Below are 57,528 nucleotides of genomic sequence, written 5' to 3'. Positions count from 1 at the left end.
GACGAACAGCTTCAGCGCCTGCGCACAGAAACCGCCCAACTGCAGCAACGCCAGCCCACTTTGCATGGCGTTGTGGAAACCGGCCGCCAAGCGCGCAGCCAGGCCAAACAACAGCACGAAGCGGCCCAGCAAACCCAACGTGAGCAGGAGCCCAAGCTTATTGAAGCCGAAAAGCTCGACGCCCTCGTGCTGCAGGCCGAAGAGCAACTGCGCAAGGAGCGCACCGAATACGACCAGCGCCTGCTGCAGCACAAGCAGTTTCAGGCCGACCTCGACGCCGCCGCCGAGCAGGTTCGCGTCTTCAACCAGCAGGTAACGGAGCTGAGCGACTGGCTGCAACAGCACGGCCGCCTCACCGAGTTGGCCGACGCCCTCCCCGACCTCACCGGCCACCTGCAGGACTGGGACCATGTGCAAAGTGAGCTGGGCCAGCTGCTGAAAGCCGAAACCGACCTGCGCCAGCGCATAAACCAGGTTGCCGAAGCTGCCCAACGCGGCCGAACCGACGCCTCCACGGCCGAGCAACGCCTTCAGGAAGTACGCCGCCAGCACACGGCTGCTGCTGCCGAGCGCGACCAATGGCTGCACCGGCTACTGCACCACACCGCCGTGCTGCAGCGCGAAAACGCCGCCGAGGAGCAGCGCCTCGACGATTTGCGTCGCCTTACCCAGGCGCACCAGCTTATTCTTACCCACGAGGAAGCCCGGCAGCAGTTGGTGACCGGTGAGCCGTGCCCGCTGTGCGGCGCCACCGAACACCCCTACGCCGCTGGCGTGCTGGGCATTAGCACTGAATCCTTGCAGCAAGACCAGGAGCGGGCCGAAAACCTGGCCCAGCAAGTGCGCGCCCTCAACGCCCGCCTGAACCGCGTGCAAAGCCTCACCAGTCTGCTCGAACACGCCGGCGGCACGGCTGGCAGTGCCCCCGCCACCCTATCGTTGGCGTCGCTCACCGAAGCCGACGAGGAAGCCGCGCCCAAACTGGTGCGCGCCGTGGGCCAGCAGTTGCGCGAACTGCAGCAACAGCAGCACGAGCTGGAAGTGTCGTTGGTGAAGGCTCAAGGGCAACACCAGCAGGCCGCGGCGCAGCAGCTGGCCTTCGGGCAAGAGCTGGCGCAGCTCACCTTGCGGCTGAACGATGCCCAGGAACGCGCGCCCAAAATCCGCGAAATGATTGGCAGCCTGCTGAGCTCATTTGGCTTGGCCTTTACCGGCGAGAACGGCCCGGCGCTGGTGGAGCAGCTCAAGCGCATCGGGGCTGATTTCGAGCAGAAAAAGCAGGCCCGGGCGGAGGCCGAAAAGCAGTTGGGCGCGCTGAACGGTCGCATAAGCGGCTTGGAAGCGCAAAAAGCCGAAAGCCAGAAATGGTTGTCGGACCGTAAGCAAGAGCTGATCAACCAGAAAGAACGGCTGGATACGCAACGGCAGCAGCGTCAGGCACTTTTTGCCGGAACCGACGTAGCCCAAATGCGCGAACAGCTAACTGCTGCCGTGCGCCGCGCCGCCGAGGCTTACGAGCAGCAGGACAAAGCCGTGTGCGAGCAAGAAGCTGCGCTGGCTACGCTGGAAGCGCAGCTCCAAGCCAAAACCGACGAAACCACACGCCAACAGCAACAACGCGACCTAAGCCACGCTACCCTGCTGGCCAGCCTGCAAGCCGCCGGCCTACCCGCCGACGCCGCGGCCCTGGCCTCGCGCCTGCTGCCCGATACCGAGGTGCACCGCCTCGCCGAGCAGCTGCAAGCCCACGAGCGCGCCGTAGCCACTGCCCAGCACGCTTTAACGGAGCTTAGTCAGCAGCACCAAACCGAACAGGCCCGCGCCCTCACGGCCGAGCCAGCCCCCGTGGTGCAACAGCAACTCCAGACTGCCGATGAGCAATTGGCCGCCCTCAACCAGCAGTTGGGTCAGCGCCAGCAGCGCCTGCATGACCACCGCGCCGGCCAGGAGCGCCACGCCCAGCTCGCCGCCGACCTTGAGCGGCAGCAGCAGGAAGCCCGCCGCTGGCGCCGCCTGGCCGAGCTTATTGGCTCCGCCGATGGCAAGAAATTCAGTGAGTTTGCCCAGGGACTCACGCTGGCGCGCCTGGTGGAGCTAGCCAACCGACACCTGGGCCGCCTCAACGACCGGTACCGCATTCAGCGCAACCCCGAGGAGCACCTCGACCTGCTCATAGTGGACGAATACCAGGCGGGCGCGTCGCGCTCCATGAATTCACTTTCGGGCGGCGAGAGTTTCCTGGTGAGCCTGGCGCTGGCGCTGGGCCTATCTGAACTGGCCGGCCGCAAGACGCAGATTGACACGCTCTTCATCGACGAAGGCTTCGGCACGCTCGACCCGGACACATTGGACGTGGCCTTGTCGGCGCTGGAAACGCTGCAGGGTTCGGGCAAGATGATTGGCATTATCTCCCACGTAGAGGCCCTGAAGGAGCGCGTCAGCACCCAAATACACGTGCGCCGGGGCGCTGGCGGCATCAGCACGCTCCGTGTCGTTGGTTTTGGCACGGAGGTGTAAACGATAATAGCAGCACGACTTCGAGCCGTGCTGCTCAATGCCGCCAGAAGCGGTTACGCTAACGTTGCCACAGCCGCGCCAGCAGCCCGAATCTGCTCCCAGGTCCAGTCCTTAAGGGGCTCGATGTGCGCGTAGCGCTGCCGAAAAAACTGCACCACTTCCTGCTCCACGGCTTCGGGGCTGATGGTAGAAGCGTGGATCGGGCGCTGGTCGGGGTCGGCGTACCGCTGCACTTTGCTCAAGGTTTTGCCTGCCAGACGCAGCAACGGGCCGGTATCGGTAACGGCCTCGAAGGTCCAGCGGTGCGGGGCTGTTTCGGCTGCGTTTAACGAAGCCGCCAGCGCATGGAGCGGCAGGCGCGGCCGCGTGGGGCGCGACTCCAGATCAATCCAGGTCGTGTATTTGTACTCGAATTCGTAGCGCTGCCCGGCATAACAGCTTAGCACCATATCGTAGCCAGCGGTGGGGCCGAAGAGGGCATAATACGGCAATGGCTCAAGCGTGTGCACCACCAGCAAGCCGATTTCGGGGTAGCGGTGCAGCTGCGTTTGGGGGCTTTGCACCACGACAAAGGCCTGTTCCACTCGCTCGTAGGCGGGCGCCCAGGTTGCAGCCTCCGCATTGGGGTTTTCGAGAACGGCCCCGAAAGCGGGCAGAAACCAGGCAAATTTCTCGGCCGAGGCCTCGTCTTCGCGGCGGCGCAGCACCGGGGCCCCAAATGGCGGGTAGAACAGCTCCTGCTCTTTGGCGTTCAGCCAGCAGGCGAGCTTCAGGGCGGTAGTGGCCAAAGGGTGGCTCCAGTCCAGCTCGCGGAAGTCCCCGAGCGTAGCCACAAGGTGCAGCAGCTCTTCGTGTTGCCGGGCTTGCTCGGGGTTCAGCAGGCTCCACACGCCAATAAAGCCGTCGATATCGAAGTGGTTGGCGGTAACGTAACGGGCTGCGGCAGGGATGGCGCCGGTTTGGCGCAAAGCCCGCAGCACCGAGCCGGCACTGGTATCGTCGCACAGGGCAACGGGCGTGGGGGCACCGCGCCAGTGAGCCAGCGTGAGACTAGCGCCCGGCAGTAGGCTGTCCACAACCACTGTTTCGGCGGCGCGGCGGCGGGCTTGGGCAAAAGGGAGGAATGAAAGCTCAGACATGCGGCGGCAAAATAAGCGGCCCAGCCCGGCTCAGCGCTTTTTGCGGCGGTTGGAAATGCGCTCTACCCGGTTGCGCCGAATCCAGTGCAGGTATTTCTGCAACTCTTCCGCCCCGCGCAACGCTTCTACCGAGGCGTACCGGCGGGCCAGCTCTTTGTTGGTAAGCAGCAAGTGTACGGTGCTGTGGCAGGGCTGGCACAAATTGGCGGTAGGGCCGTAACGGCCGCCCTCCTGGCGAGGCACCAAATGATGTCGCGACACGGCCAATACCTGCCGCTGACACAGCTCGCACACAGACTCGGGTGGCGCGGCCGCGGCCGGCAACGTGTTTTTACGACGCGGAGACACGCTCCGTGCATACGGAAGTCATATGGCTCAGGATGTTGGCTCGGTATTGGTTAAAAGCGGCTCGGCGTAAAATTTTCCTTTGCTGCTTTCTATTGCGCTTTCCTAAATGCTATATTTGATTGAGCAGAAGTTATAGCTCAGGCCTTTACCTGTTCTTTAACTTCTTTGGCTGCTACCCGGCAACCGCTTTCACACACCAAATGGCCACAGTTGCGCGCGGCGCGCTACCCACCCCACCCTCGTTTTTCCAAACTACTCCCTCACCCTCACTGCATCCGCATGCAAAACTCTACTCACATTACATTGAAGCGCATGATTGGCGTAGCGGGCTTTCTGCTCGTGCTGTTGATGGCGCCCACCCGTTCCCAGGCCCAAACCTGGCTGGTTTCCACCGACCCGTACGTAAAGCTGGGGGTGCTCGACAAATTTGGGCAGTTGGGCTCGTACACGGCTAAGTTTATCGTCACCAACCAAACTACTGGCAAGGAATACTCGCTGGTGAAAGAGGTGGAAAAGGGCCAAAACGGCATCGACGTCATTTTTCCGTCGCTGGCCACCGAAGCTGAGTATTTTAAAACGGATTCCGGGGAAGCCGCCAAAGCTTCGCCGGGCCGCTACGTGTGGCAGTGCCAGGTTAGCGGCAAGAAGGTTGTGGGCGGCCGCTTCGAAATGACGGCCGTAACCAACGACGTTACCGTGGTTGAGAAAGGCAAGTAAACCGGCGCCACCCCGCCGCGAAGCCGTTCGGTGCCCAGGCACCGAACGGCTTTTTTTTGACCACCCACGCAGGTTGATGCGTATGAAGCATGTTCTACCCATTTTAGCCCCCGCTATGGCCAAGAAATCCTTCTCCGAACTCATCAGCAGCCCTGGCATGCCCGTGCTGGTGGACTTTTATGCCGACTGGTGTGGCCCCTGCCGAACCATGGCGCCCATTTTGCAGCAGATAGCGGCCCGTCACCAAGGCAAGCTGAAAGTGATAAAAATAGACGTTGACCGCAACCAGGCCGCGGCGCAGCAATACCACGTGCAGGGCATTCCTACGCTCATTCTGTTCCAAAAGGGGAAGCAGGTGTGGCGGCAGTCGGGCGTGGTGCCCGAGCACCAGCTTAACCAAGTGCTGGCCGGCTACCTGGAAAGCCCTGCTGCTTAAGCAAAGCACTACTTACCTGAACGCAAAAAGGCGGCTCCTGCTACTAAAGGAGCCGCCTTTTTGCGTGCGGGAGTGACTTAGCGCCCGGCGTACTTACGTAGGCTCTTGGTCGCGTCCGGGTTCAGCTTTGCCGCTTTTTCCAGGTCTTCGCGGGCCTGCTCGGGCTTGTTCAACGAAGCGTAGCAAATGCCGCGGTACTCCAGCGCATCGGCGTAATTTTCATCGAGCGAAATAGCCTTGGTAAAATCGGGCAGCGCCCCCTTGAAGTTACCCAGCTCCATTTTCGCTACGCCGCGCCCAAAAAAGGCTTCCTTGTCCTCGGGTCGGTAGCGTAAGGATTTGCCAAAGTCGCTAATGGCGGCGTTGTACTCGCGGGTTCGAATGCGGGCCAGGCCACGGTTGTAGTAGGCATCGGGGTTGGTGGGCTTCACCCGCAGGGCCAGATTAAAGTCGGCAATGGCTTCCTTGTAATCCTTGAGCTGGGCTTTGGCGCGGCCCCGGGCCACCAGGGCATCGGCGTTACGCGGCGTAGTTTTAAGCGTGGCATCGGCTGCGCGAATGTCGGCTTTGAAATCGGCTGCCGTGCGGCGCGCGGCGGGCTCTACGGCTGCCGGAGCAGTGGGCGCAGCCGGAACCGGCGCGGCAGCTTCCGAAACCACCGGAGTAGCCGCGGGAGTGGTGGCGGGCTGCGCCGGATCGGCGGCGGCAGCGGCCTGGGACTCCGTCATGCGGGCGCGGGCGGCCATGCTCGGCGACTCGTTCTCGCGCGTGGTGGAGCATTCCGCCGTTAGGAATATGGTAAATAAGCCCAGTACGGGCGACAGAAAGCGTAAAGTGGGTTTCATGATCGGGGGAGGAAAAGCCAGCAAAAGCGGCAAAGGCCAATAGCGGCCCGCGCGTGTATACGGCCCCCGCTTACTTAAGTGACGTTGGTTGGGCCGGTTCGCTGCGGTGTCTATCTTTGCTCGTCGGGCCGCTGCCGCTGGGCTTCGTCCGGACCCTCATCCGACATTTTTCTCCAAGACAATTTCCTATGGCATTGCAATACGACGTGGTCGTGATTGGCTCGGGCCCGGGCGGCTACGTAGCCGCTATTCGCGCTTCGCAGCTCGGCCTGAAAGTGGGCGTAGTAGAACGCGAGTCGCTAGGCGGCATCTGCCTCAACTGGGGCTGTATTCCCACCAAAGCCCTGCTGAAATCGGCCCAGGTATTCGATTACCTGAAGCACCCGCAGGAGTACGGCCTCTCGGCCGACAACGTGGGCTACGACTTCACGAAAGTGGTGCAGCGCAGCCGCGGCGTGGCCGATGGCATGAGCAAAGGCATCAACTTCCTGTTCAAGAAGAACAAGATCGACGCCATCATGGGCACGGCCAAGGTGCTGAAGCCCGGCGAGGTGGACGTAACCAAAGCCGACGGCTCGAAGGAGACCGTGCAGGCCAAGCATATCATTCTGGCCACCGGCGCCCGCGCCCGTGAGCTGCCCAACCTGCCCATCGACGGCAAGAAAATCATTGGCTACCGCCAAGCCATGGTGCTACCCGAGCAGCCCAAAAGCATGGTGGTGGTAGGTTCGGGCGCCATCGGCGTTGAGTTTGCCTACTTCTATGCTACCATGGGCACGAAGGTGACCATCGTGGAGTTCATGCCGCGCATTGTGCCGGTGGAGGACGAAGAAGTATCGAAGCAGCTGGAGCGTTCCTTTAAGAAAGCCGGCATCGATATTCTTACCAGCGCCGAAGTAACCAAGGTGGACACCGCGGGTGCAGGCTGCAAAGTGACCATTAAAACGGCCAAAGGCGAACAGAACCTGGACGCCGACGTGGTACTGAGCGCCGTGGGCGTGCAAACCAACCTCGAAAACCTGGGCCTGGAAGAACTGGGCATTACGGTGGAGAAGGGCCGCATTATCGTGGACGAGATGTACCGCACGAACGTGCCGGGCATTTACGCCATCGGTGATATTGTACCCGGCGCGGCGCTGGCCCACGTGGCCTCGGCCGAGGGCATTATTTGCGTGGAAAGCATTGCCGGCCACCACCCCGAGCCGCTGAACTACCAGAACATTCCCGGCTGTACCTACTGCCAGCCCGAAATTGCCTCGGTAGGCCTCACCGAAGAAGAAGCCAAGAAACAGGGCTACGACATTCTGGTGGGCAAATTCCCCTTCTCGGCCTCGGGCAAAGCCTCGGCCGGCGGCACCAAAGACGGTTTCGTGAAGGTCATCTTCGACAAGAAGTACGGCGAGTGGCTGGGCGCGCACATGATTGGCGCCAACGTAACCGAAATGATTGCCGAAGCCGTGGTGGCGCGCAAGCTCGAAACCACCGGCCACGAGATTATCAAGTCGGTACACCCCCACCCCACCATGTCGGAAGCCATTATGGAAGCGGCCGCGGCGGCTTACGGTGAGGTGATTCACCTGTAAGCTTCACGGCTTTCCACATACCAAAACAGCCCGCCGGAACGACGTTCCGGCGGGCTGTTTTGGTATGTGGAAAGCTGGCAGTAGCCGGGGTAGCGACCGAAGAACTACTCCTCTTTCCGCGAATGGTAATCGTTAAGTACCAGCGTCAGTTCCAGTGAAAACCTGAGCAGCGGGACCAGCAGCTTCCAACCGCGACTGACGTTGAAGCTGGCAAAACTGTAGTGCCTTTACCGGTTATCTTCTTCTCACCTGCAACAGGCGCTGATAGTCGCTACCAAAATTTCCACCAAGGCCGCGTCTTTGGTTGCTCCGATGCTGAATCCTCGCGCATCGAGTTGACTGCAGGTTGAGCAAACTGTGGATAAATAGCAGCAATAATTGATGGATTCTGCAAAGCCTGCTGAAAGCTGGCGTATGCAAAAGGGTCTTTTTTTGGACTGGGCTGATTGGCTTTATTACCTGTAGCTGCCCGAACAATTCCTCCGAATACCCGGTCACGCACTAGCCATGCATCATCTGGAGAAAGGCTAAACGTGGAAACTAGCTTGACCTCATTTTCATCGTCACTCGTTCCGCTAAGTGCTTGTTGAATAACGAAGCCCACAATTTCTTCAATGCGTTGTCCGGGTTGTAGCGGAACGGACATGTCATCCGTATATGCCCATTCTTCTGGCATTTCACTCATCCTTTTCTATTATTGAAATGCTCTAAGGTACACTACTGCTTTGGGCATTGCTCTAGTTTCCTCTGCGAACCAAACAGCGGCGGGGGTCAAACTACTTCCCCTTCAACGGCTGGCAGTTCCTCCTCCCGCGAACCGTAGCGTTAAATGCCTGCGTTGGTGCGAGTCTGGGTACGGTAGATGAAGTTAATGATAAGCAGGTCGTTGCACAGTATTGGTGCCGTCTTCTGCGGCGCGCAAGGGCAATAGCTGCCACCAAACGGCTGGCAGATTCGTTAAGCCTTAAGCAGCCACCGGTTTACCAGCCTGCTTTTGCGGGCCCCAAACAGCTTCGGTGCGCGGCTCACCCCCTACTAAACCGCAACGCAGCATGGAAACCGCGCAGGTAAACGACCCCACCCAGGCCCGCTACGACATTGCCCAGATTATGGGCGGCCTGTACGGCGAGGGCATCATCGGCCTGAAGGGCGCCTTCAGCCGCGAGTGGGCCCGGCAGCTGGGCGAGGACATTGCCCGGCTTTATGAAGAGGCTCTGCAGCGCCCCGGCGGCGCCCTCGGCCGCGGCCCCAAGCGGCATTACGTGGAAATTCACCCCGAGAGTATCCGCGGTTTTGTGGAGCTGGCCACGCATCCGTGGGTTACCACCGTGTGTGAGGCCGTGCTGGGTCCCGATTACAAAATCGTGGAAATTGGTTTCGATGTGCCTAACCCCGGCGCCATGAACCAGCCCTGGCACCGCGACTTTCCCGCTCCCGACGATACCATTATCGGGCGGCGACTGAACTCCCTGGCTTTCAACCTGACTACCGTGGACGTGACCGACGACATGGGGCCCTTCGAAATAGCGCCCGGCACGCAGTGGGATTTGCCCGTTGATTTCGAGCACGGCATGTTTCCGCCCAAAAGCAACAGTCCGCGCTACGAGCAGCGGGCCCAGCGCAAACTGCCGCAGATGGGCGACATCTCGGCCCGCTCGGCCCTCACCATTCACCGCGGCACCGCCAACCGCTCCTCTACATCCCGCCCCGCCTTGGTGCTGGGTGTGGACGCGCCCACCGCTACCAACGCCGAGCGCCACGACCTGCAATTCACCCCTGCCTACTACGCCGCGCTGCCCGAAAGCCTGAAACAGCACCTCACCTGCCGCGTAGTCGACCGGTTAGAGCCCATTATGCAAGCCCATACCATTGAAGGCCTGATGATGGGCGAGGCCTAAGCCGGCTTTAACCCAGAAGTTAAAACTAGTTCCCCTCTTCAGTTGAGGAGGGGTTAGGGGTGGTTGACAATCGTTGCACATCTCTAGCCTTCTCTAGCTATACCACCCCGGCCTACGGCCACCCCTCCTTGGCTACGCCGACCTTCGGTTGAAAATAAGGAGGGGAGCTTAGGTTCTAACATGTTAGTTTATGCCCTGTATGCCCGACGACCATATCTACCAGGAAGCGCAGCTAGCGCCCATGACGGTGGCCGAAATCAACGAGCGGACCCGTGCCGCGCGGGCGCTGCCGCCCAGCGGCGACCAAACCCACGTACTGGTGCCCGACGGCGAAGACCCTTGGGTTATTGCGCACGAAGGCCAACTTTACTACTGCACCGTGGACCGGCCGAAGCGCAAGATTCTGGTGGCGCGGTTTTCCCACCTCACCGACATGGCCACGGCCGAGCTGGTGGAAGTGTGGCCGGGAAACCAGCCCGATACACCCGAGTACGTGGAAATATGGGCGCCCGAGCTGCAGTGGATTGAGGGCCGCTGGTACGTGTACTTCGCGCTCTACAACGCCCGAAACGGCGAGGAACGCCTTTACACCCTGCAAAGCACTTCAGCCGACGCGCAGGGCGCGTACGAGTTCAAGGGCAAACTCACCATTCCTACCGACCGGTGGGCCATCGACGGCTCGGTGCTGCCTATGGATAACGGCGAGCTGTATTTCATTTGGTCGGGCTGGGAAGGGTTCAGCAACGTGAGCCAGAACCTGTACATCGCCCGCATGCGTAACCCCTGGACCATTGCCTCCGACCGTGTATGTATTTCGCGGCCCGAGTACGCCTGGGAAAAGCACGGCTACCCGTACGTAAACGAAGGCCCGCAGGCGCTGGTGCGAAACGGCCGCGTCTTCATTATCTATTCGGCCAGCGGCAGCTGGACCGACGATTACTGCCTGGGCCAGCTCACTTACCTCGGCGGGGATGTACTCGACCCTGCCTCCTGGCGCAAGGAGCCGCAGCCCGTTTTCTCAAAAACCGACACCATTTTCGGGCCCGGCCACGCTTCCTTTGTGCAGGTTATGGGGCAAGACTACATCGTGTACCACGCAGCCCGGCGCAGCCAAGCCGGCTGGGCCCGGCAAATTCGGGCGAAGCCGTTTACCTGGAATGAAGACGGGTCGCCCAACTTTGGCGCGCCGATGTAGAACACAGCGCTAGTGTTCCTTTTTAAACGCTAAGATCGGTTTGATCAACCCATGCTTACGCAGCTTTACCCGCGCTTGAATGTGTTAGCAATAGCCTTGAACAAGGGCAAATGCGTATCAAAATTATTGTCGGTTAACCCCACAATGATGTAATAGCCGCCATTGCTCTCGAATAAGATGGTTTGGTACACCAATTGGGTCTCGTTATTCGGCCCTTTGCCATCGGCCACTATTTCGTAACCGCTGAGCCCATTAATGGTAACCGCGTTAATGGTGCGCACTTGGTTGGTTTGACCTTCCGGCAGCTTTTTCAACCGCTCGATGCTGTATTGTTTTCTGTCGGTTACCGCGACACTGGATAACGAGTTACCAACCATGAATAAGGCCTTGTCTTTGGCTTGGGAAGGCACCTTACCGTCGGGTGTGTACAGCAGCATGCTTCCGGCCAGGCTCTGGGCGAACTTGAATTTTGTGCCGCTGACATTGACCGCGAATTTGTTGGCTTCCGGCAGCGCCTTACTCTGCTGCTTTGCGTTGTAAACGCTCGACAAAAGGGCCGCCTTGATGGGGCCTTCTATTTGCCGACTTTGTTCCGGGTAAGTAGCGGTAACCAGCACCGTCTTGGCAGGGTCGCCAAAAGCAAGGATTTGTTTCAGGTAGGTAATGCCGTTGGCTTGTTGCGTTATGCTGAACAACGTAGCCGGCGTGCCGCCAAGCTTTACCTGCTCCTGCTGCAAAAGCGTCATTCCCCGGCTGGCCAGGTTGCTTTTTGTAAACCCAGCCGCTGTTTGTTGGTAGGGCGAAGGCAGTTCCGCAACAAGAATGGAAGCCCCGGTGCTGGCTTGCTCAAAACCGCTAAACTTGGCGGCGGAGCTGAATCCGATGGGCGGAATTAGGCTGACTTTGGTACCGGAAACGGCCACATGGTCTTTGGTCTGCCCAAACGAGTTGAGAGTGGATAAAAGAAGAAAGAAGAACGTAACACGCATGAGAAAAAGGAATAAGAATAAACCCAAGTGGTACACAAAGCTATAGCAATGTGCCTTCGTCCCCCAATGCTGAGAACAGTTACATAGGAACCGGCTTAATAAATGCACCTGCTGGACTGCCAGCGCACTAATCTTGCACCGGCTCCAGCGGTACTTCCTCTCCTATCACCGTCTTTTCCTTGGGCTTACGGCTCACTAAAAACACGCCGCTGAAAATGAGGGCCGCTTGGAGGGCTTTTCCCCAGGTAAGCGTGTCTTTGTCCAGGCTTACGGCAATGAGTACAGCCAGCGCGGGCTGCAGGTAAATGTAGGCGCCCAGCAAGGCCGGCGAGGCGTATTTCAGGGCCCAGTTGTTGAGCAGATAGGCCACAATGGTGAGCATGATAACCATGTATGCAATGGCCACCCAAATAAGCGGCGGGAAGCTGGCGTAGTCGGCGGCTTGCACCTGCTGCCAGCCGAAGGGCACGGCAATGACGGCGCCTACCAGGAAAATGCGCGCCAGCACCGTAAACGCGTGGTACTTACGCATCAGCGGCATTACCAGCACCAGGTACACGCCGAAAAACGTGGCGTTCAGCAGAATCATAATATTGCCCAGTGTAACATCGGGGCCGGTAGCGGCGGGCGTACTCCCGCGCCCCAGGATAATGAGCGCGGCGCCGGTGCCGGCCAGCAGAATACCGCCCGCGCGGCGCAGCGTAATTCGGTCGCCGAGCAGCACCACCGAGGCCAGCAGCACCACCACGGGCGCAATGGTTTGAATGAGCGAGGCGTTTATGGGCGTGGTCAGATTCAGCCCGCCAAAAAACAGCAACTGATTGACGCCAATACCCGAAATGCCGCACAAAATAGCCCGCACGTTATCGGCGCGGCCTACGATGGCCTCGCCTGCAAAACGGCGGCGCAACAGCTCGAACACCACGGCGGCGCCCACAATGCGCAGCACCACAATGCCGTAAGGCCCAATGTAGCGCGGCATTACGTCCTTGGAAATGCTGTAGTTGGCCGCGTAAATCAGCGACACCAGAAACAGAGCCGCGTGCACCCACAGGGAATTCTTCATCGGGCGCAAAGGTAGTGCCGCTGCAGCGCGAACTTTGGCCCCGCCCACCTTCGGTTGTTGTTCGCGTATTCGGAGGCAACCTTTATCCGGCCGAACAACGCCGGCGTTTGATACTACCCGCTGGATAACGCGAACCTATGTTCGTGCCTCCGGTACCCCGGCATTTCCCTTACTCCATGGCTTCTCTTTTCGATCCGCCCGCCGACCAACCCCGCCCCGGCGCCCCCCTGGCCGAGCGCCTGCGCCCCCGCACCCTGGCCGAGTACGTGGGCCAGCAGCACCTCATCGGGCCGCAGGGCGTGTTACGGCGTTACCTGAGCGCCGGCCGCATTCCGTCGCTGATTCTGTGGGGGCCGCCGGGCGTGGGCAAAACCACGCTGGCCCACCTCATGGCCTCGGAGCTGAAATTGCCGTTTGTAGCCTTAAGCGCCATAAACGCGGGCGTGAAAGACGTGCGTGACGTGATTCAGCAGGCCAAATCCCGGCGCGGCACGCTGCTGTTCATCGACGAGATTCACCGCTTCAGCAAGTCGCAGCAGGATGCCTTGCTGGGTGCCGTGGAGCAGGGCATTGTTACGCTCATCGGGGCCACTACCGAAAACCCGTCGTTCGAGGTTATTCCGGCTATTCTGAGCCGGGCGCAGGTGTACGTGCTGGAAGGCCTGAGCAAGGAAGACCTTACGGGCTTGGTAGACCGCGCCCTGGCCACCGACGAAGCCCTGCGCCGCCGGCCGGTGCAAGTGGGTAGTTACGACGCGCTACTGCGCATTTCGGGCGGCGACGCGCGCAAGCTGCTCAACCTGCTCGAAATCGTGGTGGAATCGGCCCCGGCCGACCCGGAAACCGGTACTGTTACCATTACCGACGAGCTGGTGCAGCAACTGGCCCAGCAAAACCTGGCCCGCTACGACAAAGGCGGCGAAATGCACTACGACGTCATTTCGGCCTTTATCAAAAGCATTCGGGGCTCCGACCCGAACGCGGCGCTTTACTACTTGGCCGTGATGCTGGAAGGCGGCGAAGACCCCAAATTCATTGCCCGCCGACTGCTCATTCTAGCCTCCGAAGATGTGGGCAACGCCAACCCCAACGCCCTGCTGCTGGCCCAAAGCACGTTTCAGGCCGTTACGGTTATCGGCATGCCCGAATCGGATATTATTCTGGGGCAATGCGTGGTGTATTTGGCCACTTCGCCTAAAAGCAACGCCTCTTACAAAGCCATTCGCGAGGCACGGGCCCTGGTCAAGCAGCAAGGCGTGCAGCCGGTGCCCATTCCGCTGCGCAACGCCCCCACGCGCCTTATGAAACAGCTTGGTTACGGCGACGAATACCAGTATTCCCACGATTTGCCCGGCAACTTCGCTTACCAGGAATTCATGCCCGAAGCCCTGAGCGGCCGCCGTTTTTACACCCCCGGCGACAACGCCGCCGAAGCCAAAATTCAGGAGCGCCTGCGCCACTGGTGGGGCGAGAAGTACGGGTATTAGGGAGTGTAGTACCGGTTTCCGCCCGCGTTGGCCGAAACGCCAATACACCGGTACGGGTCTGTAAGTCGGCTTTCACACCGGCAGAGCGCCTGTTCGTTGATTAAGCCTCTTATTGATGGCGAACCGGCTGTACTTTCGAATGTGGTTTTGCGGCCGTCTGCACCTGCCGGGGCAAAGTGTAGGCTGCCACTAAAACCCGCCTAGTTTTGTTTCTTCGTCGCAGTTACCTCCTTCTTTTTACTGATGAGAACCTTTTTTAAATACGTGCTGGCCACCATTACGGGCCTGTTCCTGTTTGGGGCGGTCAGCTTTTTATTGACGCTGGCTTTCGTAGCCGCCGTTACCAGCACTTCCGATGAGGTTACGGTGGCCAGCAACTCGGTGCTGGAGCTGAAGCTGGACCGGCCCATTACGGAGCGCAAGCAGGACGCCGAATTCACGCCTTTCGGGGCCGGCAATTCCTCCATCGGCCTGCTGAACCTAAAAGAAGTGATTCGCCGGGCCAAGAAGGATGACGACATTCGCGGCATTCTGCTGAACCTGGACGTGGTGCAGGGCGGCATGGCTTCACTTGAAGAAGTGCGCAACGCGCTGATCGACTTCAAAAAGTCGGGCAAGTTCATTGTGGCCTACCACGAAACGGGCTCCGAGAAAAGCTACTACCTCTCGTCGGTAGCCGACGAAATTTACCTGCACCCGCAGGGGTTACTGGAATTCAACGGCCTGTCTTCGGAGGTGTTTTTCTACAAGCGCTTGTTCGATAAGTTGGGCGTGGAGCCGTTCATTTTCCGCGTGGGCTCGTTCAAGAGCGCCGTGGAGCCGTACTTCCGCGAGAGTTTCTCCGACTCGGCCCGCTACCAGACGGTGTCATTCCTGAACTCGATTAACGACCACACCGTGCAGCAGATTGCCGCGGCCCGCAAGCTGCCGTTGGGTCGGCTGAAAACCATTCAGGACTCCATGTCGGTGCACAACGCCGACGACGCCCAGCGCCTGGGTTTGGTTACCAAGCTCGGCTACTACGACGAAGTGCTGGACTATTTGCGCGGCAAGCTGAAGCTGGAGAAAAACAAGAAGCCCAGCCTGGTAAGCCTGAGCACCTACGAAAAGGCCGATAAGGACGACGACAACACCAGCGGCAACCGCATTGCCGTGATTTACGCCGAGGGCGACATTGTGGGCGGCAAAGGCGGCGAGGAAAGCATCGGCGGTACCAAGTTCGCCGAGACTATCCGCAAAGCCCGCCTCGACGACAAGGTGAAGGCCATCGTGCTGCGCATCAACTCGCCCGGCGGCTCGGCCCTGGCTTCGGATGTTATTTACCGCGAGGTAATGCTGGCCCGGGCGGCCAAGAAACCGGTTATTGCCTCTATGTCGGACGTGGCGGCTTCGGGCGGCTACTACATTGCCATGGGCTGCGACACCATTGTGGCCCACCCCAACACCATCACCGGCTCCATTGGCGTATTCGGCGTGCTGCCCAACCTCGGCCCCTTGCTCTCCGATAAGCTCGGCATTACCGTGGACCGCGTAACCACCGGCAAGTTTTCCGATGTGCCTACCGTAACGCGCCGCCTCACGCCTTTTGAGCAGCAAACCCTGCAGCGCGAAGTGGAGCGCACCTACGCCGATTTCACCAGCAAAGCCGCCAAGGGCCGCAACATGCCAGTGGAGCGCCTGCGCCGCCTGGCCTCGGGCCGGGTGTGGTCGGGCATCGAAGCCAAAGAGCGCGGCCTCGTGGACGTGCTCGGCAGCTACGACGACGCTCTGGCCATTGCCGCCCGCCGTGCCGGCCTGAAGCAGGACGACTACCGCGTGCAGAATTTGCCCCGCCGCAAGTCGGCCTTCGAAAGCCTGCTCTCGATGTTCGGCAGCTCGGAGGAAGCCGAAGCCCGCGCTATGAAAAGCCAGCTCGGCCCGCTGTTTCCCATTTACCAGCAGTACCGCGCCGTTACCCAGATGCAGGGTGTGCAGGCCCGCCTGCCGTACGAACTATCCATTCAGTAGGGCAGCAGCGCCTACTTAAGCCGAGAGGCCCCACCCGCAAATGGCTGCGGGTGGGGCCTCTCGGCTTAAGTAGGCGCTGAGCTTAACGTATTTTACATTTGTATAACACCTGGCTTCCACCTCCTGCAATGCCTCCGCTGTAGTAGGAAACGTTAATGCTGTCGCCTTTTGGGTAGTGCTTGGCATCGCCACCCATAGAAGCGGCATAGACAGTAGACCGATAGTAGACTTGACTAACGCCCCCAATGACAATTTCATTAATGGAGTCGTAACTAACGTTTTTGAACTCAATCCGGCCGTTTCTGGAACCACCAATCACGATATCCTCATCCGGCAGGCGAACGACGCTGGAATTTCCTGCTCTCGCGCTCGTATATACCTTGCAATTGCACGTGTACCCTCTGGGAGGCGTGAACACATTCACCGCCATCGTATTTTCCGCCGAGCCGCCGCTGCCGGTAGCCCGTAGCCTAACAGTGTACCGCCCAGCCCGCTGGTATCGATGAGCCGCCGAAAACCTCGTTGACGTACCACCGTCGCCAAAGTCCCAGAGGTAGCTGGTACCCCCAATGGTCCGGTTCTGGAAATGCATAGAGTCCCCAGCGCTAGAGGGGCCCATGTTCCAAAAAGACACCAGTGGCTTAGCCAGAATAACCACATCGGTAGCAGAGGAGTCGACCCCACCGGCACCGCTGGCTTTCAACTTGACGGTGTAGCGTCCCGCCCGGCGAAATACGTGAGCCGGCGTGCGTGCGGTGGAAGTGGTGCCGTCGCCGAAGTTCCAGAGGTAGCTAACGGCATTCGACGAAGAGTTTGTAAAACGCGTTGAATCCTGTTCGCCGAAAGGCCCTATGCAGGCGAAAGCAGCCACCGGCTTGGGGTCCCCGTCCTCGTCTTCTGGCTTGTTAGTATCTTTTTTACAGGCACTTAACGCCGTAAATACACCAATAAAAAGCAAAACATTGTATACCGTTTTCATAGTGTTATTTTTTTAAACCGAATCCAATGTACACTTTAAAAATAAACCTCTAATCCTATCTAAGCTCTCTGCAAACATCACAGAATTGCTATTGCTTTCTTTGCACACATGAACCTCCCCGCCGCCCAGCAACTCCAGCAGCTCCATGAAGCTGCCGCCTTCATTCAGCAACGCACCGATTCCTTCCAGCCCGACTACGGCATTATCCTTGGCACCGGCCTGGGCGCCTTGGTGCAGGAGGTAGCGGTGCAGCACAGCCTGAGCTACGCCGACATTCCGCACTTCCCGCTCTCGACGGTGGAAAGCCACGCCGGCCGCCTGATTCTGGGCGAGCTGGGAGGCAAAAAAGTAGCCGTGCTGCAAGGTCGCTTTCACTTCTACGAAGGCTACAGCATGCAGCAAGTGGTGTTTCCGGTGCGGGTGCTGAAGCTGCTGGGCATTACGCAGCTACTGGTGAGCAACGCCGCCGGCGGGCTGAACCCCGATTTCGGCATCAGCGACCTGATGCTCATCGACGACCACATTAACCTGCAGCCCACCAACCCACTCGTGGGCCCGAACCTAGACGAGCTGGGCCCGCGCTTTCCGGACATGTTCGAGCCCTACAGCCACGCCCTGCTGGCCCGCGCCGAAGCCGCCGCCGCGCAGCTGGGCTTTGCCAACCGCGTACGCCGCGGCGTGTACGCCAGCCTGCCCGGCCCCATGCTGGAAAGCCCGGCCGAGTACCGCTACCTGCGCACCATTGGCTCCGATGCCGTGGGCATGAGCACTGTGCCCGAAGTTATTGCCGCCCGCCACATGGATTTGCCGGTGCTGGCCGTATCCGTGATTACTGATCTGGCCAGCCCCGGTAACCTCAAGCCGGTGAACATTCAGCACATTCTGGCCGCCGCCGCCGAGGCCGAACCGCGCCTCACCGCCCTCATCAAAGCCGTGCTGACGGCAGAGTAGCACGGCTGATTTAAAACCGAAAGCCCGGTTTCACTTGCGGTGAAACCGGGCTTTCGGTTTTAGGTCGGGCTGTTTACAAAGAGTAACCCACGCAGCTTATTTGCAGCAGCTTAACGCAGAATAATTTTCCGGCGCTGGTAGCTGAGAATGGCAAACACGCCAATGCCGCCCTGCACGGTGCTCTGGATTTGCGCGGGCTGCCCAAAGGGGTTGCCGTTGGCATCCTGCGCGTCGTCGATGGAGCGCAGGAAAGTGTAGTACGGCTTATCGACGTGGTAGAAAGTAACCAGCAGCGTATCGTTGGGCGAAAATTCGTAGCTGGTGCCCATGGGAATGCGCTGGCCATCGAAGAGTTGGTCCTCAAACTCGCGGTCGAGGGCGCGCAGGGAGTCGGACAGCGCATTCCGGTGAATCTGGAAGCGGTAGAAATCGGCGGTGCCGGGCGGATCCTGAAACGTCATCAGCACCAAGGCTTTGCGCCGCGGCGCAGGCTCGTTGTTGAACCGCCATTCCAGGGTGTCGATGGGCACGATGGCCGGCATGGTGGCCGTGCCGGTTACGCGGCGGCCCTTGGTGTCGGTTACTTCCAGCTGCCAGGTGTCGCCGGGCCGGATGGGGAGGGCCCGCCGCCCGGTGTGGGTAAAGAACTTTTTGGTGGTGGCGTTCTGGCCGGGAGCAAAGCGCAGGGTTTCCCGCTGACCGCTGGGCCCGGTCAGCACGGCTGTTACGTCGGCGGGCACGGCTGGCGTGGGGGCGCTCAGGTAAGGCACGGTTTCGCTCACGGTGAGCTGCGGCACCTGGCCCGGCTCGAGGTAGCACTCCACCACCAGCTGGGGCGGAAACTCCGGCAGGTCCACATCAATATCCTGCTGCAGGTCGCAGCCCGAAGCCAACGCGACGCTGGCGGCCAGCAGCAGGCCTCGCAGGCTGGTTCGAAAGCTTGGCATGGGCATTAGAATTTGAAGTTGTAGGTGATGGAGGGAATGATGGGGAACAGCGACACCAGGCGGGCACGGTAGCTTAGCACCTGGTCGGTGTCTTCGTTCTTCACCTCGTCGAAGAAGATAAAATAAGGGTTGCGGCGGCTGTAGGCGTTGTAAACGCTCAGCGTCAGGTCCGACTCGCGGGCCCAGGGGCGCGGGCGGAGCTTGTACACCACGCCCAAATCGAGGCGGTGGTAGCTGGGCAGGCGGTAGGAGTTGCGGTCGGGGTACACGGGCACGATTTCCAGGTCGGTGCCGGCCACGTCCTGCACCGCAATGCGGGCCGCGGGCAAGGTGGTAGGGTTGCCCGAGGTGAATACGAAGGAACCCGTGAGGCTCACGCGGTCGGTGAGCTGGTGCATAAGCACCGCGGTAAGGTTGTGGCGACGGTCGTAGGTGGGGTAAAATGTGCGGCCCTGGTTAATGCCCGGTCCGCCGCGCTGGGGCGCAAACTCGCGGTTGGTCCAGGCCAGCGTGTAGCCGATCCAGCCGGTGGTGCGGCCGTTTTTCTTTTCCAGGTACACCTCGTTGCCATAGGCCTGGCCGGTGCCGTAGAGGAATTCCGAGTCGAGGTCGGGGTTAACGAACAGCTGGGCGCCGTCGCGGAAGTCAATCTGACGCTGTGCCCACTTGTAGTACACCTCGTTAGTGAACAGCAGCTTGCCATCGAACAGCAGCCAGCTTACGCCCGTGGAAACCTGCTGCGAGCGTTGCGGCCGGGCCGAGAGGCGCGAGGGGTACCAGATATCCGTAGGCAGCGAGGCGCCCGAATTCGACACCAGGTGCACGTATTGGTACATGAGCGCGTAGCTGGCCTTAACAGCCAGGTTGGGTGTGAGGCTGTAGCGCGTGGCCAGGCGCGGCTCTACCCCGCCGTACTCGTTCGAGCCGGACCGGAAGCCGGACAAACGCAGGCCGTAATCCACCGCGAATTTGTCGGACACGGTGAAGTTATCGGAGGCGTAAATGCCTCCCTCCTGCCCATCGTAGCTGATATCCTGTCCGATGTTCAGCGAGTTGTCCTCGGCGCGGGCCCGCAAGCTACCCACGCCAAAGCGGTGCAGCGTACCACTGGCCCCGAAGCGCACCACATGCCTATCGGCGGGGCGCCACTCCCAATCGGAGCGCAGGGTCCAGTCGCGGATGTTGCTGCTTAGGCCAAAGCTGAACTGGTCGAGCTTGTTGGTGATGTCGTAGACGTAGCGCGAGCCGGTGACGGAGGTATTGGTGAAGAGCTTGGGCGAAAACTCGTGGCTCCAGCGCACGGTGCCGGTGCGGTTGCCCCACTTAAAATCAAAGTTGAAGCCGTTGGTAGAGTTAAAGCCGAACACGTCGTTGCCGAAGTAACCGCTCAAAAACACCTGGTCCTTCTGGCCGAGCTTGTAGTTGGCCTTCAGGTTGAGGTCGTAGAAATAGTAGTCGGGAATGGGGTTGTAGTCCTCGGTGTCTTTGTTGAGGCGGTTGATCTGCCGCGTAAACACATCGAAATAAGTGCGGCGCCCGGCCAGAATAAACGCGCCCTTGTCTTTCACAATGGGGCCTTCCACCGCCAGGCGCGAGGAAATGAGTCCGAGGCCGCCGCTAACGCCAAACCGCTCGGCGTTGCCTTCACGGCTTTTCACGTCAATCACCGACGAGAGCCGCCCGCCGTACTGCGCCGGAAACCCCGATTTATACAGGTCTACGGACTGCACCACATCGGAGTTAAAAGTGCTGAACAGGCCGAACAGGTGGTTGGGGTTGTACACCACCGCGTCGTCGAGCAGAATGAGGTTTTGGTCGGACGAGCCGCCGCGCACGAACAGGCCGCTGGTGCCTTCGCCGCCGTTTTGCACGCCGGGCTTCAGCTGCAGGGTTTTCAGGATGTCCACTTCGCCGAACAAGGCGGGCAGCAGCTTGGCCTCGCGGGCCGTGAGGCGCTCCACGCCCATTTGGGTGGTGTTCAGCTTCTGCTCCAAGGTGCCCGAGCCTTCGATTACCACCTCGCCCAGCTCGTTGCCGGCCGTGGGCAATACCACATCGAGCCGCTGGTCTTGCTGGCGCAGGTTTACTTCCTGGGTGGTGGTTTGGTAGCCGATAAACGACACCAGTACCTGATGGCGGCCCGCAGGCAAGTCCAGCTCAAAGCTGCCGTCGGGCTGGGTGGCCGTGCCCAGGCCCAGCCGCGATACAGCCACGTTAGCGCCGGGCAGGCCCGTTCCGTCGGTACCGCGTACGGTACCGCGTAGCTTGTAGGTCGCCTGCGCCCACACGGCCACGGGCAACAGCAGGAAAAACAGGAAGAGGGTAATTCGTGGTGGAATCGAACGATGCATACGGTGACGGGTGGTCCGGCGCAAAGAACAGCTACGAACCAGTGGCTAACGCCCAGACACACCGTTTAGTTTGAGTCGGCCTAAACATCGAAAGGTTGCATCCCGGTACCAGCGCATGCGGGCCCAAACGGGGCCTTCCTTTATCTTCGCCCTTATGACCAAACAGCTCGACGGAAAAGTGGCCCTGATTACGGGCGCTTCCAAAGGAATTGGCCGGGCCATTGCCCAGCATTTCGCCCAACTCGGTGCCCAAGTGGCCTTCACCTACCTTTCCAGCGTGGAGAAAGGCCAGCAGCTCGAACAGGAGCTGGCCGAACACGGCACCAAGGTAAAGGGCTACCGCTCCGACGCCTCCGATTACGCCCAGGCCGAAAAGCTCATCGACGACGTGGTTGCTGAGTTCGGCAAGCTGGATATTCTGGTGAACAACGCCGGCATTACCAAAGACGGCCTGCTGATGCGCATGAGCGAGGAGCAGTGGGACTCGGTGCTGAACGTGAACCTGAAATCGGTATTCAACCTCACCAAAGCCGCCACCAAGCCCATGATGCGCGCCAAATCGGGCAGCATCATCAACATGACCTCGGTAGTAGGCATTAAAGGAAACGCCGGCCAGGCCAACTACGCCGCTTCCAAGTCGGGCATTATTGGCTTCACCAAGTCGGTTGCGCTGGAGCTGGGTTCGCGCAACATCCGCTGCAACGCCATTGCGCCCGGCTTCATTGAAACCGAAATGACCGACGCCCTCGACCCCAAGCAGGTAGACGAGTGGCGCAAGGCCATTCCGCTCAAGCGCGGTGGTACTCCTGATGATGTGGCCAAAGCCACTGCCTTCCTGGCCTCGGATAACTCGGCTTACATCACCGGCCAAGTGCTGCAGGTAGATGGCGGCATGCTGACGTAATACGGCAGCGCCGCTCTGCAAACCGAACGTCATGCCGAGCGGAGCCGAGGCATCTCGCGTGCTGATGCTAGATAGTTACTTTATTATCCGGTTAAGCAAGCGAGATACCTCGGCTGCGCTCGGCATGATGTTTTTTATTCACCGCTTGGCATCGTCATTTAACAAACTAATACCAGAACCATATGATTGATTTACTATTCGCATTTATCGGAATAAATACTCAAATAATACTTCTTTACTGGAGACACTGGTTTGATGAAAAAACAAAGTTATTTATGATCGTAACATGCGACGTTATTTTCTTCACAGTTGCCACCATAATAGACAAAGAAAATCTTCTGCCACACTCGAAATCAGTATTACTATTAAAAATACCTTTGCTGTCGGTTATAATATATAAAATTATGCAATACTGCTTTATCAGGTTATTTGAATACAACCCCCATGATAGTTTTTGGTCTATGAATATCAGATTAATGAAAGACGGCGTGTTTAATTTTTTATTTTGGGTTATTGGCATAATTCTGCCTGTCGTATTAATTTACTCAAAAACGATCTGAAATTTACTAACGTACTTATAACCTAAAAGGTACATCTACCGCTGCACCCAATATCGTGGCGTTTGAATCGGCAGCTCTGCCAACTGGATTTGATGATCTGGGCCGCCGCAGATGTACAAGCAGGCCACCGGCCGCGAAATCGGCCAATTGCAAACCCTGCGCGAGTTCGACCTCAGCCACCCGGCCGTGCAGCAGAAAATGTCCGAACGATACGGGAAGCGGTTGCCGCTGACCGAAAAAGTAATTTCGCCGGTACGCATGCTGGAAAGCGAAGAATTAGTGACGGTCGTCACACAATAAGGTCAATGCCTGCAACCATCTACCTTCGCTTTCCTTATTAGCGAAGCGCCCACCCGCACGCAACTGTTTAGCTTGCACACGGGTTCTTTGTGCTCCATCTGACTGTTTAAGCTGTCTTTGATCTTCTCTGCCTCTTCTCCCTGGCTTATTCTGCTGTGCCTGCTGGTAGGTGCGGGCTATGCGGCCCTGCTCTACTCCAAAAAAGCCCCGTGGAGCAAGCCCGTTAACTACGGCCTCGCTGCGTTGCGCTTTACGTTGGTAAGCCTGCTGTGCTGGCTGTTGCTGGGCCCCGTGCTGCGCCGAACCACCACCACCACCGAAGCCCCGGTAGTGGTGCTGGCCGTGGACGACTCGCAGTCGGTGCCGCTGTTCTCGCCCGATACGGCCGCGCTGCGCCAAACCCTGGCCGGCCTCGATGCCATGACGGCCCGCCTGCGCGACGCCGGCTACGACGTGGCCGTACGCACCCTGGATACGGCCGCGCCGGCCCGCCTCGCCCAAACCCGCTTCCAGCAGCCCGCCACCAACCTCGACCGCCTCCTCACCGACCTGCAAACCGGCTACGAAGGCCGCAACCTCGCCGCCGTAGTACTAGCCTCCGATGGCCTCGCCAACGAAGGCCGCCCGCCGGTTTTCGCCGAATTCACGCACCCCATTTTCCCGCTGGCCCTCGGCGACACTATTCCACGCCGGGACTTGCGCGTAACCGACCTGCGCTACAACCGCGTGGCCTTTAGCGGCAACCGTTTTCCGGTAGAAGCCGAAATTGGCTACGACGGCTTCACGAGCGGCACGGCCTCGGTGGTGCTGCGTGAAAACGGCCGCGTGCTGGCCCGCCAGAAGGTGACCCTGGCACCCAACCGCCGCCTGCAGCGCACCACGTTTCTGCTCACGGCCGCCGCGCCCGGCAAGCACCGCTATGAGGTGCTGGTGGAGCAGCAGCCCGGCGAGTTTACCGTGCTCAACAACAACCGCAACGCCTACATCGACATCGTAAAAGGCCGCCTGCGCGTGCTGCTGGCCGGTGCCGCCCCCCACCCCGATCTAAAGGCCCTGAACGCCGCCCTGCTCGGCAACGACAACTTTGACGTGACCTTGGCAGTGCCCGGCCTCGCTCCACTGCGCGCCGACCAGGACTACGACGTGGCCATTTTGCACCAATTACCCAGCCGTACCAATGCCGCGCGCGACGTGCTCCAATACGTACGAAGCCGCAATCTGCCGGCTTTGTACGTCCTTGGCTCGCAGTCTGATTTCAGCGCCTACAACGCCCTTGGCACCGGTTTGCGCGTAACGTCGGGCAGCCAGAACGCCGAAGCAACGCCCGCCGTAAACAGCAGCTTTACCCGTTTCACCTTGGAGCCCGATGCCGTGGCCCGGCTGGGTGAGTATCCGCCAACTGCTGTGTCGGTTAACGACGCTCGCCTGGGCGGCGGGGGCGAGGTTATTTTGTACCAGCAAGCCGGCCGCAGCCGCACCACCAAGCCCCTGCTGGTAGTAAGCGGAACGGCCGGGCAGCGCCAGGCCACCCTGCTCACCGATGGCAGCTGGCAGTGGCGCCTGCAGGAAGCCGCCACCCACGACGACCGCGCCGACACCTACGACCGCCTGTTCACGCGCCTGCTGCAGCTGCTCACCCAAGACAGCCGCCGCAAACGCCTCGATGTGTACCCCACGCAGGACGCTTTCAGTACCCAGGACGACGTGACTTTCGGCGCCGAAACCTACAACGCGGTGTTTGAGCGCGTGTACGGCCAGCAAATCAGCCTCACCCTCACCGACGAGCAGAACCGCCCCCGCTCCTTCTCCTTCACCAACCGCCAGGACGGCGGCGTGCTGCACCTGGGCCAGTTGCCCGGCGGCCTCTACCGCTACACCGCCCGCGCCACCGTAGCCGGTCAGCCCCAGGAAGACCGTGGCGAGGTACTGGTGCAGGATCAGCAATTAGAGGCCACCGCCTCCCGCGCCGACCACAACACGCTCTTCCAACTCGCACAGCGCACCAGCGGGCAGCTCTATTACCCGCAGCAGCTGCAGCAACTGGAGCAGCGCTTGTTGCAGGCCAAGTTCAAGCCGGTTTTGCACACGCAGGAAGAGGAAAAGAACCTCATTGACGAATGGTGGCTGTTCGCGTTGATTATGGCGCTGGCCACGGCGGAATGGGTTATTCGGCGGTACTCAGGCAGTATTTAGCCGCAATGCGCTGTTGTCAGTCTACACATCCCATCTGCCCATTCTGTCATCCTGAGCAAAGCGAAGGACCTTATCACACTTGAACAAACACTTATATTAAGCCTACTTTCTTTAATACGGTGGCCTACTACGTCTACATCACCACCAACCCCGCCAAGACCGTTCTATACATTGGGGTGACGAACAATTTAGCCACCCGCTTAGCGCAGCACTACGAAAACCGCGGTCAGGCGCAAACATTCGCGGGGCGCTACTTCTGCTATAATCTGCTTTACTTCGAGGCTCACCAGAATGCTATGGCAGCCATTTCCCGCGAGAAAGAACTGAAAGGCTGGACGCGGACCAAGAAGGATGCGCTGATCGACACCCTCAATCCGCAGCGTGAATTTTTGGTCCCGTAAACTGATTTCACAAGCCTGATAAGGTCCTTCGCTTTGCTCAGGATGACAGAACAAAAAGGTAATGGAGAAGCAGATGACAGAACAAGCAACTATGGACTACCCCACCGCCCTCGAACAACTCCTGCGCCACTCAGGCTTGCCCAAAGAGAAGCATACGGATAAGGAATTTTTGCACGCGCTCTACCTCATCAGCGACAAAAAAGTCTTTCGTCCGGTAAAGCCGCTGGCCGACAATATACTGGAGTGTTATGAAGTCATTAACAAGTACTTAAACAGTGGAACGCCAGAGGCAACTGCTTATGCAGACAAAGCGCAAGTCATTGATCGAGTACTGGTTCACGCTGTTAGTGACCTACTCACACAGGGCCGAAAGTTCAATGAATGGGTTGCAACAGAGTCTGGATTTACGCCGGAAGCCATTAACGAAATGGCGTGGTCTGTTCGTGCTATCGAATTAGGGTGGAACTTTGTACTGGCCGGCGACTTCGATTCAATCACGAAGGAAGTCGTACTGTGGAACGAATACGGCCTCTAAAAAACACCCCATGCGCTACATTCTCGTCAACAAGCCTTTCGAAGTCCTGCCCCAGTTCACCGACGAGAAAGGCCGGGCCACGCTCAAGGAGCTGGTACAGGTGCCAAACGTCTACCCCGTCGGCCGCCTCGACTACGACTCCGAGGGCCTGATGCTACTTACCGACGACAAGCAACTGCAGTTCCGCATTGCCGAGCCGCGCTACAAGGTGCCCAAAACCTACTGGGTGCAAGTGGAAGGTATTCCCACCGAAGAAGCGCTGGAACAGCTGCGCCGCGGCGTACAAATCAGCGACGGGTTTACGGCCCCGGCCAAAGTGGAAATGCTGCCCGAACAGCCCGAGCAGCTCTGGGAACGAAGCAAGCCCGTGCGCTTCCGCGCCGCCATTCCCACCAGTTGGCTTGAGCTGACCATCGCCGAAGGCATGAACCGGCAGGTACGCAAAATGACCGCCGCCGTAGGTTTCCCCACCCTGCGACTCATTCGGGCAAAACTGGCCGACCTCACACTAGAGAAACTAGCGCCCGGCAAATGGCGTGACCTCACGCCCGCCGAAGTGCAGGAGCTGAAAATGGCCGTGGCCGACACGCCCGAAAACGAAGGCCCCGCCAACGCCCGCCGCAAGCCCACCCAGAAGTACGACCCCAACTTTGAGGAAAAGCTAGCCGCTGAAAAAGCTGCCCGGGCCCGCAGAGCTTTTGAAAAATCGGGCCCGAGCCGCGGACCCAAGCGCCAAACCAGCGGCACCGGCACCGGCCGCTCAGGCGGCCGGCAGGCCGATGGCCCGGCAGGTGCAACCCGGGGTGGCCGATCGGCCAGCGGCGCACCGCGTGGCGGCAAACCCGGTGGCATTGCGCCCCGGAGCACAGGAAAAACCGGCGGTCCTGGTGCCGGCCGGCCTTCGTCGGGGCGCCCGGCTTCGCCTTCTGCCAAGCCGCCGCGCCGCGGCAAATGAGTTTGCGGCTACCAAAGCCTAGCCGGCGGCTGATGCGGCGGCCGTTTAGGCGGGCAGCAGAGCGTTCTACAGAGAAAAATACCGTCCCCGCCCGCGTGCCGCAAAAAGAAATAAGAGGCACGCGCCAAAGGCCCGGGTAAGCGGTTAAGCAACTTGGCCCGCCGGCAATCTACCCTGCCCGATGCGCCCCAAGTGCGTATCCTGAAAGCTGGTTGGGTATTTCAGGCCGTAACCCAGCAGGCGGTCGAAGGCGGCGTGGGCGAAGAGCACGGTACCGGCTAGCATGACCACAGGCATGCCCAACAACCAGCCAACCACGCCGCACGCCACAGCCAGGACTTTGTGGTGAAACAGGTTGTAGCTCAGTGCGCCCAGACGCGGGCCAGCCAGGTAGCCCAAGGCGCTCAGGTCGGGCAGCAGGAACACGGCGGGCAGCACCCACCAGGCGTAGGGCAGCTGCGAAAAGACCACTACGGCGAGCAGCAACTCGGCCAATTCCTCGATTTTCAGGGTAGTTTTCATGGCGTCAGCAACCTGTGAGGTGAAACAGAAACAACACCCCAAAGATCCGGCTGCCGACCACCGGCCGACGATAACAAAAGCTAAAAAAAAGACCAGCCCTAACCTCCCCGCGCCACCCGCGCCCGGATGCGGCTCAGCGACACCGGCGTAATGCCCAAGTAGTTGGCCACCAAGTGCTGCGGAATGCGCTCCAGAATTTTGGTTTTGCCCGACGCCAGCAGCGCCCGGTACCGCTCCTCGGGCGACAGCAGCAGTTGTTCCACCAAACGCGCATCGGTGCCCAGCAGGTGGTATTCCGCCACGAGGCGCCCAAACCGCTCGTACGCCGGAAACTGGTCGTACAGGTCGCGCAGCACAGCGTAGTCGAACACCACCAATTCAGCCTCGGTGAGAGCCTGAATGCTGAGTTGGCTGGGCCGGCAGGTGAGGCAACCGGGGTAGTCGGCCAACAAGTGATTTTCGAAGAAGAAATAGGTGGTGCGCTCTTCGCCGTCGGGGCGTGGGTAGAAGAGCCGCAGCGCGCCGCTGAGCACCAGCGCTACTTGCGGCCGGTACTGCCCGGCCTGCACGAAATACTCTCCACGCGCCAGTCGTTCAGTTCGCAACGCGGCTGCCAATGCAGCCCATTCGGCCTCGGTGAGGCTTGGCACGAAACGAAGCAGGTAGGCGTGCAAAGGGTGCATGCGGGCAAAAGTAACTTCCCCTACCAAATGAAATGACTTGGCACTGTTTCGCAACTCATACTGCCCCGTGCTGGTACCCGCTGCGTAGACGTCGTAACGTCACCAACAACTCAATGCCCCTGCACAGGCTCCTACGCCGGGGACTTCCGTCAGGGTCTGAATATCTGTCTCACTCCCAATTCCGTACAAACCGCTTCCGGCAGAAACTTCGCCGCAAGTCCGCGCTTGCGGTGACATTCTGGCAGCAAAAAACGGCGTTTGGGTTGCTGGTACGCGTCTTGTAAACCCTTCGCGGCCGCTAAAAGCTGCCACCTCAACTACAAGACACTTCACTCTACCTACGAACATACTCATGGGCAAAATCATTGGTATTGACCTCGGCACGACCAACTCGTGCGTGGCCGTGATGGAAGGCAACGAACCCGTTGTAATTCCCAACAGCGAAGGCCGCCGCACCACGCCGTCTATCGTCGCGTTTCTCGACAATGGCAAGGGCGAGCGGAAGGTTGGTGACCCGGCGAAGCGCCAGGCCATTACCAACCCCACCAATACTATTTCTTCGATCAAGCGCTTTATGGGCCGCAACTTCTCGGAGGTTTCCGAAGAAGCCAAGCACGTATCCTACGCCCTGGGCAGCGGCTCGAACAACACCGTCGGCGTGAAAATCGGCGACCGGCAGTACACCCCGCAGGAAATTTCGGCCATGGTGCTTCAGAAAATGAAGCAGACCGCCGAAGACTACCTCGGTCAGCCCGTAACCGAAGCCGTTATTACCGTACCGGCTTACTTCAACGACGCCCAGCGCCAGGCCACCAAAGAAGCCGGCGCCATTGCGGGCCTCGATGTGAAACGCATCATCAACGAGCCCACGGCCGCCGCCCTGGCCTACGGCCTCGATAAAGACCACTCGAACCACAAAGTAGCCGTGTATGACCTCGGCGGTGGTACGTTCGATATTTCCATCCTCGAGCTCGACAACGGCGTGTTTGAGGTACTGAGCACCAACGGCGACACCCACCTCGGGGGCGACGACTTCGACCAGGTTATCATCAACTTCTTGGCCGAGACCTTTCAGCAGCAGGAAAGCATGGACCTGCGTCAGGACCCCATGGCCCTGCAGCGCTTGAAGGAAGCCGCTGAAAAGGCTAAAATCGAGCTTTCGTCGTCGAACGAAACCGAGATTAACCTGCCCTACATCACGGCTACCAACACCGGTCCTAAGCACTTGGTGGTAAAACTGAGCCGCGCCAAGTTCGAGCAGCTCGCCGATTCGCTGATCCGTCGTTCGATGGAGCCGGTGAAAAAGGCCCTGCAAGACGCCGGTTTGTCGCCTTCCGACATCAACGACGTCATCCTGGTAGGTGGCTCAACCCGCATTCCGCGCATCCAGGAAGAGGTTGAGAAGTTCTTCGGCAAGAAGCCCTCGAAAGGCGTGAACCCCGACGAAGTGGTGGCCATTGGCGCTGCCATTCAGGGTGGTGTACTCACCGGCGAGGTGAAGGACGTGCTGCTGCTCGACGTAACCCCGCTGAGCCTCGGTATCGAGACGATGGGCGGCGTGATGACCAAGCTCATCGAGTCGAACACCACCATCCCGACCAAGAAATCGGAGACCTTCTCCACGGCTTCCGACAACCAGCCTTCGGTAGAAATTCACGTGCTGCAGGGCGAGCGTCCGATGGCGTCGCAGAACCGCACCATCGGCAAGTTCCACCTCGACAGCATTCCGCCCGCACCGCGCGGCGTACCGCAAATTGAAGTGACCTTCGACATTGACGCCAACGGCATTCTGCACGTGACGGCCAAAGACAAAGGCACCGGCAAGGAGCAGAAAATCCGCATCGAAGCTTCCTCGGGCCTTTCCGAGCAGGACATCGAGCGGATGCGCCAGGAAGCCCAGGCCAACGCCGAAGCCGACAAGGCCGAAGTGGAGCGCATTAAGAAGGTGAACGACGCCGACTCGATGATTTTCCAGACCGAAAAGCAACTCAACGAGTACGGTGAGAAGCTGAGCGCCGGCAACAAATCGGCCATTGAAGCGGCCCTTGCCGACCTGCGCAAAGCCCACGAAAGCAAAGACCTCGGCCAGATTGACACCGCCATGGCGGCCATCAACGCGGCGTGGCAAGCAGCCTCGCAGGAAATGTACGCCCAGGGTGGCGGCGGTGCCGAAGGCCAGCCCCAGGGCTACCCCGGCGGCGACGGTTTCCAGGGCGGCCAGCCCGGCGGAAACGGCCAGGGCCAGCCGCAAGGCGCCGGCCACGACAACGTGACCGACGTGGACTACGAAGAAGTAGACGGCAAGAAGTAATTCCAGCCCGTCGATAAGTAAAAAGGCCCGGAGCGTACGCTCCGGGCCTTTTTTGTTTAACCGTTTAAAGTTTCAACGCTACTAGCGTTGAGGTGAGCCGCTAAAACTTATGCAGCAACGTGCGGCCTTCCTTGTAATCTTCGAGGTAATACTTCGGCAGCTTCAAGGTTCGCGTTTGGGTTTTCACGCGCGGTTCCTCGTCCTCGTCTTTCGACTCCTCGGTGGTGGTGGTTTCGTTGCCCGTCAGCAGATCGGTGCTGATGGACTTCTCTTTTGAGCGACTGTAATGGCGCGTAACCTCTTCGTTTATGAGACGCAGGCGGCCGGTTTGCGGCTCAAACTTGAACTGCACGGTGCTGGACGAGCCCACGTCCCCGTCGAAGTCTCCGTGGGCCACTTCCAGCACGCCTTGCTCACTCAGCGTTAGCGCGGGTGCGCTGCCGGAGGAAAGAAAACAGCTGGTACAGTACAGCAATTGCGCCGTGAAACCGGCTCGGCGCCACATTCCCTCGGGTTGTGCAAGGGCCACTACCAGGGCCCGGTCGCGGGTGGGCACGCCGTTTTTGCCGGTGTATTGCGCCGTCTGAATCAGGGCCAAAACCGAATCGGGCTGCTGGTCGGCGTTAATATCAGCGCCGAGTCGCTGCTCTATGCGCCAGCCCTTGGGCACGAAATCGGCCAGTTTGGCGGCCGTCAGCGGCAGCTGCTGGGCACTAATTGCCTTGGATTGCGCCTGCGCGGCAAACGAGCCGGCTGCTAAGAATGCAGCGCAATAAAACGAGAACAAACGCGGTGATGCCATAAGTCCTCAAAGGTACCGCCGCAAACTGCCAGCACGCAAAAAGGCCGGCGCAAGGGCCGGCCTTTTTATACATAACGGTTACGCAAGCGGCCGCTACAAGCTTATTTCGCCGAGCTTCAAGTCTTCCAGAAAACGGGGCGTGGTGGGCACTTTCGCTTCTTTGCGCGAGGTGAGCTGGCGTGTACCGCCTTTATCGTTGGGGTCGGCATAAATACGTTCCGTCACCTGCTGTCCGGTTAAAAAATCGGAGTGGCGCACCGTGGTATCAATGCCTTTGCGGTTGCTTTTCACGTGGTGCTGGGCCACGAGCCGTACCCGGCTGGCGGTGGGCTCGAAGCGGAAATACAGCGTCATGTCCACGGTTTGGGCATTGCCGGCAATGTGCCGAATGCTCAGCTGACCCTTGCTGATAGCCATTTCGGGCACCCCGTCGGCACCTACCGACGTTTCGGCGCAGCCCACACACGGCACCACGGCGCCGGCTGCACCCACGCGACGAAACCCGGCGGGTTCGGCCAACAGCACCACCACGGCCCGTTCGCGCTTGGCATCGGGTGCATCGGAAGGGCGTTCCACCAGCAGCAGCACTTGGTCGGGTCGTTTGTCGGCGTTCAGGTCGCCGGCTACCTGGCGCTCCAGCAGCCAACCGGCCGGCACGAAAGCCATAGGGCGGGCGGCTTTGGCGGGCAGCATATCGGCCTTAAAAACCTGGTCGGTTTCCGTCGTAACCGACGAGCCCGCCAGCCAGCCGGTCAGCAAAAGGGTAAGGGGGAAATGCATAAGCGGAAATAAGTTGCAGGGCGCTGTCTTGTCTCCCGTTCGAACCACTTCCTCGTCGCTGTTAGTTCAGTCGGGCGCCTCCCAATTAGGGAAGCGCACCCGCGAGGGCGTCCTGTTTCGGGAACATTACAACAGAATGCAGATGAATATAATGAATATACAATTATTGATCAGCCTGTTTATTGGCTAGGCCTATCCTTTGGTAAGTTGCCGCCTCAAAACAGATTTCAACCTTCTTATTCGCTGGCAACGCCTGGCTATTGGCATCTATGGAGTTTCTGATAATGGGCGGCGGTATTGCCGGTTTGGCTACGGCCGTAGGGCTGCTTGGGCAGGGTCATGAGGTTCAGGTGTTTGAAGCCGCTGCGGAGCTGCGCGAAATTGGCGCGGGTGTGGTGCTGGGCGCCAACGCCATGCGCGCCCTCGACCGCCTTAGCCCCGAGCTGCACCGCGCTGCGCACGCCGCCGGCTACCCCGTGCGCCGCATTGGGCTGCTCGATGAGCGGGGCCGCGTGCTTAATACTGTGGACACCACGCCCTTTACCGAGCGCCTGGGCTACGACAACCTGGCTATTCACCGCGCCGATCTGCAACGCTTGCTGCTGGCGCAGTTACCGTCCGGCACTCTGCACCTCGGCCATGCCTTCGATCGGTTTGAGGAACAGCAGGGCCGCGTTACAGCCTATTTCACCAACGGCACCACCGCCACGGCCGATGCGCTTATCGGGGCCGACGGTATTCGGTCGGGGGTACGGCGGCAGCTGGTACCCGGCAGCGTGCCCCGGTACGCGGGCTACACCTGCTGGCGCGGCGTGCTGGATGCGTCGGTGCTGAATTTGCCGGCCGGGCATTCCACCGAAAGCTGGGGGCCGGCCGGGCGTTTTGGCTACGTACCGCTGGGCAATGGCCAGGTATACTGGTTTGCCTGCGTAAACAGCTCCACGCCCAATAACCCGGACTACCGCGCCTGGCGGCTGGCCGACGTGCAGCGCCGGTTTGCGGATTACCACTCCCCTATTCCGGAGCTTCTGGCCCTAACCCACGACGACCATCTGCTGTGGGGCGACATCATCGACCTGCAACCGCTGCGCACCTTTGCCTACGGCCGGGTGCTGCTGCTCGGCGACGCCGCCCACGCCACCACGCCCAATATGGGCCAGGGCGCGGGACAAGCCGTAGAGGACGCCGCCTCGCTTCCCCGCTGCCTGGCCGAGCGCCCATCGGTAACGGATGCGTTTCGGCTATTCGATGAACGACGCCGCCCACGCACGACGCGCATCGTTACCCAGTCGTGGCAGCTGGGCTGGGCGGCCCAACTGGAAAACCCCTTGCTCGTGTGGCTCCGCAACGCTGTAATGCGCCGGGTGCCGCCCGCCGTAAACGCCCGCCAAATGGCCTTTCTCTACGCCGATTGATGTTTTCAGGCCCGGCTGTCATGTCGGATCAGAATGGGATTTGGGCTCCGCAACGCGCGGCAGGAGCATGGCCTGTACTGCAGCTCGGCAGAAAATATTTCAATTCCTTAACACAAAAAGGCTAATATATATAGCCTATAACCTATCTTTCAGTCAGACTTTTTCCTTGATTTTATGAGAAAATTATACTCCCGGCTCTTGGCTGTTGTGTGTGGTGTGGCCTGTACCGGATGGCTGCATTCGGCGGCCCAGGCCCAGGGGCGTGCCGCGGCGCCGTATTTCCAGGACGAGGCCACGGCCAGCCGCACGGCACTTGGCGCGGCCCTGCTGAGTAGCCGCCCGCTCGTGCTTGATTTGGCCGGCTTGCGTGCAGCTCTAACGGCTGCGCCCACCGAAAGCCGCCCCGGCGCGGCACCGCTGGTAGTGGCCCTGCCCCTGCCCGATGGCAGCAGCAGCCGTTTTGCGGTGGTGGAAACGGCGCTGATGGCACCGGCGCTGGCCGCCCAGTTCCCGCAAATAAAAACCTACCGCGGAGTGGGCCTGGACGATCCTACGGCGAGCGTACGCCTGGACGTGACGCCGCGGGGTTTTCACGCGCAAATTTTATCGGCGCAAACGGGCACGGTCTACATCGACCCCAGCTCCCGCACCGACTCGCGGCATTACCTCAGCTTTTACCGGCGCGACATGAACCGGACTGCGCTGGGTGCGGCGCCGGTGTGCCAGTTTAAATCGACTCCTACCGAACAAGCCCAGGCCCGGCAACGCGTGGCGGTCAGCACCGGACCGGCCGCGGCCGAAATTGCGGCGGGCACCTCGCTGCGTACCTACCGCCTGGCGGTGGCCGCTACCGGAGAGTACACCGCTTTTAGGGGTGGCACCGTAGCCCTGGCCTTATCCGGCATCGTGACTACGGTGAACCGCGTGGTGGGCGTGTACGAGAAGGAAGTGGCCGTGCGCCTGCAGCTGGTGGGCAATAACGCCAACATCATTTACACCAACGCCGCCACCGACCCGTACTCCAACGGCAACCCGGGCGCGATGATTAACGAGGCCCAGACCAACATCACCAGCCTCATCGGCACGGCCAACTTCGACATCGGGCACGTGTTCGGCACCAACTCGGGCGGCCTGGCCGGCCTGGGCGTGGTGTGCAACGCCTCCAACAAAGCCCGCGGCGTAACCGGCAGCGGCTCCCCGGTGGGCGACGCGTTCGACATCGACTACGTGGCCCACGAAATCGGGCACCAGTTTGGCGCCGACCACAGCTTTAACACGAACCAGGGCGCCTGCGCCGGCAACGGCAACACCAGCACCGCTTTCGAGCCGGGCTCGGGCAGCACCATCATGGCTTACGCCGGTATCTGCGCCCCCGACGACCTGCAGGCCAACTCCGATGCGTATTTCCACTCGGGCTCGTTTCAGGAAATTCTGACCTTCATTGCCACCACCAGCTGCGGCACCTCCACGGCCACCGGCAATACCGCCCCCCTGGTAACCGTGCCCACGACCAGAACCCTGCCCATTGGCACGCCCTTCCGCCTGACGGCCAGCGCCACCGACGCCCAGAACGATGTGCTGACTTACAATTGGGAGCAAATGAACGGGGGGCCTTTTGCTGCGCTTAGCACCCCGCAGGTAGCCAACTCAAACGTGCCCTTGTTTCGCTCTTTCACACCCAGCACCTCTCCCACGCGCTATTTTCCGCGGCTGAGCAACTTGGTTAGCAACACCTCGAGCACGGCCGAGCGGCTGCCCACGGTAACGCGCTCCATGCGGTTTCGCTGCACCGTGCGCGACCAGCACAACGGCGCAGCCGGCGTGGTGGGCGGCGTAGATTACAGCACCGACGTAAACCTGAGCGTAACCAGCGCCGCCGGGCCGTTCCTGGTAACGGCGCCGAATACGGCCGTTACCTGGACCGGCGGCAGCGCCCAAACGGTTACCTGGAACGTGGCGGGCACCAGCGCCAACGGCGTGAACTGTGCCACCGTTAACATCCTGCTTTCCACCGACGGCGGCCTGACTTACCCCACCACCCTGGTCAGCGGCACCGCGAACGACGGTTCGGTTTCGGTTACCGTGCCCAGCGTAGCCACCAGCACGGCCCGCATTATGGTGGCGGCCGCCGATAATTACTTCTTCGATATTTCGAATGCTAACTTCAGCATTACGGCTCCCACGGCCTGCGCCGCGCCCACTGGCCTGAGCGTAGGCAGCATTACGCAGACCACGGCGTCGGTGAGCTTCACGGCCTCGGCCTCGGCTACGGGCTACACTGTGACGACCACGCCGGCCAGCAGCACCCAAAACGTCACGGCTGGTCCGGTTACGCTGTCGGGCCTGACGCCGGGCACTGCTTACTCGGTCAACATCGTCAGCAACTGCGCCGGCGGCACTACTTCCACGGCCGCCACGGCCGCCTTCTCGACTGCCGCCCCACCGCCCTGCAACGCCCCAACTAACCTGGCTGCCGGCAGCATCACGGCCAACTCGGCCGTCATCAGCTTTACGCCAAACGGCACCTCCAGCAGCTACACGGTAACAACGTTCCCGGCCACCACCACGCAAACCATCACGGCGTCGCCCGTCACGCTCTCGGGGCTAACCGGCGCTACCAACTACACGGTGAGCATTGTGGGTAACTGTCCGGACGGGGTAACGTCGGCGCCCGGCACGCTCGCCTTTGCCACGCGAGTGGCCAACGACGAATGCGCCACGGCCATTAACCTGGTATCGGCCATTAGCTGCGTTACCACTAGCGGCACCGTAACGGGCGCCACCCAGTCGCAGGGCCCTTCCACGTGCAATGGCGCCACCGGTACCTCGGCGCTGGACGTGTGGTATTCGTTTACCGCTACCGGCCCTACCCACACGGTAACCACCAACAGCGCCTTCGATGGTGTACTGCAGCTGTTTTCGGGCAGCTGCGGCAGTCTTACGTCTTTGGGTTGCCGCGATGCAAACGTGGCAGGTGGCGAAAGCATTACCGTTAATGGACTGACGGCCGGGACGCGGTATTTTGCTCGATATTACGCCTACACGGACGCGGGCACTCCGCAGCCCGCCAACGGCAACTTCACCATTTGCGTGACGGGCCCGGTAGCCCCGAGCTGCAATGCGCCCACTGCGCTGGCGGTGAACAGCATCACGCAGACCACGGCGTCGGTGAGCTTCACGCCGAGCGCCACGGCCACGGGCTACACCGTGACGACCACGCCGGCCAGCAGCACCCAAAACGTCACGGCTGGTCCGGTTACGCTGTCGGGCCTGACGCCGGGCACTGCTTACTCGGTCAACATCGTCAGCAACTGCGCCGGCGGCACTACTTCCACGGCCGCCACGGCCGCCTTCTCGACTGCCGCCACGCCCGCAACGGCCGCGCCGGTGCTGCTAACGCCGGCCAACGGCAGCCTGACCAGTGACAACACCCCGACATACAGCGGTACGGCCCCGGCCAGCAGCACCGTAACGGTGTTCGTGGACGGCAGCAGTATTGGCACTACGACGGCCGCTGCGGACGGCAACTGGACGCTGACGGCAGTGTCGGCCCTCACCGACGGCCCGCACACGGCCTACGCCACGGCCCAGAGCAGCGGCGCCACCATCAGCCCGAACAGCAACACCAACACGTTTACCGTTGACACCACGCCGCCGCCCGCACCGCTGGTGGCGCAGCCGGCTAACGGCAGCCAGACCAACGATAACACGCCTCTTTACGGTGGCACAGCCCAAGCTGGCTCGACGGTGACGGTGCTGGTGGACGGCAGCAGCATTGGTACCACCACGGCCACGGGAGCCGGCGCCTGGAGCTTTACGCAGCCCACGGCCCTGACCAGCGGCAGCCACACGGTGCGCGCCCGCGCCACCGACGCGGTGGGCAACACCAGCCCCGACAGCAACACCAACACCTTCACGGTGGATACCACGGCCCCGACGGTAGCCCTCAGCAGCACAACCGGTGCTTCGGGCAGCTCTACCTTAACCACGCCCTTTGTTTTCTCGGCAACGTTCAGCGAAAACGTATCGGGCTTCGCAGTCAGTGGCATTAGCGTGAGCAATGGCACGGTGAGCAGCGGCCCAACCGCCAGCACTGCTACCACCTACACCTTCCAGGTAACGCCCACCACGCCCGGCACCGCTACCACGGTCAGTATTTTGGCCGGAGCGGCCCAGGACGGTGCCGGCAACGGCAACGCGGCTTCCGCAGCGTACTCGCTTACCTACACGGTACCCGTTACCAGCACTACCTGGACCGGCAACGTGAGCACCGACTGGTTTACGGCCGCCAACTGGACAAACGGCGTACCCACCGCCACGCTCGACGCCGCTATTCCCGGCGCCGCCGCCAGCATGCCGCTGATTTCGGCCGGCACAGCGCTGACCAGAAGCCTGACCATCGGCAGCGGCGCCACGCTCAGCCAAACCGGCGGTACGCTTGAAGTGCACGCCAACCTGACCAACAACGGCAGCTTCGTGCCCACTGGCGGCACCGTGGTGCTGGGCAGCACGGCTCAGGCTAATGGCTCGAACATTTTGGGTAACAGCCGGGTACGGTTCTGGAACCTGACCGTCAACGCCAACGGAGTGCTGCTCTCCACCTCCGTCGGGGCCTCGGCCCGGCGCTTGGTAACGCTTAACGGAACGTTGGTAACCCAGAGCAACCCCTTCGTGCTGGAATCTGACGCCAACAATACGGCCCTGGTGGTGAACAACGGCGGCTTGGTGCAGGGCACGGCTACGGCGCAGCGCTACATCACGCCCGACCTGAACGCCGGCCCCGGCTACCGCCACGTATCGGCCCCCACGGGCAACGCCACGGTGAACAGCCTGAGCACGGCGGGCTTCTCGCCCACGGTGAATGCGGCCTACAACAGCTCGGCCACGCCCACGCAGGTCTCGCCCTTCCCCACCGTTTTTGGCTACGACCAGAGCCGGCTGGCCTCGGCCACCAGCAACCTGTCGGCTTTCGATAAGGGCTGGGCTTCGCCCGCCGGCACCACCGATGCGCTAACGGTGGGCAAAGCCTACACCGTGAACATGCCCGCCGGCCAGACGCTGAGCTTCACCGGCGCGCTGAACAACGGCACCCTGGCTCAAATACTGACCCGTAACAGCGGCGCCACCGCCGCCGACGCGGGCTGGCAGTTGGTGGGTAACCCCTACCCCGCCCCGCTCGACTACTCGCTGGTAGCCGCGGCCGACCGTTCGAACCTGGATGCGGCCATCTACATTTTCGAAAGCACCAGCCAGTACGGCGGCAACTACCGCAGCTACGTTAACGGCGTGGGCGGTAACCCCATTCTGCCGCTGGGCCAGGGCTTTTTTGTGCGGGTGAGTGCGGGCCAGACCAGCGGCTCGCTCAACTTCCGTAACTCCCAGCGGGTGACCAGCTACCAGAACCCCGTGTTCCAGCGCAGTGGCAACCGCCCGCTGGTGCACCTTACGCTGCGCGGCGCCACGGCGGCCCTGAAAGACGACTCCTACGTGTACTTTGAGGCCGGCGCCACGCCGGGCTTCGATGCGCAGTACGACGCGCTGAAGATTCAGCACAACAGCGGCGGTGCTCCCACGCTGTTTTCGTTGACCGAAACTACCGAGCTGAGCATCAACGGCCTGCCCCTGCTCACAGGCCAAACGGTGGTGCCGCTGGGCATTGCGGTGCCACAAGCCGGCACGTTCACCTTTGTGGCGGCCGAGCTGCTGAACCTGACCACGGCCAGCGTGTACTTACACGATGCCCAAACCGGCCAGGACATTAACCTGCAGCAGCAGCCGAATTACTCGTTCACGACCAGCGCGGCCGGCCTTCTTACCACGCGCTTCTCCCTGCGCTTTGAGCCCCAGCGCCCCACATCCACGACCAGCGCCAGCGCGCTGCAATTCAGCGTGTGGCCTAACCCCGCGGCGCAACAGGCCCGGCTGAACGTGGCCCTGAGCCAGCCCGTTACGCGGGGCACCTTAACGCTGCGCGACGTACTGGGCCGCACCCTGAGCACGCAAGGCTTCAGCGGCACCCAGACAACCGTTTCCACAACGGGCCTGGCTACTGGCACCTACCTGCTGGTGGTGGAAGCCCCGAACCACGCGCCGATAACGCGCCGCGTGGTGGTGGAGTAAACGTGACTACCGTTCATAAAAAAGCCTCCCCGGTTTCCCAGGGAGGCTTTTTTATGGATTCTGGAGGGTTTAAGTAATCAGTTTTTTGTGCGGAGCCGGGTGGTTGGCTTCTTCGCGCTCATCCTCTGTTTCTTCTTCAAAACCATCTTTAATTTTTTCCAGTGCCTCCGCGTGGTCTTCCGCGTCGGCTTCTTCCACGTTGGCTTCTTGTATGTGCTTGTCGTGGGGTTCGTAGCTGAGCTTGATGTAGATGGGAAAGTGGTCGGAGCCGACGTAGGGCAGCCGCTGCATGTCGTCGACCTTGAAGTGCGGCGACACGAACACGTGGTCGAGGGGCCAGCGCATGAGGCGGTGCTCGGCGTGGAAAGTGGGCAGCAGGCCGCGGCCCACGCGCGGATCCATCAGCCCGCTCACGCGCCGGAACAGCTCAGACGTGTGCGACCAGGCCACGTCGTTCATGTCGCCGAATACCACGGTGGGCTCGTCGTTGCGGTCGATTTCCTTGCCCACCATGAGCAGCTCGGCGTCGCGTTTGGTGCTGGTTTTGGCCTCCTGCGGCGCTGGTGGCTTGGGGTGCAGCCCGTACAGGCGCATACGCGAGCCGCCGGGCAGCTCCACCTGGGTATGAATGGAGGGCACGTCGTCGTCGAGCAGGTACTTGATTCGGCAGTCGTGCAGGGGCAGGCGCGAGAAAAACAGCAGCCCGTAGGTATTGTCGAGGGGTTCGTGGCAGAAATAGTGGTGGGTATGCTGCAGCGGGCGCAGCTGGTCGAGCCACCACGTGTCGGTTTCCACGGCTAGAATGATATCGGGGTCGGCTTCCTGAATGACCTTCATGGCCAGATCAGCCCGCTTGTTGTACTGCAACACGTTCATCATGAGCAGGCTCACGTGGCCGCGGTGGCCAGCAGCGGTACTGTCGCCTACCTGCTTCCGCACGAAGGGCGTATACGGCAGAATGCGCACCAGCTGGTACACGATGGCGGCGGCCAGCGCAATTACTACCCCACGGGAATCCCAACCGCGGTTCCAGAAGCCCAGTACCAGAGCCACTGGTAGCACCAAGCTCATGATGCCCACAATTTGCAGGCGCGGGAAATCAAAAACACGAATCCACCACGCCGTGTGGCGCAGTAGCGGCAGCAAAGTAGCCACTATACCCGCAACGCCCAGTACAGCTACAAGGCCGACAGCCAACTGCGCAAATGAAACGGAAAGCAAAGTGTGCACGAGGGGCTTAGAGGAAGAGAGGGGATGTTGAAGACTTGTACTACACCCCGCCGAGTTAGTTGCACCGGACGGCGCCGATTGCCTATATAGCAGTTAGCCAATTGCACCCTGCTCAGAATTCACGGCTTCTTATATGTCGTCGAGGCCGCCTTTACGCAGCTCGTCTACGGTTCGCATTACTTTGTCGCGCAGGGCTCCGCGGTATTTCTCCAGCGCATCGGCGAGGCGGGCGTTGCCCAGCGCCAGCATTTGCACGGCCAGCACGGCGGCATTGGCGGCCCCATCTACCGCTACGGTGGCTACGGGCACGCCGGTGGGCATTTGCAGCATCGACAGGATGGAATCGAGCCCGCCAATGGACGTGGGCACGTTAATGGGCACGCCAATAACAGGAATGGTGGTGAAAGCGGCCACCATGCCGGGCAGATGCGCAGCCCCGCCCCCACCGGCAATAATCACGCGCAGGCCGCGCTTGCGGGCTGTTTCGGCGTATTCCACCAGCCGGTGTGGCGTGCGGTGCGGCGACACCAGGGTGAGTTCGTAAGGTACCTGAAACTGGCGCAGCATGTCGGCGGCGGCGTTCATCACGCGCAAATCGGACTGCCCGCCCATGATTATGCCGACAATTGGCGTGGCGGTTTCCGGCGCGGAGGGAACGGGGGGAGGAGTAGTCATGAGTGAAAATGAGGCAATCGAACGTAGGCAACTCTAGAGTAGCATACGGCGCAGTCGTCAAACATAGCTATTTTGAGGGCACGCCGTATGCCACAGGCCGCTACCTTTGGCCCGCTCCCCTACCGTTCGCGCATGGAAATTCTGCTCGCCACGTTCACCACACTGTTCTCCGTCGTTAACCCTTTTGGGGCCATGCCGGTGTTTCTTACCCTCACCGAGCACGACACCGCAACCGGTCGGGCCGCCACGGCGCTGCGGGCGTGTATGTATATGGTGGGCGTGCTGGCGGTGTCGTTTTTCGCGGGGCAGTATATCCTGAACTTCTTCGGCATTAACATTCACCACCTGCGCATTGCGGGCGGCATTCTGCTCATGCGCTCCGCCTTCGATTTGCTTACGCCCGGCGGCAACCGCGCCAAAATTTCAGACGCCGCACTAGAGGAAAGCATGCACAAAGACGATATTTCGTTTACGCCCCTGGCCATGCCCATGCTTTCGGGGCCTGGCTCCATGGCCGTGTGCATCGGTCTGTTTACCGAGCGGCCGTCGTTTCTGGCCATGGGCCTCACGCTGCTGGGCTTCGTGCTGGTAGCACTGGCCAGCTATTTAATTCTGATGTCGTCGTTGCGGCTCACGCGTTTTCTGGGCCGGCCGGGCATGGCGGCGCTGGCGCGCATCATGGGTTTTCTGACGTTGGCCATTGGGGTGAATTTCCTGGCTACGGCCATTGTGGCGCTGTTTCCGGGGCTGACGCGGTAGGGATTATATAGTTCATCTTCTCCTATGAACTACACTCTAACTGTTGGCTTAGCCGTTTCTCTACTGCAGGCTACATGCCTTAACTACGATTTGGAACAGGCGGCTCAGGTTATTGACCGCGAGTTTTTTCGCAAGGGCTTCTGGCAGATGCCTTCTGTAGCGCAAACCGGGAATGTCATTTTTGTTACCAAACGCGAAGCCAAGAGAAATGCGGTTCTGGTTCCGATTCCAATAATGGTTATTGAAAGGGTAGGGCAACACGTAGTAGCGTGCAATGACCTGAAAATGGACCGCAGTCAGTTTATGGCTTTTGTGTTAGACAGAAACCAACCGGTAGCTATAATGACGCTTTTCGGCAATTTGGCTGGCATTTCTATTGAAGGCGAGGATGTAGATGCAAAAGCCCTCTACCGAACTTACCAACTACAGCCTAAATCATTTTTTTACTGCAGCACCGTAAACCGCTTCGCCTATATCGACCAAGGGCAACTGTATGTATGGAACGCGGAGATACAGCAGTTCAACAGTCTTATCCCTTGAGGTATCGAATACAAAACGCAGATGGGCTGATCCCGACAGGCTATCTTTGCCGCCTCTAGCCCGTTACCCATGCTCAAGAACGACCTCCTGCTCCGCGCCGCGCGCGGCGAACAAACCGAACGGACGCCCGTGTGGCTCATGCGCCAGGCCGGCCGCATTCTGCCCGAATACCGCGCCCTGCGCGCCAAACTGAGCGGGTTTAAGGAGCTCGTGGAAACCCCCGATCTGGCTGCCGAAGTAACCATTCAGCCCATCGACGCGCTGGACGTAGACGCGGCCATCATCTTCTCCGACATTCTGGTGGTGCCCGAAGCCATGGGCTTGACCTACGAAATGGTGGAAGCCCGCGGCCCGCTGTTTCCGCAAACCGTGCAATCGGCGGCCGATGTGGACCGCCTGCGCGTGGCCGACCCACACGAGCACCTCGGCTACGTGCTCGATGCCATTAAAGTCACCAAGCGTGCCCTAGGTGGCCGCGTGCCGCTCATCGGTTTTGCCGGTGCCCCCTGGACCATTCTGGCCTACATGGTGGAAGGCCATGGCTCTAAAACGTTCAGCAAAGCGCGCCGCCTGCTGTTCCAAGACCCCGAGCTGGCTCACCGCCTGCTGCGCAAAATCACCGATACCACCATTGCCTACCTGCAGGCGCAAATTGAAGCCGGGGCTAACCTGGTGCAGGTGTTCGATTCCTGGGCTGGCATTCTGAACCCGCAACACTACCAGGAGTTTTCGGCCCGCTACATCGCCGAAATCTGTGCGGCCATGCCCGCCGACACGCCCGTAACGGTGTTTGCCAAAGGCGCTTTCTTCGCGTATTCCGACTTCGCCCAAATGCCCTGCCGCACCATTGGGCTGGATTGGAACGAGGACCCACGCACGGTGCGCCCGCTCGTGGGCAACAAAACCCTGCAAGGCAACCTCGACCCCTGCGCCCTCTACGGCTCACCCGAGCAAGTGCGTGCGGCTACCATTGCCATGCTGGAACGCTTCGGCCCGCAGCACCACATTGCCAACCTCGGCCACGGCGTGTACCCCGACACCAACCCCGAGCGGGTTAAGGTGTTTATCGAAACAGTGAAAGAACACAGCTTGCGCATGCGACAGGATTTGGCGTAAATCCGTCTGCCTATAAAGTAGTCTGTCATCCTGCGCAACGCGAAGGACCTTCTTACTTCTAAACAAGTCGTGGTTACGACAATCGTTCAGTGGTGAGAAGGTCCTTCGCGTTGCGCAGGATGACAGTTTTGTTTTAGCTGTTCTACGTTCAGCAGGAAGTCAGGCAACTAAGCCAGCACTTCCGCGGCTTCGGCTTCTTCCAGCAGCCGCTGCTTCTCAATGGGCACCACGCCTACTTGCTCGCAGACGAGGCCACCGCCTAGGTTGGCCAGTTCGGCCATGTCGGCTGGAGCCAAGTTCAGGGCTACGCACAAAGCGGCAATGCTGATAACGGTGTCGCCGGCGCCCGATACATCGGAAATGGCGCGTACGTGGGCGGGCAGGTAGATGGGGCCGGTAGCGGCGGCGCAGAAAACGCCACGTTCCGATAGCGTCACCAGCACCATATCGGGCGACAAATGCGTGCGCAGCAGCTGCACGGCGTGCTCAAGGCCGGCGTTGTCGCCATCGGCAAATTCCAGCTTCAGGCCTTCGCGTAGTTCCTTCAGGTTAGGCTTGAACAGCGTGCAGCCGCGGTAGGCTAGGAAGTTGCGCTTTTTCGGGTCGACGACGGTGGGAATTCCCCGCTCGCGGGCCAGGGCAATGAAGCGGGCAATACGGTCGGCATTGAGCACGCCCTTATCGTAATCCTCGAAAATGACCACGTCGGCGCGGTCGAGCAACTGCTCGTAGCTTTCCGACAGGGCCGCGTCTTCGGTGGCGCTCAGGTCGGTCTCCACTTCTGCATCGATGCGCAAGAGTTGCTGCCCGTGGGCCAGAATGCGCTGTTTCACGGTGGTAGGCCGCTCGTCGCTGCGCACGAGGCCGTCGGCGGAAAGCTGGCGCTGGTGCATTTCGTGCAGCAGTTGGTCGCCGCCGCCGTCGCTGCCGATTACGGCGCACAGCAACGGCGTGGCGCCTAGGGCCTGAATGTTCAGGGCCACGTTGGCGGCGCCGCCGAGGCGTTGCTCGGTGCGCGTTACGTTCACAATGGGCACGGGCGCTTCGGGCGAGAGGCGGCCGGCGCGGCCCCACACGTAGGCGTCCACCATCACGTCGCCCACGATAAGCACGGTCAGGTTGTTGAAAGCGGCGAAGAGTTCGGGCAGCGAGGCGGGCGTGGCAGCGGGCATTGCAGGGTTCTGAGCGGGAAAGGCTGCAAAGGTAGCTTTGAGTTGTCAGTTGCGAGTTGGCAGTTCGCGGGAACGGCTGCGCTCGAATACTGACAACGAACAACTCACCCTGACAACTAATCTTTACTTACATCACCCCTAGCAGCTTAATGTGCCCGATGTGGTGCCGGCCGTGCCAGGCGTACTGGGCCAGGGCCTGATCGAGCGTAAACGTGCGCTGCAGCCGCGGGTGGTAAAATGTGCGCTGCCATTGCGCGTCGCTCAGGTGTTGAAGCAACAGCACCCAGCGTGTGTGCAGGCTTTCCAGCAGCGCCAGCGACACCGTGACAGGCGTGGCAGCTACGTCGGGCAAGTCACTCCACGCCTGTTCTTGGTACACCGGCACCGTAGGGTTTTCTTCCGTCAGGGCTTGCCGGAAACGCGCATAAAGCAGCGGGTGCATGTCGGCCAAGTGGTGAATTACCTGCCGGCCGTTCCAGCCGCCGGAGCGGTAGGGTTGTTCCAGTTTCACGCCGCCAGCCGCGCGTGCGGCAGCCGTTAGCTCCGCTGGCAATTCGGTAATCTGTTGGATGTAGCGGGCGCGTTCGGCGGCGGTTAGCGGCTGCTCGGGCAGCTGCACGCGGCCAATGGGAAAACGCAGATGGTCGTCGGAGGGCTGGGTCATGGCAGGGGCGGGAAGAAGATTCTAGTAGTGTAATCTGCGTCAATGACCAAAGCCGTTTGTCATCCTGAGCGCAGCGAAGGACCTTCTCAAGCAAGAACAAGTCGTAACGACAATTCACGTTCAGATGCGAGAAGGTCCTTCGCTGCGCTCAGGATGACGGGAAGATGCAGAAGTCCTTTGCTTCCGCTGCTTAGGTTACGCCAGCTTCGCCAAGCTCACCTTGATGCGGCGGAAGGCTTCGGCCAGCTTTTCATCGGCGGCGGCGGTGCTGAAGCGCAGGCACTGCGGGGCTCCGAACGCAGCGCCATCCACGGCGGCTACGTGGCCGTCGTTAAGCAGGTACATGGCCAGGTCGCAGGCGTTTTCGATGGTGTTGCCGTGCGGCGTAGTCTTTCCGAAGAAGGCCGACACGTCGGGGAACACATAGAAGGCGCCGCTGGGTTTGGGCGTTTTCATGCCCGGAATGTCCTTCACAATGTCCAGCACCAAGTCGCGGCGGCGGCGGTAGGCTTCCACCATTTCGTCGGCGGAGGAGCGGCCACCTTGCAGGGCAGCCAGGGCGGCGCGCTGGGCAATGGAGCAGGTACCGGAGGTAATTTGGCTTTGCATTTTCTCGCAGGCCACGGCAATTTCCTTGCAGGCGGCAATGTAGCCCACGCGCCAGCCCGTCATGGCGTAGCCCTTGGAGAAGCCGTTCACGGTAATCACGCGGTCCTTAATGGCCTCGAACTGCGCCATGCTCACGTGTTCCCCCACGAAGTTGATGTACTCGTAAATCTCGTCGGCCAGCACGTACACCTGCGGGTGGCGGGCCACTACCTCGGCAATGGCGCCCAGCTCCTCGCGCGAGAACACCGCGCCGGTGGGGTTGCAGGGCGAGGAGTACATGATGAGCTTGGTGCGCGGCGTAATGGCGGCTTCCACCTCGGCGGCCGTCACTTTGTAATCGTTTTCGAGGGAGCCCATGAGCGTGACGGTCACGCCCTCGGCCAGCTTCACCATTTCCTCGTAGCTCACCCAGTAGGGCGCAAACACGATAACTTCGTCGCCGGGGTTCACGAGGCTCATCACGGTGTTGGCCAGCGCCTGCTTGGCGCCCGTGCTTACCACAATGTTTTCGGGCTTGTAGTCGAGGTTGTTCTCGCGCTTCAGCTTGTCGGCAATGGCCTGACGCAGCTCGGGGTAGCCGGGTACGGGCGTGTAAAGCGTGTAGCCGTCGTCGATGGCTTTTTTGGCGGCGTCCTTGATGTATTGGGGAGTCTGGAAATCAGGTTCGCCAAAGCTTAGGCTGATAACATCGACGCCCTGAGCTGCCAGCTCGCGGGCCTTTTTGGCCATGCCGATGGTTTGGGACTCCTGCATGGCATTCAGGCGGTCGGAAAGGACCAACGTGGCCGGCGCGGTAGCGGTAGACATATGGGGAAACAGGCTGGGATGGGGAACAGTAGGGAAAGACTACAAAAGTACGCAGATGCGGCCGGAAGAAGCTCCGTCTACTCCTGCCCCAACCGCCGCAGATTGCGCAGCACCAGCGCCAAATCGGTAGCCGGCTCGTAATCCTTGGCGTAGAGCACTTCCAAGCGGCGGCGCGTGGCCTCGGTGAGCGGCGTACCGGTTTCCACGTGGTCGGCGGGGGAAAGAACGGCGCGGGGGGCGCGTTCCGGAGCCGAGGCGTGGCGCAGGCCCACCCAGGTGCGGCGGCCCAGCAGCACTTGCAGGGCGTTGCGCAGGTAACCGGCTTTTTGGCGTACGCCCCAAATAAGCAGCGGGGCGGCCAGCAGCAGGCCCAGGCTCAGGAAGAAATCCAGGATGCGCTTGTTGCGGCGCTGCTGCGGCTTGTAGAGGTTTAGCTCGATGTCCAGCGCGTAATAGTCGCCGGGCGAGTCTTTGGAGGAGCTGCCGATGATGTACTGGCTGTCTTCGGGCAGAATTTTGAAGGCCACGTGCGGAAAGCGCTGCTGCTCGTCCACCATCAGGGAAATGATGCGGTTGGCGGACAGGTCTTTGCCGCAGAAAATCAGCTCGTCGATGGCGTAAATGCGCAGGATTTCGTCGAGTTGGCGCACTTCGCCCAGCTGGTCGTCGTCGGGGGTAGGCACCGGGTTCGGACTTACGTAGCCGATGATGCGGGCCTGCACGGCGGCCTGCTCCAAAAGCTGGCGCACGCGGCGGCTTTCGGCGGGTGAGCCAACGATGGCAATGTTTTTCTGGCGTCGCTCGGTAAGGTTCAGGTCGCGGTAACGCAGGAAGTGCGTGAACAGGCGGCGCATAATCATGGCCACAATGGCCCAGCCGCCACCCAGCACAATGAGGGCCTTGGAGAAACGCCAGGCGTCGAGAAAGTTGCTGACGGCTGAAATGAGCACCGTGCCCACGGCCACGCCGCGCACGAGGCGCGAGGTTTTGGGTGGCTCGTCGTATCCTCCGCTCAGCCACGCACTGGTCAGCCAGATAAAAATGTACGCCGGCACGGCCACCAGCATGTACTGCGGCGGGTAATCGGTGGGCACGTACTTGTGGTTGTCTTCCCAATACCCTTTCAGGAAGAACATGCCCACGTAAATGATGAGGGCATCGAGCAACACCGGCCAGGCTTGGTCCCAGAAGCGCCGCACCACCGCTACGCCCGCCCGAAACCAGATGGCGCAGTTGATGAGCAGCGCAAACCAGCCCGCGCGCTGCGGCGCGAAGTGTTTGCGGGCGAAAATGACCATGGCGCGGTAAAACACGAACACGTAGTTCACGCTGGTGCGCTTGGTGCTTTCGCCCTTATAATGAATGATGCGGGTGCCGGGGAAGTAGTAGTTTTTCCAGCCACCCTGGGTGAGCCGGTACGAGAGGTCGATGTCCTCGCCGTACATGAAGTAGTCTTCGTCGAGCAGCCCGACCTGGTCGAGTGCCTTGCGGCGCATGAGCATGAAAGCGCCGCTGAGCACCTCTATTTCGTGGGTCTGGTCTTTGTCGAGGAAGCCGAGGTGGTAACGGCCAAACGTGCGTGACTTGGGAAACAGCGCCGCCAACCCAAATACCTTGTAGAAGGCCACCCAGGGCGTGGGCAGGCCGCGCTTGCTTTCGGGCAGAAACTTGCCCTGGCCGTCGAGCATTTTCACGCCCAAGCCGCCGCACTCGGGATGCGCATCCATGAACTCGCAACAGAGGCGGAAGGTGTCTTCCTCCACCACGGTGTCGGGGTTCAAGAGCAGCACATGCTCGCCTTTCGATTCCCGAATGGCCTGGTTGTTGGCCTTCGAGAAACCGGGGTTGTCGCGGTTGGCAATGAGCTTTACCTCCGGGAAACGCTCCCGCACCATGGCCACCGAGCCGTCGACGGAGTTGTTATCGACCACCCACACTTCCACCGGGGCACCCAGCTTCTCCACCGCCCGCCGCACCGACAACAACGTTTGCTCCAGGAAGTAGCAGACGTTGTAGTTGACAATAACGACGGAAAGCTTGACAGCAGCAGACACAAACAGGACTTAGGAGCGCGAGGGGCCGCGAAAGTTAAGCAGAGTTTGCCTCACCCCCCGGCTTCTGTAGCCTCACCCCCGGCCCCTCTCCCGTGGAGAGGGGAGCCACGGCGGCGCGGTGCCGCGTGTTCCTACGACTTGGAGTCGTAGAAATCCTATTATTGAACGGCTATCAGAACGACCTCCATAACAACCCAAGCGGCGCGGCACCGGGCGGGGCCGGCAAGCTAAGCTTGCCGGCCCCGCGTCGTTGAACGAAATCGTTGCTGAAGTTGCTGACTTCAGGCTCCCCCTCTCCCCTAGGAGAGGGGGCCGGGGGGTGAGGCCGTCAGCAACGCCACGCACTGCCGGGCAATTTCCAGCTCTTCGTTGGTAGGAATGACCAGCACTTTCACAGGCGCGGCCGGCTCGTTTATTTCCCTTAGGCTGCGGCTGCGCTTTTGGTTGCGGGCTTCATCGAGACAGATGCCCAGAAACGCCAACCCGTCGCAGGCCAGGCGGCGCACCTCGGCATCGTTCTCCCCTACCCCGGCGGTAAACACCACGGCATCCAGCCCGCCGAGCACGGCCGCGTAGGCCCCGATGTACTTGCGGATGCGGTAGCCGTAGAGGTGCAGCGCCAGGGTGGCTTCCGCGTCGCCGTTGGCCACGGCCTGGCCTACGTCGCGCATGTCGCTGAAGCCGGTGAGGCCCAGCATGCCGCTTTGCTTGTTGAGCAGGGTATGCACCTGCTCCGGGGAGTAGCCCAGCTGGTTAATGAGGTGAAAGATGATGGAGGGGTCGATGTCGCCGGAACGGGTGCCCATTACCAGCCCGCCCATGGGGCCCAGGCCCATACTGGTTTCCACGGAGCGGCCGCCCTGCACGGCCGTGATACTGCTGCCGTTGCCCAGGTGCACGGTAATGATGCGGGCGGCGGGGTTGAGCAAGTAGGCGGCGGCCTGCTCGGCCACGTACTTGTGGCTGGTGCCGTGAAAGCCGTAGGCCCGAATGCCGTGCTCGTGGTAGAGCGCAGCGGGCAGGGCGTAACGGTAGGCGTGCGCGGGCAGGGTTTGGTGGAAGGCCGTATCGAACACCGCCACTTGCTTGGCCCGCGGAAACAGCTGCTCGGCCACTTCAATGCCGAGGTAATTGGCCGGATTATGTAGCGGCGCCAGCGCAAACAGGCTCTTGATTTTGGCCTTCACCGCCGGCGTAACCAGCGTGGTGGCCGCAAATTCCTCGCCGCCGTGCACCACGCGGTGGCCGATAACGTCGATGTCGTTCGGGTCCTGTATAACGCGTGCTTCACCTTCCGTGAGCAGGTTCACCACCTCGCGCAGACCGGCGGCGTGGTCGGGTAACTCCAGAATACGCTGCAGTTTCTGCGGCTCCGCAGGGGCGCTGAACACGGTGTGGCTAATAACGGAATCGGGCAGGCCGATGCGCTCAATCAGGCCACTGCACACGGGCTGCTCGGCGGGCCAGCGGAAAAGCTGGTACTTGATGGACGAGCTGCCGGAGTTGACGACGAATATGTTCATGCGTTGAGGTTTGCTGTAGCCTATTGCCGCGACATCTGCCAGCCGAAAACTACTACCGTTCACGAGTATACGGTAGTTCAGGAGCAAATTGCCCGGCACAACCACCCCTTAGCCGTTGTTGCAGCGCATCAACTATGTATGGCAGTGGTTCGTACCATGTGCTTTCTTACATGCTTGCCTGCTTGTGATACGGAGCGGACAAATTCAGAAAGCTTTGTTCTTGTTGGCGCTTTATAACGGCTCTGAACAGGATTCATCAGCATTATTCCCAAAGCCAAATGGATCAATTAACCAACAACGACATTGACTCGCTTTTGCAAAAAGCCAAAACCAGTGGCGACAAAGAGGACCTAGCCACTTTATGGAAGGCGGCCCTAAATCTTCCGCAGTGGCACTTCATAACGAAGCACACCGAGAAATTAGAAGACCGAAGACCGTTTATAGGAGTCCTCGACAACCAGCCGTGGGTTTTTGTATTCACGGACAGGCAGAAAGCTCAGGAATTTGGACAGTCTGTAAAAGACGGTGGATTTGTTGATGACAAGGGAAGCGTCATGATCATATCTATGGACACCCACAGAGCCATAGATTATGTTACGGCACTATCCTCAAAAGGCGTATTTGGCGTGAGAATAAACGAATTAAATGGCTGGTTTTCCCCTATTGCTAATTTACCAGCCATAATTAATCATGTTACCGCAAAAGATTAATTCACAAATAATTAGCAGCGAACTGCAGACTGGCTGTTAGCGAGTGTTGCGCTTTACCTGAATTACCACTAATGCTCCTTGCTCCAGGCAATTACCCAGTCTGGCTTTGAATAGCCGTAATTACCACCGTGTTAAATACATCATCCACGGTACAGCCGCGGCTCAAATCGTTCACCGGCTTGTTCAGCCCTTGCAGCACCGGGCCGATGGCCAGCGCGCCGGTTTCGCGCTGCACGGCCTTGTAGGTGTTATTGCCGGTGTTCAAATCGGGGAAGATGAGGACGCTGGCCTGGCCGGCTACTTCCGAGCCGGGCAGCTTCTGGCGGCCCACAATGGGGTCCACGGCCGCGTCGTACTGAATGGGGCCGTCTACTTTCAAGTCGGGTCGTTTTTCGCGGACCAGCTCGGTGGCGCGACGCACTTTTTCCACTTCGGCGCCTTCGCCGGAGGTACCCGAGGAGTACGAGAGCATGGCAATGCGGGGCTCCACGCCGAAGTTTTGGGCGCTTTCGGCCGAGGAAATGGCAATTTCGGCCAGCTGTTCGGCGGTGGGGTTCGGGTTTACGGCGCAGTCACCGAACACGGCCACGCGGTCGGGCAGGCACATGAAAAACACCGACGACACGAGCGAGATACCCGGCTTGGTTTTGATGAACTGCAGCGCCGGCCGAATGGTGTGCTGGGTGGTGTGCACGGCGCCCGACACCATGCCGTCGGCGTGGCCCTTGTGCACCATCATCGAGCCGAAGTACGACACGTCGCGCAGCAGGTCGCGTGCCATGTCGAGGTTCACGCCTTTGCTTTTGCGCAGCTCGTAAAACGTCTGCACGTAGTCGTTGTAGTACTCGGAAAATTCCGGGTCGATGACGCGCAAATGGCCCAAGGGCAGGTTCAGGCCGAGGCGTTTGGCGGAGGCGGCAATGTCGGCGGGGTTGCCCAGGATGGTGAGGTCCACGATGTCTTGCTGCAGGAGCTGGGCGGCGGCGCGCAGAATCCGGTCGTCGTTGCCTTCGGGCAGCACAATGTGGCGGCGCTGGCGCTTGGCCCACTGCAGCAGCCGGTACTGAAACATGTGCGGGGTAATGCCCTCGGCCTGGTAGCTGGCCAGTTTCTGGTCCAGCGCGGGCACGTCCACGTACCGCTCGAAGGTACGAATGGCCAGCTGCACTTTTTTAGGGTTATCGGCCGAAATACGCGACTTGATAACGCTGAGCCGGGCGCTGGTTTCAAACGTCCCGGTGGGCACCGCAATAATGGGCAGCACCGATTGCAGCCCGCGCAACAGGCGCAAAATGGGCTCTTCCGGCTCCCAACCGGCCGTGAGTACAATGCCGGCCACCTTGGGGTAACTAGCCGAAAGGTTGGCCTGAATGGCGCAGATAATCATGTCGCCCCGGTCGCCGGGCGTTACGATGACCACGTTTTCCTTGAGGTAGTTCAGGAAGTTGGGCACGTTCATGGCTCCCGTCACGAAGTTGTCGACCTGGCTGCCCAGCTGGTCTTCGCCGAACAAGAGCTTGCCGCCCAGGTTTTCGTGAATTTCCTTCATCGTGGGGTTCAGCAGCGTCTTGTCCTCGGGAATTACCGACAGAATAAGCCCCGCCGGCAATTGCGCGCGCAGCAGTTCCTGCACGTCGGCTACTTGGTCGGGCTGCACTTTGTTGGCCACTACTGTCAGCACCGGCACTTCCCGCGCCTCGTACCCGCGCAGCGCCGTTAGCACGGCGCCCACCAACTGGGCCGTGGTTTTGCCCTCGCCCGATATAACCAGCACCACCGGCACGCCCAGGTTTTTGGCAATGCTCACGTTCAGGTCGAACTCGAACGCGGTGCCATGGCCCACGAAATCGGTGCCCTCTACCACCGTGAAGTCGTGCGCGTCTTCCACCTGCTTGTAGCGCCGAATAACGGTATCGAGCATCTCGCCTTGCCGGTCGGTTTCTATGAGGCGCAGCACCTCGGTGCCGGTATAGGCGAAGGTGTCTTCGTAGGCAATGGGCAGGTTGAAGTACTGCAGCACGGTGTTGATGTGCACATCGCGCTGGCCGGCGGCATCGGCGTTGATGATGGGCTTGAAGTAGCCGACTTTCTGGGCTTTGCTGAGCAGCATGTTCACCAGCCCCAGGGCTACGAGGGATTTGCCGCTGTACGGCTCGGCGGAGGCAATGAAGACGGTTTTGGTCATACCGGATGGAAGTCGAGGTAAGAAAGAAACCGTTGGGAGCCGGCTTCGGCTGTAACTACGGAAGATTTAGATTGCGTGCCGAACCAAGCTGGCTGCCTCGAGCCACAAACATCTTTTGGCCGCCGCGGCTGCACCATGACAGAAGTCACCCTACTTGCCGAAGTCACTTTTTCATCCACAGCGCAACATCAACCGCGCTTCCCGATTATCCAGCCGTTACGCATGTCGCTGTGGGCGCCTGGGTCGCCGGGTTCAATTTTTTCAGAGTTTCAGATTCAGGAGCCTGTATATACCGCTACCCCCTACACATTGCGCATTCTTACCCTGCTCATACCGGCACTGGAACCCTACCTTCAGCCAGGCAAAACCATTCTCTTCGGCTTGTTTCCGCATGCTGCGGGTGAAGGCCGCATTATTAGCGTGGAGCCCATACAGCGTGGCCCGGCCGTATGGGTGACGCCCAAAAAGCCGAACGGCTCCATCTGAGAAGACGGAGCCGTTCGGCAGCAAAAGAAAAGCACATGCGCTTACCGCGCCTGACGCTGGCGCTCCACAATGGAGCGGCCCAGGGTAATTTCGTCGGCGTATTCCAGCTCGCCGCCCACCGGAATGCCGCGGGCAATGCTGCTGATGTGCACCTCCGCAAACTCGCGCAAACGGCGCGTGAGGTAGAACGCGGTGGTGTCGCCTTCCATGGTGGGGCTGATGGCCAGAATTACCTCCTTCACTTCACTCTCCTCCCCTTTCATGCGGTCCATGAGCGGCTCGATGTGCAAATCGGCGGGGCCGATGCCTTCGATGGGCGAAATCACGCCTCCCAGCACGTGGTACACGCCCTGGTACTGGCCGGTGTTTTCGATGGCAATAACGTCGCGGATATCCGACACCACGCACACGGTGCCCCGGTCGCGCAGAGGGTTAGCGCAAATCGAGCATTCCTCGGTGTCGGAGATGTTGTAGCAGGTGTTGCAGTAGCGGATTTCGAAGCGCATTTTGGCCAGCGCCTCCGCTAACGAGCTGGTGGTTTCGGTTTCGGCTTTCAGCAAGTGTAACGCGAGGCGCAACGCGGTTTTGCGGCCGATACCCGGCAGCTTCGCTAGTTCGCCTACTGCGTTTTCAATCAGTTTGGAGGGAAATTCCATGCAATGAGTTACCAGTTGTCAGGTATCTGTTGTCAGTAACGTAGCCAGCCGTTTGGGAACGGGCAACTGACAACTTGGTTCTAACAACTCAGTTAAACAACGTCGGCGGAGATGCCGCGGTCGTGGATGGCCGAGCACAAGGGCGTTAGCTCGTCGTAGGTGCCGAGCTTCACGGCGCACTGGCCTTTGTAATGAATGAGCAGGGTGCACTGTTCGGCCTGTTCCGGCTCGTGCCCGCACACGTCGATGAGGGTGCGAATGACGTGGTCGAAGGTGTTCACGTCGTCGTTGTACACGACCAAGTCGCGTAGGTCGGTGGTTTCTTCCAGCAGAAGAACGTCTTCGTCGGGCGCAAACTGGGGCTTGGTGTTCATGGCGTAAAAATACGGATAGTCGGGCACAAAACCGGGACGTTCCGGCAACCTGCTTTGCGGCCCTGTATAACCATAGCCGCGCGTGAATAGTTGCCTGTTACGGGGGTTTTGTACGGGTGCCGGGTCTGGAAATTTGGGCGTAATTTTCGAAAAATCTGATTCCGCTTCACCCCTCGGTTTTCCCTATGCACAGCTTCTCCCGGCGCGCGGCCCTGCCGTTAATCCTGCTCGGCTTACTGGGCTTGCCCGCCACCGCGCAGCAGAAACTCCTCACCATGGAGGACGCCTACCTGAACCGTAGCCTGCAGCCCGCTTCGCTCAAGCAACTCGCCTGGATTCCGGGCTCGAAAGACGAGTTCAGCTTTGCCCGCACCGAAAACGGCCAGGACGAGCTGGTGCGCGGCGGCGCCGACGGCAAGCTGCGCCCGGTGGTGAGCCTGGCCAACCTCAGCCAAGCCCTGCAAGCTGCCGGCGCCCCGGCCGTAAAAGCCATGGCCTTCCCAGCCGTGCAGTGGGTTAGCACCGATGCCTTTGTGGTGACCATGCCCAGCCGCGAGGTGTTCCGCTACAGCACCGCCGATGGCAAAGCCACCAAACTGTTCGGCTACCAAACCGGTGCCGACAACGTGGAGCTGGACCCCACCAAAACCCGCGTGGCCTACACCAAAGACCAGAACCTGTACATCAGCCTGGCCGGCAAGGAAAACGTGGCCGTGACCACCGAAGCCAACCCCGGCATTGTAAACGGGCAAGCAGCCCACCGCTCGGAGTTCGGCATTACCAAAGGCACGTTCTGGAGCCCCAAGGGCAACAAGCTGGCCTATTACCGCATGGACCAAACGATGGTTTCCGACTACCCGTTGGTGAACATTGCGCCGTTCCCGGCCCAGGCCGCGCCCATTAAATACCCCATGGCCGGCGACAAAAGCCACGAGGTAACCGTAGGCGTGTACGACGTGGCGTCGGGCAAAACGGTGTTCCTGCAAACCGGCGAACCGAAAGAGCAGTACCTGACCAACATCAGCTGGAGCCCAGATGAAAAATCGGTGTACGTAGCCGTGCTCAACCGCGACCAGAACCACATGTGGCTGCGTCAGTACGACGCCACCACCGGCGCGTTCGTGAAAACGCTGTTCGAGGAAACCGACGCCGAATACGTGGAGCCGCAGCATGCGCTGGAGTTCGTGCCCGGCCGACCCGACCAGTTCGTGTACCAGAGCGAGCGGGACGGTTACAACCACCTTTACCTCTACAACACCAGCGGCAAGCTGCTGCGCCAGCTCACCAAAGGCGAGTGGTTGGTGAACGACCTACTCGGCTTTGATGCCAAGGGCAAAACGGCGTACTTCGCCAGCAACCAGGACAGCCCCATTCAACGCCAGGTGTACAGCGTGGGCCTCGGCGGTGGCAAGCCGCGCAAGCTCACCCAAAACACCGGCACCCACGCGGGCACCCTCAGCCCCTCGGGCGAGTACGTGCTGGACGTGTTCAGCAGCCAAACCACGCCACGCACGGTCAGCCTCATCGGCACCAAAGACGGCAAAGCCAAACAGCAACTGCTGAACGCGCCCAACCCGGTAGCAGGCTACGCACTGGGCCAGATGAAGCTGTTTCCCATTAAAGCCGCCGACGGCAAAACCGACCTTTACTGCCGCCTGATTACCCCCGTGGGCTTCGATGCGAGCAAGAAATACCCTGCCGTGATTTACGTGTACGGCGGCCCGCACGTGCAGCTCGTCACCGATTCGTGGCTGGGTGGCGGCAACCTCTGGATGCAGCACATGGCCGAAAAAGGCTACGTGGTGTTCACCGTGGACTCGCGCGGTTCCGGCCACCGCGGCCTGCCCTTCGAGCAAGCCACGTTCCGCCAAATGGGCACCCCGGAGCTTGCCGACCAGCTCAAAGGCGTCGATTACCTGAAAAGCCTGCCCTACGTGGATGCTGCCCGCATTGGCGTGCACGGCTGGAGCTACGGCGGTTTCATGACCACTACCATGCTCACGCGTGCGCCGCAGGGCACGTTTAAAGTAGG

47 protein-coding genes (2 of these 47 cut by a window edge) are annotated in these 57,528 nt (G+C 60.4%); 24 read left to right on the top strand and 23 right to left on the bottom strand.

Annotated features, from left to right (window positions below; translation table 11 throughout):
- Nucleotides 1–2,517 carry the 3' portion of an AAA family ATPase gene (locus ABD903_RS02840; RefSeq protein WP_345221195.1) on the top strand. Its footprint begins 909 nt before the window's first position, so the window shows 2,517 of its 3,426 coding nt (coding positions 910–3,426); its start codon lies off the left edge, out of view; it ends in the stop codon at nt 2,515–2,517.
- Between the two features lie 53 nt (nt 2,518–2,570).
- On the opposite strand, the gene ABD903_RS02835 is transcribed toward ABD903_RS02840, so the two are convergent.
- Together ABD903_RS02835 and ABD903_RS02830 are read right to left on the bottom strand one after the other, a co-directional pair.
- Nucleotides 2,571–3,656, bottom strand: a complete 1,086-nt coding sequence (locus ABD903_RS02835) for a DUF6687 family protein (protein WP_345221193.1) — start codon at nt 3,654–3,656, stop codon at nt 2,571–2,573.
- 30 nt (nt 3,657–3,686) lie between these two features.
- Nucleotides 3,687–4,004, bottom strand: a complete 318-nt coding sequence (locus ABD903_RS02830; RefSeq protein ID WP_345221192.1) for an HNH endonuclease — start codon at nt 4,002–4,004, stop codon at nt 3,687–3,689.
- A gap of 279 nt (nt 4,005–4,283) precedes the next feature.
- On the opposite strand from ABD903_RS02830, the gene ABD903_RS02825 reads away from it, so the two are divergent.
- A complete protein-coding gene (locus tag ABD903_RS02825) occupies nt 4,284–4,721 on the top strand; it encodes a hypothetical protein (protein ID WP_345221190.1) in 438 nt (145 codons plus the stop codon).
- Nucleotides 4,722–4,836: 115 nt separating this feature from the next.
- Nucleotides 4,837–5,157, top strand: a complete 321-nt coding sequence (gene trxA / locus ABD903_RS02820; protein ID WP_345221188.1) for a thioredoxin — start codon at nt 4,837–4,839, stop codon at nt 5,155–5,157.
- A 77-nt stretch (nt 5,158–5,234) separates the two neighbouring features.
- Here trxA and ABD903_RS02815 read toward each other — a convergent pair whose 3' ends face one another.
- On the bottom strand, nt 5,235–6,002 hold the full coding sequence (locus ABD903_RS02815; protein WP_345221186.1) for a tetratricopeptide repeat protein: 768 nt from the start codon (nt 6,000–6,002) through the stop codon (nt 5,235–5,237).
- Between the two features lie 188 nt (nt 6,003–6,190).
- Here ABD903_RS02815 and lpdA point away from each other — a divergent pair, with 188 nt between their 5' ends.
- A complete protein-coding gene (lpdA, locus tag ABD903_RS02810; protein ID WP_345221184.1) occupies nt 6,191–7,585 on the top strand; it encodes a dihydrolipoyl dehydrogenase in 1,395 nt (464 codons plus the stop codon).
- 271 nt (nt 7,586–7,856) lie between these two features.
- Here the strand turns inward: lpdA and ABD903_RS02805 are convergent, their stop codons facing one another.
- Nucleotides 7,857–8,231: a hypothetical protein gene (locus ABD903_RS02805; protein WP_345221183.1), complete on the bottom strand. Its 375-nt coding sequence runs from the start codon at nt 8,229–8,231 to the stop codon at nt 7,857–7,859.
- Nucleotides 8,232–8,637: 406 nt separating this feature from the next.
- Here ABD903_RS02805 and ABD903_RS02800 point away from each other — a divergent pair, with 406 nt between their 5' ends.
- Together ABD903_RS02800 and ABD903_RS02795 are read left to right on the top strand one after the other, a co-directional pair.
- A complete protein-coding gene (locus tag ABD903_RS02800) occupies nt 8,638–9,483 on the top strand; it encodes a phytanoyl-CoA dioxygenase family protein (protein ID WP_345221181.1) in 846 nt (281 codons plus the stop codon).
- Nucleotides 9,484–9,682: 199 nt separating this feature from the next.
- A complete protein-coding gene (locus tag ABD903_RS02795) occupies nt 9,683–10,678 on the top strand; it encodes a glycoside hydrolase family 43 protein (RefSeq protein ID WP_345221179.1) in 996 nt (331 codons plus the stop codon).
- A gap of 65 nt (nt 10,679–10,743) precedes the next feature.
- On the opposite strand, the gene ABD903_RS02790 is transcribed toward ABD903_RS02795, so the two are convergent.
- Nucleotides 10,744–11,775 (bottom strand): hypothetical protein, encoded by a 1,032-nt coding sequence (locus ABD903_RS02790; RefSeq protein ID WP_345221177.1) that lies wholly within the window; start codon nt 11,773–11,775, stop codon nt 10,744–10,746.
- Nucleotides 11,776–11,794: 19 nt separating this feature from the next.
- Nucleotides 11,795–12,733 carry a DMT family transporter gene (locus ABD903_RS02785; RefSeq protein WP_345221175.1) on the bottom strand — a complete coding sequence of 313 codons (939 nt, stop codon included), beginning with the start codon at nt 12,731–12,733 and terminating at the stop codon, nt 11,795–11,797.
- Nucleotides 12,734–12,909: 176 nt separating this feature from the next.
- Here ABD903_RS02785 and ABD903_RS02780 point away from each other — a divergent pair, with 176 nt between their 5' ends.
- Complete coding sequence (locus ABD903_RS02780) at nt 12,910–14,220, top strand: replication-associated recombination protein A (protein WP_345221174.1); 1,311 nt, start codon at nt 12,910–12,912, stop codon at nt 14,218–14,220.
- Nucleotides 14,221–14,463: 243 nt separating this feature from the next.
- Nucleotides 14,464–16,227, top strand: coding sequence for a signal peptide peptidase SppA (gene sppA / locus ABD903_RS02775; protein ID WP_345221172.1), 1,764 nt, complete (start codon nt 14,464–14,466; stop codon nt 16,225–16,227).
- Between the two features lie 82 nt (nt 16,228–16,309).
- Here sppA and ABD903_RS02770 read toward each other — a convergent pair whose 3' ends face one another.
- Nucleotides 16,310–17,206 (bottom strand): PKD domain-containing protein, encoded by an 897-nt coding sequence (locus ABD903_RS02770; protein ID WP_345221171.1) that lies wholly within the window; start codon nt 17,204–17,206, stop codon nt 16,310–16,312.
- Nucleotides 17,207–17,314: 108 nt separating this feature from the next.
- On the opposite strand from ABD903_RS02770, the gene ABD903_RS02765 reads away from it, so the two are divergent.
- A complete protein-coding gene (locus tag ABD903_RS02765) occupies nt 17,315–18,157 on the top strand; it encodes a purine-nucleoside phosphorylase (RefSeq protein ID WP_345221169.1) in 843 nt (280 codons plus the stop codon).
- A 110-nt stretch (nt 18,158–18,267) separates the two neighbouring features.
- Here the strand turns inward: ABD903_RS02765 and ABD903_RS02760 are convergent, their stop codons facing one another.
- Nucleotides 18,268–19,104, bottom strand: a complete 837-nt coding sequence (locus ABD903_RS02760) for a DUF4249 domain-containing protein (protein WP_345221167.1) — start codon at nt 19,102–19,104, stop codon at nt 18,268–18,270.
- Between the two features lie 5 nt (nt 19,105–19,109).
- Nucleotides 19,110–21,455, bottom strand: a complete 2,346-nt coding sequence (locus ABD903_RS02755) for a TonB-dependent receptor (RefSeq protein WP_345221165.1) — start codon at nt 21,453–21,455, stop codon at nt 19,110–19,112.
- 154 nt (nt 21,456–21,609) lie between these two features.
- Here ABD903_RS02755 and fabG point away from each other — a divergent pair, with 154 nt between their 5' ends.
- From fabG to ABD903_RS02725, 6 genes are all read left to right on the top strand, one after another.
- Complete coding sequence (gene fabG, locus ABD903_RS02750) at nt 21,610–22,359, top strand: 3-oxoacyl-[acyl-carrier-protein] reductase (RefSeq protein WP_345221163.1); 750 nt, start codon at nt 21,610–21,612, stop codon at nt 22,357–22,359.
- 671 nt (nt 22,360–23,030) lie between these two features.
- The gene (locus ABD903_RS02745) at nt 23,031–23,219 is read left to right on the top strand and encodes a C40 family peptidase (RefSeq protein WP_345221162.1); all 189 of its coding nucleotides are present in this window, start codon (nt 23,031–23,033) and stop codon (nt 23,217–23,219) included.
- Nucleotides 23,220–23,336: 117 nt separating this feature from the next.
- The gene (locus ABD903_RS02740; protein ID WP_345221160.1) at nt 23,337–25,412 is read left to right on the top strand and encodes a VWA domain-containing protein; all 2,076 of its coding nucleotides are present in this window, start codon (nt 23,337–23,339) and stop codon (nt 25,410–25,412) included.
- Between the two features lie 119 nt (nt 25,413–25,531).
- Nucleotides 25,532–25,813 (top strand): GIY-YIG nuclease family protein, encoded by a 282-nt coding sequence (locus tag ABD903_RS02735; protein ID WP_345221158.1) that lies wholly within the window; start codon nt 25,532–25,534, stop codon nt 25,811–25,813.
- A 91-nt stretch (nt 25,814–25,904) separates the two neighbouring features.
- Complete coding sequence (locus ABD903_RS02730; protein WP_345221156.1) at nt 25,905–26,348, top strand: hypothetical protein; 444 nt, start codon at nt 25,905–25,907, stop codon at nt 26,346–26,348.
- Nucleotides 26,349–26,358: 10 nt separating this feature from the next.
- On the top strand, nt 26,359–27,303 hold the full coding sequence (locus ABD903_RS02725) for a pseudouridine synthase (RefSeq protein ID WP_345221154.1): 945 nt from the start codon (nt 26,359–26,361) through the stop codon (nt 27,301–27,303).
- 144 nt (nt 27,304–27,447) lie between these two features.
- On the opposite strand, the gene ABD903_RS02720 is transcribed toward ABD903_RS02725, so the two are convergent.
- Nucleotides 27,448–27,825: a DUF4260 domain-containing protein gene (locus tag ABD903_RS02720; protein ID WP_345221152.1), complete on the bottom strand. Its 378-nt coding sequence runs from the start codon at nt 27,823–27,825 to the stop codon at nt 27,448–27,450.
- Nucleotides 27,826–27,923: 98 nt separating this feature from the next.
- On the bottom strand, nt 27,924–28,508 hold the full coding sequence (locus tag ABD903_RS02715; RefSeq protein ID WP_345221150.1) for a Crp/Fnr family transcriptional regulator: 585 nt from the start codon (nt 28,506–28,508) through the stop codon (nt 27,924–27,926).
- A gap of 352 nt (nt 28,509–28,860) precedes the next feature.
- Here ABD903_RS02715 and dnaK point away from each other — a divergent pair, with 352 nt between their 5' ends.
- Nucleotides 28,861–30,819, top strand: coding sequence for a molecular chaperone DnaK (gene dnaK, locus ABD903_RS02710; protein ID WP_345221149.1), 1,959 nt, complete (start codon nt 28,861–28,863; stop codon nt 30,817–30,819).
- 100 nt (nt 30,820–30,919) lie between these two features.
- On the opposite strand, the gene ABD903_RS02705 is transcribed toward dnaK, so the two are convergent.
- The gene (locus tag ABD903_RS02705) at nt 30,920–31,621 is read right to left on the bottom strand and encodes a hypothetical protein (RefSeq protein ID WP_345221148.1); all 702 of its coding nucleotides are present in this window, start codon (nt 31,619–31,621) and stop codon (nt 30,920–30,922) included.
- Nucleotides 31,622–31,714: 93 nt separating this feature from the next.
- Complete coding sequence (locus ABD903_RS02700) at nt 31,715–32,401, bottom strand: hypothetical protein (RefSeq protein WP_345221146.1); 687 nt, start codon at nt 32,399–32,401, stop codon at nt 31,715–31,717.
- A 269-nt stretch (nt 32,402–32,670) separates the two neighbouring features.
- Here ABD903_RS02700 and ABD903_RS02695 point away from each other — a divergent pair, with 269 nt between their 5' ends.
- Nucleotides 32,671–33,816 (top strand): FAD-dependent monooxygenase, encoded by a 1,146-nt coding sequence (locus tag ABD903_RS02695; protein ID WP_345221145.1) that lies wholly within the window; start codon nt 32,671–32,673, stop codon nt 33,814–33,816.
- 174 nt (nt 33,817–33,990) lie between these two features.
- Nucleotides 33,991–39,936, top strand: coding sequence for a reprolysin-like metallopeptidase (locus tag ABD903_RS02690; RefSeq protein WP_345221143.1), 5,946 nt, complete (start codon nt 33,991–33,993; stop codon nt 39,934–39,936).
- Between the two features lie 69 nt (nt 39,937–40,005).
- On the opposite strand, the gene ABD903_RS02685 is transcribed toward ABD903_RS02690, so the two are convergent.
- Both ABD903_RS02685 and purE read right to left on the bottom strand, forming a co-directional pair.
- A complete protein-coding gene (locus ABD903_RS02685; protein WP_345221141.1) occupies nt 40,006–41,166 on the bottom strand; it encodes an endonuclease/exonuclease/phosphatase family protein in 1,161 nt (386 codons plus the stop codon).
- Nucleotides 41,167–41,295: 129 nt separating this feature from the next.
- Complete coding sequence (purE, locus tag ABD903_RS02680; RefSeq protein WP_345221139.1) at nt 41,296–41,841, bottom strand: 5-(carboxyamino)imidazole ribonucleotide mutase; 546 nt, start codon at nt 41,839–41,841, stop codon at nt 41,296–41,298.
- Between the two features lie 132 nt (nt 41,842–41,973).
- Between purE and ABD903_RS02675 the strand changes: the two genes are divergently transcribed.
- The 3 genes from ABD903_RS02675 (at nt 41,974) to hemE (ending at nt 44,256) form a co-directional block, all read left to right on the top strand.
- Nucleotides 41,974–42,600 carry a MarC family protein gene (locus ABD903_RS02675; RefSeq protein ID WP_345221137.1) on the top strand — a complete coding sequence of 209 codons (627 nt, stop codon included), beginning with the start codon at nt 41,974–41,976 and terminating at the stop codon, nt 42,598–42,600.
- Nucleotides 42,601–42,624: 24 nt separating this feature from the next.
- Nucleotides 42,625–43,140, top strand: coding sequence for a hypothetical protein (locus tag ABD903_RS02670; RefSeq protein ID WP_345221135.1), 516 nt, complete (start codon nt 42,625–42,627; stop codon nt 43,138–43,140).
- Between the two features lie 69 nt (nt 43,141–43,209).
- Nucleotides 43,210–44,256: a uroporphyrinogen decarboxylase gene (hemE, locus tag ABD903_RS02665; RefSeq protein WP_345221133.1), complete on the top strand. Its 1,047-nt coding sequence runs from the start codon at nt 43,210–43,212 to the stop codon at nt 44,254–44,256.
- 167 nt (nt 44,257–44,423) lie between these two features.
- Here the strand turns inward: hemE and ABD903_RS02660 are convergent, their stop codons facing one another.
- The 5 genes from ABD903_RS02660 to ABD903_RS02640 form a co-directional block, all read right to left on the bottom strand.
- Nucleotides 44,424–45,428, bottom strand: a complete 1,005-nt coding sequence (locus tag ABD903_RS02660) for a bifunctional heptose 7-phosphate kinase/heptose 1-phosphate adenyltransferase (protein WP_345221131.1) — start codon at nt 45,426–45,428, stop codon at nt 44,424–44,426.
- Nucleotides 45,429–45,555: 127 nt separating this feature from the next.
- Nucleotides 45,556–46,092 (bottom strand): YfiT family bacillithiol transferase, encoded by a 537-nt coding sequence (locus ABD903_RS02655; protein WP_345221129.1) that lies wholly within the window; start codon nt 46,090–46,092, stop codon nt 45,556–45,558.
- A gap of 195 nt (nt 46,093–46,287) precedes the next feature.
- Nucleotides 46,288–47,508, bottom strand: coding sequence for a pyridoxal phosphate-dependent aminotransferase (locus tag ABD903_RS02650; protein ID WP_345221127.1), 1,221 nt, complete (start codon nt 47,506–47,508; stop codon nt 46,288–46,290).
- A gap of 77 nt (nt 47,509–47,585) precedes the next feature.
- On the bottom strand, nt 47,586–49,562 hold the full coding sequence (locus tag ABD903_RS02645) for a glycosyltransferase family 2 protein (protein WP_345221125.1): 1,977 nt from the start codon (nt 49,560–49,562) through the stop codon (nt 47,586–47,588).
- A gap of 299 nt (nt 49,563–49,861) precedes the next feature.
- Nucleotides 49,862–51,085, bottom strand: a complete 1,224-nt coding sequence (locus ABD903_RS02640) for an acetate/propionate family kinase (RefSeq protein WP_345221123.1) — start codon at nt 51,083–51,085, stop codon at nt 49,862–49,864.
- 278 nt (nt 51,086–51,363) lie between these two features.
- Between ABD903_RS02640 and ABD903_RS02635 the strand changes: the two genes are divergently transcribed.
- Nucleotides 51,364–51,795 (top strand): hypothetical protein, encoded by a 432-nt coding sequence (locus ABD903_RS02635; protein ID WP_345221121.1) that lies wholly within the window; start codon nt 51,364–51,366, stop codon nt 51,793–51,795.
- A gap of 91 nt (nt 51,796–51,886) precedes the next feature.
- Here the strand turns inward: ABD903_RS02635 and pta are convergent, their stop codons facing one another.
- Nucleotides 51,887–53,980 carry a phosphate acetyltransferase gene (gene pta / locus ABD903_RS02630; protein ID WP_345221119.1) on the bottom strand — a complete coding sequence of 698 codons (2,094 nt, stop codon included), beginning with the start codon at nt 53,978–53,980 and terminating at the stop codon, nt 51,887–51,889.
- Nucleotides 53,981–54,115: 135 nt separating this feature from the next.
- Here pta and ABD903_RS02625 point away from each other — a divergent pair, with 135 nt between their 5' ends.
- Nucleotides 54,116–54,466, top strand: coding sequence for a hypothetical protein (locus ABD903_RS02625; protein WP_345221117.1), 351 nt, complete (start codon nt 54,116–54,118; stop codon nt 54,464–54,466).
- Between the two features lie 41 nt (nt 54,467–54,507).
- On the opposite strand, the gene recR is transcribed toward ABD903_RS02625, so the two are convergent.
- Together recR and ABD903_RS02615 are read right to left on the bottom strand one after the other, a co-directional pair.
- Complete coding sequence (gene recR / locus ABD903_RS02620; RefSeq protein WP_345221115.1) at nt 54,508–55,122, bottom strand: recombination mediator RecR; 615 nt, start codon at nt 55,120–55,122, stop codon at nt 54,508–54,510.
- Nucleotides 55,123–55,214: 92 nt separating this feature from the next.
- Nucleotides 55,215–55,496, bottom strand: coding sequence for an ATP-dependent Clp protease adaptor ClpS (locus tag ABD903_RS02615; protein ID WP_151079393.1), 282 nt, complete (start codon nt 55,494–55,496; stop codon nt 55,215–55,217).
- Between the two features lie 185 nt (nt 55,497–55,681).
- Between ABD903_RS02615 and ABD903_RS02610 the strand changes: the two genes are divergently transcribed.
- Nucleotides 55,682–57,528, top strand: partial view of a S9 family peptidase gene (locus ABD903_RS02610; protein ID WP_345221109.1) — the 5' portion only. The gene runs 376 nt beyond the window's last position; only the first 1,847 of its 2,223 coding nucleotides appear in the window; the start codon lies at nt 55,682–55,684; its stop codon lies off the right edge, out of view.

Origin of the sequence: Hymenobacter koreensis (assembly GCF_039541855.1) — a bacterium.
GTDB classification, from domain to species: domain Bacteria; phylum Bacteroidota; class Bacteroidia; order Cytophagales; family Hymenobacteraceae; genus Solirubrum; species Solirubrum koreensis.
This window is presented reverse-complemented; position numbering and strand designations above follow the sequence as displayed.

What these genes read in the sequence shown, in the direction of transcription:
- ABD903_RS02835 (WP_345221193.1), bottom strand. Translation starts at nt 3,656, where the DNA reads ATGTCTGAGCTTTCATTCCTCCCTTTTGCCCAAGCCCGCCGCCGCGCC.
- ABD903_RS02825 (WP_345221190.1), top strand. Translation starts at nt 4,284, where the DNA reads ATGCAAAACTCTACTCACATTACATTGAAGCGCATGATTGGCGTAGCG.
- trxA (WP_345221188.1), top strand. Translation starts at nt 4,837, where the DNA reads ATGGCCAAGAAATCCTTCTCCGAACTCATCAGCAGCCCTGGCATGCCC.
- ABD903_RS02815 (WP_345221186.1), bottom strand. Translation starts at nt 6,002, where the DNA reads ATGAAACCCACTTTACGCTTTCTGTCGCCCGTACTGGGCTTATTTACC.
- lpdA (WP_345221184.1), top strand. Translation starts at nt 6,191, where the DNA reads ATGGCATTGCAATACGACGTGGTCGTGATTGGCTCGGGCCCGGGCGGC.
- ABD903_RS02805 (WP_345221183.1), bottom strand. Translation starts at nt 8,231, where the DNA reads ATGTCCGTTCCGCTACAACCCGGACAACGCATTGAAGAAATTGTGGGC.
- ABD903_RS02800 (WP_345221181.1), top strand. Translation starts at nt 8,638, where the DNA reads ATGGAAACCGCGCAGGTAAACGACCCCACCCAGGCCCGCTACGACATT.
- ABD903_RS02795 (WP_345221179.1), top strand. Translation starts at nt 9,683, where the DNA reads ATGCCCGACGACCATATCTACCAGGAAGCGCAGCTAGCGCCCATGACG.
- ABD903_RS02785 (WP_345221175.1), bottom strand. Translation starts at nt 12,733, where the DNA reads ATGAAGAATTCCCTGTGGGTGCACGCGGCTCTGTTTCTGGTGTCGCTG.
- ABD903_RS02780 (WP_345221174.1), top strand. Translation starts at nt 12,910, where the DNA reads ATGGCTTCTCTTTTCGATCCGCCCGCCGACCAACCCCGCCCCGGCGCC.
- sppA (WP_345221172.1), top strand. Translation starts at nt 14,464, where the DNA reads ATGAGAACCTTTTTTAAATACGTGCTGGCCACCATTACGGGCCTGTTC.
- ABD903_RS02770 (WP_345221171.1), bottom strand. Translation starts at nt 17,206, where the DNA reads ATGAAAACGGTATACAATGTTTTGCTTTTTATTGGTGTATTTACGGCG.
- ABD903_RS02765 (WP_345221169.1), top strand. Translation starts at nt 17,315, where the DNA reads ATGAACCTCCCCGCCGCCCAGCAACTCCAGCAGCTCCATGAAGCTGCC.
- ABD903_RS02760 (WP_345221167.1), bottom strand. Translation starts at nt 19,104, where the DNA reads ATGCCAAGCTTTCGAACCAGCCTGCGAGGCCTGCTGCTGGCCGCCAGC.
- ABD903_RS02755 (WP_345221165.1), bottom strand. Translation starts at nt 21,455, where the DNA reads ATGCATCGTTCGATTCCACCACGAATTACCCTCTTCCTGTTTTTCCTG.
- fabG (WP_345221163.1), top strand. Translation starts at nt 21,610, where the DNA reads ATGACCAAACAGCTCGACGGAAAAGTGGCCCTGATTACGGGCGCTTCC.
- ABD903_RS02745 (WP_345221162.1), top strand. Translation starts at nt 23,031, where the DNA reads ATGTACAAGCAGGCCACCGGCCGCGAAATCGGCCAATTGCAAACCCTG.
- ABD903_RS02730 (WP_345221156.1), top strand. Translation starts at nt 25,905, where the DNA reads ATGGACTACCCCACCGCCCTCGAACAACTCCTGCGCCACTCAGGCTTG.
- ABD903_RS02725 (WP_345221154.1), top strand. Translation starts at nt 26,359, where the DNA reads ATGCGCTACATTCTCGTCAACAAGCCTTTCGAAGTCCTGCCCCAGTTC.
- ABD903_RS02720 (WP_345221152.1), bottom strand. Translation starts at nt 27,825, where the DNA reads ATGAAAACTACCCTGAAAATCGAGGAATTGGCCGAGTTGCTGCTCGCC.
- ABD903_RS02715 (WP_345221150.1), bottom strand. Translation starts at nt 28,508, where the DNA reads ATGCACCCTTTGCACGCCTACCTGCTTCGTTTCGTGCCAAGCCTCACC.
- dnaK (WP_345221149.1), top strand. Translation starts at nt 28,861, where the DNA reads ATGGGCAAAATCATTGGTATTGACCTCGGCACGACCAACTCGTGCGTG.
- ABD903_RS02705 (WP_345221148.1), bottom strand. Translation starts at nt 31,621, where the DNA reads ATGGCATCACCGCGTTTGTTCTCGTTTTATTGCGCTGCATTCTTAGCA.
- ABD903_RS02700 (WP_345221146.1), bottom strand. Translation starts at nt 32,401, where the DNA reads ATGCATTTCCCCCTTACCCTTTTGCTGACCGGCTGGCTGGCGGGCTCG.
- ABD903_RS02695 (WP_345221145.1), top strand. Translation starts at nt 32,671, where the DNA reads ATGGAGTTTCTGATAATGGGCGGCGGTATTGCCGGTTTGGCTACGGCC.
- ABD903_RS02690 (WP_345221143.1), top strand. Translation starts at nt 33,991, where the DNA reads ATGAGAAAATTATACTCCCGGCTCTTGGCTGTTGTGTGTGGTGTGGCC.
- purE (WP_345221139.1), bottom strand. Translation starts at nt 41,841, where the DNA reads ATGACTACTCCTCCCCCCGTTCCCTCCGCGCCGGAAACCGCCACGCCA.
- ABD903_RS02675 (WP_345221137.1), top strand. Translation starts at nt 41,974, where the DNA reads ATGGAAATTCTGCTCGCCACGTTCACCACACTGTTCTCCGTCGTTAAC.
- ABD903_RS02670 (WP_345221135.1), top strand. Translation starts at nt 42,625, where the DNA reads ATGAACTACACTCTAACTGTTGGCTTAGCCGTTTCTCTACTGCAGGCT.
- hemE (WP_345221133.1), top strand. Translation starts at nt 43,210, where the DNA reads ATGCTCAAGAACGACCTCCTGCTCCGCGCCGCGCGCGGCGAACAAACC.
- ABD903_RS02660 (WP_345221131.1), bottom strand. Translation starts at nt 45,428, where the DNA reads ATGCCCGCTGCCACGCCCGCCTCGCTGCCCGAACTCTTCGCCGCTTTC.
- ABD903_RS02655 (WP_345221129.1), bottom strand. Translation starts at nt 46,092, where the DNA reads ATGACCCAGCCCTCCGACGACCATCTGCGTTTTCCCATTGGCCGCGTG.
- ABD903_RS02650 (WP_345221127.1), bottom strand. Translation starts at nt 47,508, where the DNA reads ATGTCTACCGCTACCGCGCCGGCCACGTTGGTCCTTTCCGACCGCCTG.
- ABD903_RS02640 (WP_345221123.1), bottom strand. Translation starts at nt 51,085, where the DNA reads ATGAACATATTCGTCGTCAACTCCGGCAGCTCGTCCATCAAGTACCAG.
- ABD903_RS02635 (WP_345221121.1), top strand. Translation starts at nt 51,364, where the DNA reads ATGGATCAATTAACCAACAACGACATTGACTCGCTTTTGCAAAAAGCC.
- pta (WP_345221119.1), bottom strand. Translation starts at nt 53,980, where the DNA reads ATGACCAAAACCGTCTTCATTGCCTCCGCCGAGCCGTACAGCGGCAAA.
- ABD903_RS02625 (WP_345221117.1), top strand. Translation starts at nt 54,116, where the DNA reads ATGACAGAAGTCACCCTACTTGCCGAAGTCACTTTTTCATCCACAGCG.
- recR (WP_345221115.1), bottom strand. Translation starts at nt 55,122, where the DNA reads ATGGAATTTCCCTCCAAACTGATTGAAAACGCAGTAGGCGAACTAGCG.
- ABD903_RS02615 (WP_151079393.1), bottom strand. Translation starts at nt 55,496, where the DNA reads ATGAACACCAAGCCCCAGTTTGCGCCCGACGAAGACGTTCTTCTGCTG.